We start from the raw sequence: 57450 nt of genomic DNA, 5'->3' as shown, positions 1-57450 counted from the left end.
ACCAAGTTGGGTGTTCTGGATTGAATTTTAAATGATTTTTCCAAAGCGAGAAAGCCATTGGTGCGGCTCCCATCGGCAAACCGGGATGACCGGAGTTCGCTTTTTCAATCATATCCATTGATAATACGCGAATCGAGTTAACCATTTGTTCATCAATTCTGCTCATATTAATTGCCTTCTTTCTGACTGAACGCTTCCCAATCTTTTAAAAATCCTTCAATACCTTTATCAGTCAAAGGATGAGACCAAAGTTTCGGGAAAAGGCTTCCTGGGATAGTCGCGATATGTGCTCCGGCTTCTGCGGCTTCTTCTAAATGCCCGATATGGCGGATACTTGCGGAAATGATTTCTGCTTTTAGACCATAATTATCAAGCACTTTTTTCAAGTTTTTAATTAAAATCATTCCGTCTGTACCAATATCATCTAGTCTTCCTAAGAACGGGCTAATATAAGTCGCGCCAGCTTTTGCAGCCATTAATCCTTGGGAAACAGTGAAAATAAGCGTAACATTTGTTTTAATGCCTTCAGCTGTGAGGGTATGGACTGCTTTTAAACCTTCTTCCGTCATAGGAATTTTTACTACTACATTTGGCGCCCATTTTGCTAGAATTCGAGCTTCTTCTACCATTTTGTCTGCTTCGAGGCCGATAACTTCTGCGCTAACTGGGCCGTCTACGATAGAACAAATTTCTTTGATTACTTCTTCAAATGGTCGACCTTCTTTAGCGATGATGGTTGGGTTGGTTGTCACACCGTCCACTAAACCTAGTTCGCTAATTCGTTTTATTTCCGATACGCTTGCTGTGTCCAAGAAAAATTTCATTATTTACTCGCTCCATTCTCTCAGCTGAACTTTAAAGCTGAATACTTTATTTAATCGTATAACCGCCGTCGATAATAAGATTTTCACCAGTAATAAGGCTCGCTGCGTCACTTACTAAAAAGAGGGCACATGCGGCAACTTCTTCTGGATAACCAAATCTACCGGCTGGAATTAATTTTTTCATATCTTCGCCAACTTGACCTGCCCAAGCTTTTTTGCCGAGTTCCGTCAAAATAACGGTTGGGGAAATCGCATTAACATTAATGTTGTAAGGCGCCCATTCCATTGCTAGCACTTGAGTCATTGAAACAATTGCAGCTTTACTAGCGCAATAAGCAACGTGTTTATCAAGTGCGATGACAGAAGCTTGAGAGGCCATATTAACGATTTTACCGCCGCCAGTTGCAATCATTTCACGACCGATAATTTGCGCCATTAGGAACGAACCTTTTAAGTTAAGTTCCATTGTTTTATCCCAGTATTCTTCTGGTAAGTCTTCTGCTTTTTCGAGAAGTGCGACACCAGCTGAATTGGCTAAAATATCGATTTTTGGATAGACTTTTTTAATTTCGGCAACGACTTTTTCGATGTTTTCTTTCTTAGTAATATCGACTTGAAGTGCGAGCGTTCTTGAAGGGTTAATTTGCGCTGCGACATCTTTTACATCTTCTTTAATATCAAGCAAGACAACATAAGCTCCTTTTTCGGAAAAAAGTTCTGCCATTGCTTTACCAATCCCGCTTGCTGCCCCAGTTACCACGGCTACTTTGTCTGTAATGTTAAAATCTTTATCAAAACCTTTAAAAGTCATTTTTCATTACCTCCAATAAATTTTTTTATCTATTTTTTTGGTCGATTTCTTCCATTAAATCTACTTTTGCTTGGGAACGTCCACCTGAAAAGTCGCTATCAAGCCATGTGTCAAGTAGCGAAACGGCAAGGGATGGCCCGATTACAAGAGCGCCCATTGTCATAATATGCGCATCGTTACTTTTTCTTGCGCGTTCTGCTGAATACGAATCATGAATTTGTGCTGCGCGAATGCCGTGAATTTTGTTTGCTGTAATGGCCATTCCAATACCTGTACCGCAAATGAGGATCCCCCGGTCATAATCGTTGTTTTTAACTTCTAGTGCTACTTTTTCGGCGATACTTGGATAAAGTACTTTTTCATTTTCAAAACTGCCGAAATCAGTAAACTCAATATTTTTCTCCTTTAAACGTGTGATGAGGGTTTGTTTTAGTTCGTAACCCATTTCGTCACAACCAATTGCGATTTTCATACTAACTCATCCTTTCGTTTTGCTAACAATAGAAACAATGTCGGCAAAATTTTGCGGTTTATGGCCAAATCTTCCGACGAATAAACCATCGACATTTTTTTGACGGACAATTTCTGCGGCATTTTCTTTGCTGACCGAGCCACCGTAAATAATTCTTACGAGCGTTTCATCGCCGTCTAGTTCGCGAATAATTTCGCGCAAAGCTTGATGAGCGCTTTCGATGTAGTTTGTCTCAGCTGAAGACGCCTTTCCAATTGCCCATTCCGGTTCATAAGCCAGAACAACATTTTCCCACTGTGCTAAATTAATTGTCTGAAACAGCGCCTCGATTTGTTTTTTTAGCGCATTTTTTAATTCATTTGTATCATTCGCACGGATTTTTTCACCCACACAGACAACCGGAGTGATTTTTTCGTCCAATGCGAGTTTAATCTTCTTAGCTATCTCACTTGTTTTCTCATGAAAAAGGTTTTTGCGTTCTGCGTGACCAATTTCGACATAGTTCGCGTTTAGATCAATGATAGATTCTACCGAAAATTCACCAGTTAGCGGGCCGGATTTCTCCGGCGCCATATTTTGTGGACCAAAGCCAAATGATGTCCCCGCTAAAAGGTTGGCGGTCGTTTCGAGTGTGCCCATAGAAGGAAAGATAAACGTATCCACATCAGAAAAATTTTTAAGAAGAGGGATAGTCGCTTCTACCCATTCAGATGTCTGAGCCCGAGTGTTAATATAGTTTTTCATATTAATTCCAACTAAGGGTTTACGCATAAATCAGACCGCCTTTTTTAAATTTTCTAAAATGACATTCATTAACATCCAAGACGATTCAGAGCCAGGATCAAGATGGCCGATTGCTCGTTCGCCAAGTCTTAGTGCGCGACCTTTCTTAGCAATAAGTGGGATAGTGGACTGAGCGCCAGCATGCATAGCATCTACAAATGCGGAAAAAGTTTCGATTGGATCTGCATTTGTATCTCGATTTTGAAGAACTTCCACGCCAGGCAAGAAGGCGTCCATCATCGTTTTATCACCAAGTTCGGCTTTTCCGCGATGTTGAACCGCAGCGGCCCCATTTATAATCATGCCGCAAAGCTCGTCGAAGTTAACCTCCGTTTTCCCAGGAACATCAGCGCCACATTTCATAAAGAAACTGCCGTAAAGTGGGCCAGATGCGCCGCCAACTTTTCCAAGGAGAATCATTCCGGATTTTTTAAGTAAGGTTGCAATATCGGGAGAAACAGTGAGTAATTCGTCTAATTGTTTATTCACTTCACGGAAGCCAATGCTGAGATTGATTCCGTGGTCGCCGTCTCCAATATCTGAGTCCAGTCCGGTCAAGTAATCACGTTCTTTTTCAATTAGCGCTCCCATGTCCTGTAAAACGTGGCCGAAAAAAGCGCTATCCATAACTAATTCGCTCATTTTTATTCCTCCAGTAGTAATTTAGTCCACTTTGAAATATGGTGTGTCGCACGGTGTATCCAAAAGGTCTTTCAATTCATCGTCTAAACGAACCAGTGTAATCGACATACCAATCATGTCCATCGAAGTCGCGTAGTTCCCAACAAGTGGGCTATGAATGTGTACACCTTTTTCTTTCAAAATTTCATCCACGCGGCGATAACAAATATATTGGTCCATCACTGGTAAACCGCCAAGTCCATTGATAAGTACATGTACTTCTTCGCCAGCAGTTAATTTCATTTCTTCTATAAGATAGCCCATAATTTGATCGACTACTTTATCAGCTGGTTCGATGGAAGTACGTTTGATTCCTGGTTCACCGTGGATTCCCATACCAACTTCCATTTCGCCTTCTTTCATTTCGAAAATGGCTTTACCAGTTACAGGAAGGGTAGAAGAAGAAAGCGCAACGCCCATCGAGAACGTATTAGCATTTGCTTTTTCAGCAGCTTGTTTTACCGCATCTAGGTCAAGGCCTTTTGCTGCTGCAGATGCCGCTGCTTTAAAGACAATTAAATCACCAGCCACGCCGCGACGATCTTCTACATTTTCAGCAGAGTAAATATCATCTGTTACAAGTACTGTTTCAACGCGAATACCGTCGTCCGCAGCCATTTCAGCGCCCATATCAAAGTTCATCACATCGCCAGCATAATTTCCGTACATATATAGACAACCTTTACCGCTATCAACAGCTTTTACTGCGTTATAACAAGGTTCTGGGGAAGGGGAGGTATTAATATTTCCGACTACCGCCGCATCCGCGAAATCTTTCCCAACATAACCAAGGAAAAGTGGTTCATGACCAGAACCGCCACCAACGATAATCCGCACGCGAGGTTCTTCGCTCATTTGTTTGCTTACGATTACTCGCTTATCATTTTCTGCAAAATCTACGTATTTCCCTTGTGCCGCAACATAACCAGCTAACATTTCTTCAACTGCTTCATACCCATCATTCACTAAACGTCTCATTTTTCTTCCTCCTTCATATTTTTATAAGAATAGTGATAGTAAAAATCCGCCAAGCACGCCGCCAACAACAGCTGCTGCCAAATTTACTACCGATTTAGAAAATTTACCGCCTGTTAAAAGGGAAGCTGTGAATACACCAATACCTGCTGCAACCGCCATATCTACCCAAACTGTTCCAGATTGATAGATCATTGATTTTGGAATACCATGATTAATTGTCCAAACTGTACCAACGATAAATGCTGCTGCCATCCAACCTCCGATAGCACCCCATTCATCAACCATTTTTCCCCACATCATTCGAATAGCAAAAGGGAATAAAAAGCCACCTGCAATCGTTGCTAATGCAATACCAATGCTCATTATTTACACTCCTTTTTAGACTAATTGATTTTCGTTTAAACGCTCTTCTTCTTTCATATTCATGCCAGGTTCTGTTTTTTCTTGTTTTGCTTCATGTTTTCTTGCCATATCTTTTTCAATTGCGGCTGCTACGATTCCAGCTAAAACGGCTCCAATCGCAACAAGACCAATCGTTGGAAGCGAACTTACTAACTCGCCACCACCACGCATAAAGACATCACGCATAATTCCGCAAATCCCAATTCCGACAGCCATATCAACGAACGCTGCATCTTCATCATTTTCGATTAAACCAACATGGTGATTCATAAACCACATTGGACCAATAATAATGAACGCTGCCAGATAACCTCCAAAAATACCATAATTCTCGGCCAGTGGAGTCCAAACACTCATAACAATCATACCTGCGATACAAAAACCAATCATTCCTCTAAAGAATTTCATAATAAACTCCTTTCGAAAATAGTATTGTCATGTAAAAATTAATTTACATTGTTCCCAGTTACAAAATTGCGTTTTATTACTTTTTTAATGCACATTTGTGAGTTCTTGTAGGATAGCTTCTTTGGATGGATTAACGAGAGATTGAACAGCAGCAGTAAATGCGCCTTCAACTAATGGGGCATCAATTATCGTTGTTTTTTCTAGAAGTTCAGTATCTAATAATTCAAGTGCTGTTTCGGCACTTAAGATAGCGCTTCCAATATCGCAAAAAATATAAATATGTTCAGAATTAGTGCAAGTCGCGATATTATCGGCTATCATGAGTGCATTTGTGCCAAGGCGCCCATCGCCAGTTCCGCCAGAAGAAATAATATGTACTGTATCTCCAACCATTTCAACAATCATTTCCTGGAGGCCTTCTGTGATTTTTTGACTGTGAGATACTAAAACAATACTTATCATTTGGTTACTCCTTTCTGTTTTTAATTGTGTTTAGTTGCTATTTAAATCCTAACATACTTGTTTTTTATTGTAAAGTGTTATCTTTTGTTGTGTTTTATAAAATATATTTGTGTTTTGTTATTTTTTTGGGTAATATGTATATACATAAAGAAATCATTGATAGGTAAAAGGAGGGCGAGCAGATGTTTCCATTTGAAAGACAAAACAAAATTATTCATCTACTAGACCAAAATAACAAAATAACTGTACCAGAATTAAGTCGTATCTTGGATGTCTCGATTAGCACCATCCGAAATGATTTATCTGCGTTAGAAGAAAGCGGGATGATAAAAAAAGTACACGGGGGTGCGGTACTTTTAAAAAGTGAAGAGAAATTTACTAATTTTAATGACCGAATTATTCGCAACATCGAAGAAAAAGAAGCGATTGCGAAAGAAGCGGCGACTTTAGTAAAAAACAACCAAACAATTATCCTTGACGCCAGTTCAACGGCGCTTGCACTAGCAAAAGAGTTACATGGTTTTTCAAGACTGACTGTCATAACAAGCGGACTTTATACGGCAATCGAACTAAAAGACAACCCGAATATTAGCGTCATTTTAACTGGCGGGATTGTAACAACGAACTCTTTCACACTCGAAGGGATTCTTGGCGCAAATTTAATTGAAAATATCCACGCCGATTTATGTTTTATGTCAGCGAAAGGTTTTACAATGGAAGAAGGCTTAACCGATTTCAACATTTATGAAACCGAACTAAAACGACTTCTTGCAAAAAGAACCAATAAACTGGTTGCGCTTCTAGATCATACAAAAATGGGCGTAATCTCCACCGCAAGCATTACAACAGCAGAAAACATCGATTTACTAATTACGGATAACAAGATAAATAAAGCATTATATAAAAAATTCCAAGATGCAGGACTTCCGGTCAAAATTGCGGAATAAAATAGAAATTGAAACTCTTTGGGCGACAATTGGTTCAAAGAGATTTTTTTTGATAGGAGATTGAAATGGATTATATTATTACAACTGATTTACCAAATGCGGAGGAATTTGTTAAACTTCGAGTGGATGCTGGTCTTAGTTTTCGATCTATTGAAGTATCACGTCAGGCTCTGTTGAAGAGTGTGTTTTTTGTGGGGCTACGTTCGAAGGGAGACGATGCACTTATTGGAATGGGACGGCTCGTTGGTGATGGAATTATGTTTATCGTTTCTGATATAGCAGTACTTCCGGAATTTCAAGGTAAGGGTTATGGAAAACTAATTATGACCCATATTAAAAATTATATTGATTCAAATTTAGATAAAACTGCTTGTGTTACATTACTTGCCGATGTACCAGCTGATGGTTTATACAAACAATTTGGCTTTCGGGAGTCAGCACCAGCTTCAATCGGAATGATTTACCAAATGAAATGAAAACAGCTTGAGGGTGTCCTCGAGCTGTTTTTTATGTTTCTGCTGATAAGAAAATGGGAACTAGATACTATTAAACTTTTTTGTCAGGGGGAGCAAGATGAAATCCAAAGGGAGACTGTTTTTGTACGTTGTTTTGGCGTTGTCGATTGTTATTGGGACGAATGTATTTATAAAAATAGACGCATACGCAGCCGCTGCACCGCCAGCTGCAATCAGTCAGATTTTTCCAGATGATGCTTTAGCGAAAGAAATTCAAACTGCACTCGGAAAGTCTAGTACAGCAGAGGTTGTCACACAAACAGATTTAGATACTATTAATTCATTAACCCTTACATCTAAAGGTATCAGCTCCATAGAAGGTATGAACTACTTGACCAATTTAGAAACTTTAATTTTATCAAGTAATCAAGTAAGCGATATTTCGCCACTGAAGGGATTAACTAACTTGACCAAGCTTCAGCTAAGTGGAAATCCGATTAGCGACATTAGCGCACTTAGTAACTTAAAAAACTTACAAGCTCTAGATATTAACGACGCGCAAATTACTGACATCACGCCACTGAGCGGTTTAACAAATCTAAAGGGTTTAGGCTTATATAATAATCAATTGGATAACCTTAGTGGAGTAAACAATTTACAACAACTCCGCTCCTTAAATGTTAGTAATAATAAGCTTACAAACCTAGATGAGCTACAAGCGCTAAGCAATTTAGGCGTTCTATACGCAAATGGAAACCAAATTAACAATCTTCAGGGGCTAAGTACTTTAAAAAATCTGTTCTTGCTTGATTTATCAACGAACCAAATTGTGGATACTACTCCACTCGCCGGCTTAACCAATGTACAAACACTATACTTATCAAACAATCAAATTAGTGATGTAACTGGTCTTTCGAGTTTAATAAATTTAGATTGGCTCGATATAAGTCAAAATAAAATTAGTAATATTAGACCTTTAAACAGTTTAACAAAGCTAACAATTATTCAAATGACCAATCAATTAATCGTAAACGAACCAATAAGTTTCGAAAGCACCATAACTATTCCTAATTTAATAAAAAACATTGCGGAACAAACGATTGACCCAGATACGATTAGCGATAGCGGTGTGTATGCGAATGGATCAGTTACGTGGAATTTACCTACTTATATTCCAAAAGTCAGCTATACTTTTATTGAACGTGATACGGTTGGGAATGCAACTGGTAATTTCAGTGGGACTGTAGAACAACCATTAGTGCAATATTTTAAAGCGACTTTCAATATTGAAGGGCAAGAAACAACGGAAAATGTCGAAACAGGGACGCTATTACAAGAACCACCAACACCAGTCAAAGAGGGTTATACTTTTAACGGATGGTATGATGCTGAAACAGGTGGAACAAAATGGGATTTTACAGCCGATACGATGCCAGCAAATGATATAACCTTGTATGCCCAGTTTAGTATTAATAGTTATACCGCGACTTTTGATGTAGATGGCGTCACTTCTACTCAAACTGTAGACTATCAAGGCTTACTGGAAGAGCCCCCAGCACCAACTAAGGAAGGTTATACATTTAAAGGCTGGTATGATGCCAAATCTGGTGGAACAAAATGGGATTTCACAAACAATCAAATGCCAGCGAAAGACATAACTTTATATGCCCAGTTTAGTATTAATAGTTATACCGCAACTTTTGATGTAGATGGCGTTATTTCTACTCAAACGGTAGACTATCAAGGCTTACTGGAAGAGCCCCCAGCACCAACTAAGGAAGGTTATACATTTAAAGGCTGGTATGATGCCAAAACTGGCGGAACAAAATGGGATTTCACAAACAATCAAATGCCAGCAAAAGACATAACCTTGTATGCCCAGTTTAGTAAAGATGCAGCTCCTGGGGGAGGAACCGATGAAGGCGGAGGTAACTCTGGAAATAGTACAGATGGAACTACTAATACGGATACTATAAACCACATCGTACTACCAGCAACAGGAGATCATCGTGTACTTTTTCCAATTTTTATTGGGACATTTCTAACGGGTTTAGCATTCTTTACACTTAGAAGAAAATAAATGAAAAAGCAGCTGCATGACGCAGCTGCTTTTTTTGAAACTTATTTTTTCAATTCTCGTTCCATCTGCAAACGTTGTACTTTCATCGTTGCAGTGCGCGGAATCTCATCATATTTCATCACAATTGGCTCATTCATATGTGGTAGATCAGAAACTGCGTCCCACCATGCATCCCAGTTCATTTCTTTATCATCATGAACAGCGATAATTGGTTGCGGGCTGCCGTTTTCACCGCGGATAATAACGACTTCATCGAGGAAAGTAAGCGTATCAAGCAGTTTATCTTCAATCGCAAGTGTGCTATCGATCGTTTCGACTAAATCAACTTGACGATCTTGCAAGAATAAGCGGCCTTGCTCATCTTTCATACCGTAGTCACCGCTGTCCCACCAAGGTCCATACACATTTTCTTCAAAACGAGCTTCTTCTTTGTAATAAGTAAGGGCGCGACCTTTAGACAGCATTTGGATATTACCGCTAACTCCGGGTGCAACTGGATTACCGTCTTGGTCCACAATCCGAACCTCGGTTAAACCTGGTACACCAATTCCCATATCACGCGCATTTAACGTTTCGATGGATTGCAGTGTATGGCCACGTAAAATCATTGGACCACATTCACTTTGCCCATAAATTTGTAAGAAAATTGGTTTTTTATATTCAGAAGTACGAAGGAAAACCGCCATTGTTTCTTTGTTAATCGCATCAAATGTAGAATGATAAAATTTAATGCTTTGGAAAACATCTGGTTTTTCACGAGCAAGGGAAGCCCATTGTACAAAATGGTTTGGATGGGTTTCAAGCACGTATGGTTTATATTCGCGTAGTACTTTTTCAATATTTGTTTTAGAAGGATTTGCGATTGGTAATAATGGGAAACCAAGTGACATCAAGGAAGAAACTCCAATATTAAAACGAGAATGAACAGGTGAAATATGGAAAGCCACCAGTCCTCTCGGTTTGATGAAATTAAGAATGCGTCTTTGGTATTTCGTTCTCCAGCCCATTGAATTAGCGGAGTGCGCAATTAATTTTGGCACGCCAGTTGTTCCAGATGTGTGGGTCATATAAGCAATCATATCTTTTGGTAATTCCTCTTGCTCACAAGTATAGCCATCTAATGGGGCTTTGAATAATTGTTCAGCGTTGATCAATCTTGAGTCCGGCAAATTGTTTAACTGATGGCTTTTCTCAGAAGTCTCAGAATCAAAAAGCAACCAGGGTTGATCAAGGCGATTAACAAAAATATCAATAGTGGATGCTGGAAGATGAGGCGAAACCATAATTGGCACAGCACCAATATAAGAAATCGCAACTGCTAAAATATAAGAATCAAATTTGGCAGATTTATAAACGATTACTTTTTCTTCCTTACGCACACCGAATCTATGTAGATGAGCTGCTTTTTGGATGATAGCTTCTTCGCATTTTTTGTAAGTGGTGTGAAGACCTAATTCAGGAAAAGTAACAAGCTCTTCATCAAAATGGATTGGCATTTCTGGATAGCGTTCAGCAGATTTTTTGAAGTTGGTATAGAGATTAAGCGGTTCATACTTTTTTATCGTCATATGGCGATGCTCCTTTAATATTTGATGTTGTTATTATATCACTTTGTCGAAATAATGAGGAGTGGTTACTAAAAACATTTTCGTCATTTTAAAAAAATCTGTAAATTGCTTGTTTTCTTAATTCAAGAAATCCTACAGATACCCTATAAAGAAATCTCAATTAATGATATAATATGTTAATATAATCACAAACTGTTTGGCAGAAGGAAAATTTTTAAAAAAAGTGGAGGTACAAAAAATGAAAAAAAGGTTAGCTACAACTCTCATCATGCTACTATCACTTGCATTAATCATCGCAGGTTGTGGCAGTAACAACACAAGTAAAAGTGACTCGGCGAAAACGAAAGAAAAAGAAAAAACAGAAGTAACATCAGGGGCGTCGAAAACAAGTTATACAGACCCATCTGAATTAAAAGATAAATACGATATTGTTATCGTTGGTGCAGGTGGCGCGGGAATGTCAGCAGCACTAGAAGCAAAATCTAAAGGGATGAACCCAGTAATTCTTGAAAAAATGCCACTTGCAGGCGGAAACACAATGAAAGCCTCTTCTGGTATGAATGCATCTGAAACTAAATTCCAAAAAGAACAAGGAATTAATGATAGCAATGACAAGTTTTATGAAGAAACATTAAAAGGCGGTCACGGAACAAACGATAAAGCAATGCTTCGTTTCTTCGTAGATAACTCCGCTAGTGCAATTGATTGGTTAGACTCTATGGATATTAAATTAAACAACTTAACTATCACAGGCGGAATGAGCGAAAAACGTACCCACCGTCCTGAAGATGGCTCAGCAGTTGGTAAATACTTAGTAGACGGTTTACTAAAAAATGTGCAAGAACAAAAAATTCCAGTCTTCGTTAATGCAGATGTAAAAGAAATTACACAAAAAGACGGAAAAGTAACTGGTGTTAAAGTAAAATTAAACAATAAAGACGAAAAAACAATTAGCTCGAACGCAGTAGTTGTAACAACTGGTGGTTACGGTGCTAATAAAGATATGATTGAAAAAGAACGTCCAGACTTAAAAGGATACGTAACAACGAACCAAGAAGGAAGTACTGGCGACGGTATTAAAATGATTGAAAAACTTGGCGGGACAACAGTAGATATGGACCAAATCCAAGTTCACCCAACAGTTCAACAAGATAAGTCTTACCTTATCGGTGAAGCTGTCCGCGGTGAAGGTGCGATTTTAGTTTCTCAAGAAGGTAAACGTTTTGGAAACGAACTAGATACACGTGATAACGTAACTGCTTCTATCAATAAACTACCAGAAAAATCCGCTTACCTAATATTCGATTCAGGCGTAAAAGATCGCGTAAAAGCTATCGCGCAATACGAAGAAATGGGCTTTGTTGAAGAAGGTAAAACAATTGATGAATTAGCTAGCAAAATCAACGTTCCAAAAGAAGAACTAACGAAAACATTAGACACTTGGAATGCAAGCGTTAAAAACAAAAAAGACGAAGCATTTGGTAGAACAACTGCAATGGATAATGATTTATCCAAAGCTCCATACTACGCAATCAAAATCGGCCCAGGAATTCATTACACAATGGGTGGCGTAAAAATCAATACAAATACAGAAGTTTTAGATAAAGACGGTAAACCAATCACAGGTCTATTTGCTGCAGGCGAAGTAACTGGTGGCTTACACGGGGAAAACCGTATCGGTGGGAACTCTGTCGCTGAAATCATTATTTTTGGACGTCAAGCTGGCGATAAATCAGCAGAATTTGTAAAAGCGAAGTAAAAATTTCTTAACCAATAGTTATGTGATTACTTAAAAATAAAAACTTGCTAAGACGCTTAAAATAGACGTTTTAGCAAGTTTTTTTATTGGCTAAGTAAAGCGTTAGTGTAGTACTATGGATAGGAGTTAATACTAATTTTAAAGCTTTAATAAGGAGGAGATAATATGTTGAAAATGGGTTTTATCGGAAATGGGAAAAGCACGAATAGATACCATTTACCGTTTATTTTAGAGCGCGATAATATTGAAGTGAAGACGATTTATAATCGAAATCCCAAAACAGCCACATGGGACAAAATCGAAGGGGTACATTATACAACAGATTTAGATGAGCTATTAAAAGACCCTGAAATAAAGCTAATTACCATCTCAACTACACAAAGCTCTCATTTTGAATATGCAAAAATGGTCTTGGAAAATGGCAAAAACGTACTTGTTGAAAAACCATTTATGATGACTTACGACGAAGCTAAAGAAATATTCGAACTAGCTAAAGAACGCGGTTTACTAGTACAATGCTACCAAAATCGTCGTTTCGATTCCGATTTCCTCACAGCACAAAAAGTGATTGAAAGCGGAAAATTAGGTGATTTATTGGAAGTAGAAATGCATTATGACTATTTCCGTCCAGAAATCCCAGAATCCGTCCATGAATTTAAATTCTACGATAGCTATCTTTATGGTCACGGCTGCCACACGATTGATCAAGTTTTATCTTATTTCGGAAAACCAGACGACATTCACTACGATGTGCGCCAACTGCTCGGCGAAGGACGAATGAACGATTATTTCGACCTTGATTTATATTATGGCGTAACAAAAGTTTCTGTAAAATCAAGCTACTTCCGCATAAAAGCTCGTCCAAGCTTTGTCCTATACGGCAAAAAAGGCATGTTTACAAAGGAAACAAAAGACCGCCAAGAAGAACATTTAAAACTCTTTTATATGCCAAGTAATCCGGATTTCGGGATTGACTTACCAGAACACTACGGCACGCTAACGTATGTCGATGATGCAGGAGTTTGGCACGAGGAAAAAGTTATTTCCGAAGTTGGCGATTATGGTCGCGTGTATGACGATTTATACGAAGCGATTATTAATGGAAAACCTAAACAAGTAACGGACGAAGAAACCTTACTACAAATGGAGATTTTGGAAAAAGGCGTCGAAGCTTGTAAATAAAAAATGTCCGCGAGAGGAATCTTGCGGGCGTTTTTTTAGATAAAAATGATTGGTTTCGTTCAAATAAACTATCAAAACAACCATAAAAATGAACTTTTTGCATAATACACCCATAATATTGAATGAAGTCGTTCAGCGTGATATAGTGTAATCAAACAAGTAAAGCGCTTACTTTGTTGAGAGAGGATGTGGATTATGAATATATCGAATTTAATTAATGAAAACCGAATTATTTTTGATGATCGTATTCAAACAAAACAATTATTATTTGAAAAAGCAGCTGAAGTACTAGGTGAAGAAGGGTCTATAACAAATCCAAAAAAATTTATACGTGACTTATACAAACGAGAAGAAGAAACTTCCACTGGAATTGAAGATGGTTTTGGCATCCCTCATGCAAAAAGTAAATATGTAAAAGAACCATTGATTGTTTTTGTTCATTCTGGCATTATAACTGGTTATTTTGGATTAGATGATTCACCGATTGAATGTAGTTTTCTTATTGGCGTTCCGAAAAAAGCCACAGATGTTCATTTGCAAATATTAAGTGAGCTGTCAAGGAAGTTAATGAACGAGGAATTTTGCGAAAAATTAAAAAATTCCAAAAACGAAACTGAAATTATAACAATTTTATCAAACTAAGGAGGCGTTTCACATGAAAATAGTTGGTGTTACTGCTTGTCCCACTGGTATTGCTCATACGTATATGTCTGCCGAGAAATTAACTATAACGGCAGAAGCGCTTGGTTACGAAGTGAAAATAGAGACTCAAGGAGCAAAAGTAGAAAATGTTTTAACAAAAGAAGACATCGCGACTGCTGATTATGTCATTTTGGCAGTGGATAAAGAAATAGATACATCAAGGTTCGCTGGAAAGAAAGTTAAAAAAGTATCCACTTCCAGAGCGATTAAAGAGGCTGATGTGGTTATTGAAGAAACTATCTCAGGCAAAGGGTTAATCAATTTAGAGGCGAAAAGTTCGGATGTAAGCTCTGAACAACCTTCAAAAGCAAGTTTATACAATCACTTTATGAATGGTGTTAACTATATGTTGCCATTTGTTATAGCTGGCGGGATTTTAATTGCCATTAGTTTTGCTTTTGGGATTGATGCCTCAAACCCTGACTCTGATTCGTATAACGCACTTGCAGCTGCATTTTCTAAAATTGGTGGGGATACTGCGTTTGGTTTAATGGTTCCAGCACTTGCAGCAGGGATAGCGGTTTCTGTTGCTGGTCGAGCAGGATTTGCGCCCGGACTTGTCGCAGGGACACTGGCGACTGTTGGTGGATCAGGATTTCTAGGCGGTATGATTGGTGGTAGTTTGGCTGGTTACGTGGCGCATTTCTTTGCTAATAAAGTCAATGTCACTAAATCACTTGCTTCGATTTATCAATTGATTGTTGTACCACTTTTAGGGATTACGATTGTTGGTTTGGCCATGGTATTTATTATTGATACACCAATCGCTTGGGTTTTAAATGCGCTCACGAGTTGGTTAAATGGACTTGGTGAGACATCCGGCGTTGTATTTGGTCTACTCATTGGTGTGATGATGGCAGCCGATATGGGAGGCCCAATCAATAAATCTATTTCAACCTTTTCAATTGGGTTAATGTCAGCGGGTGTAACGGCGCCGATTGCGGCTTGTATGGCTGCTGGAATGGTTCCGCCACTTGGATTAGCACTCGCAACATTATTATTTAAAAACAAATTTACAAAAGAAGAAAAAACAGCGGGGAATTCTTGTTGGGTGTTAGGTGCATCCTATATTACTGAAGGAGCAATTCCTTTCGCAGTTGCTGATCCGCTTCGGGTTATCCCGAGTTTGATGTTAGGTTCTGCAACAGCGGCTGCAATTTCGATGGGAGCAGGTGTTACTTCGATGGCGCCTCACGGTGGAATTTGGGTAATGTTCATTCCAAACGTTATTAACCATCTATTTATCTACTTACTAGCAATTGCAGCAGGTACAGTCGTGACAGCAATTTCTGTCGGACTATTAAAGACCCCGTTAAACAAGCGAAAAAATAAAGAGGAGATGATATAATGTTATATACAATGAAAGATCTTTTAGTAGTAGGAAAAGAACATCAATTTGCGGTACCAGCATTTAATATCTGTAGTTTTGATATGTTAAAGGCGATAATGGAAGAAGTGGAGGCAAATAATGCTCCTGTAATTTTAGAAATTCATCCGGATGAAATAGAGTACCTCGGTGATAACTTTGTTGCAACAGTAAGAGAATACGCACATAGAAGTAAGGTGCCGGTCGTTATTCATATGGATCACGGTGGAACAATTAAAGATGTGATGCGGGCTATTAGAAATGGCTATACTTCCGTCATGATTGACGCTTCAAGAGCTAGTTATGAAGAGAATGTCGCTTTGACAAAACAAGTGGTAGAACTTGCGCATAAAGTCGGGGTTTCTGTTGAAGCGGAACTTGGAACAATCGGGAACAATGGTTCAGCAGAAGGCGGGGCGGATACAATTATATATACTGACCCTGATCAAGCAGAAGATTTCGTACAGAGAACTGGCATTGATACGTTGGCCGTAGCGATTGGAACGGCGCATGGTTTATACCCTAAAGATAAAAAACCAGAACTGAATATGCCTCTTTTAAAAGAATTAAATAAACGCTTGGATATTCCGTTTGTACTTCATGGTGGTTCAGGAAATCCAGATAAAGAAGTCAGTGAATCAGTACAATACGGCGTTAGGAAAGTAAACCTTAGTTCAGATCTGAAAAGCGTGTTTTTTGAAGAGGTTCGCCGCGTTTTAGTGGATAATCCTGCGATGTATGAACCAAATCAAGTGTATCCATCAGCTAATGAAAAAGTAAAAGAAGTTGTAAGACATAAATTACACATTTTAAATACTACTGGTCAAGCAGATAAATACTAATAAGAAGGGTAGAAGCGCTAGTTATAGTGCTTTTGCCCTTTAAGGAGTGGAGGAACATGTTAAGCACAGCAAAAGAACGGCAACTAAAAATCGTTAACCGGCTAAAAGTGGAACAATTTATGCGGATTATTGATTTAGTGGAGCTTGTCAACTACAGCGAAGCCACTGTTAAACGGGATTTAGTAGAATTGGAAAAAGAAGGGCTTGTGAGACGAACAAGAGGCGGCGCAATGATTATCGATAATAAAAAAATCGATTTGCCTTATTTAATGAAAATGAATGAGCGAAGTAATGAAACGAGTAAAATAAGAATTGCCGATATTGCAAAATCACTGATTCGCGATGATATGGTGATTTTCTTAGACTCAAGCTCAACCTCACTGCATTTAATCGACGTTTTAAGTAAATTTGATGGCCTGCAAATTATTACTAACGGCGTCATGACGGCTTCCATGCTATCAGAATTTACAAATGCAAGAGTTAGTATTTTAGGAGGCTCGATTTTAACGAAGCGATATACGGTAAATGGCGCAAAAGCATACAATGACGCTTTAACTTATAATGCGGATATTGCTTTTGTTTCATGCCGCGGGATCGACTATGACAAAGGCGCAACAGAAACACATGAAGGTGAAGCGCTCATCAAACAAGCTTTCAGGCGCCAGTCAAGTTCGCTCGTTTTACTTGTTACAGAAGAAAAAGTAGGACACAAATTTATGCACCAAAGCTTAGCATGTCATGATATTGACTATTTAATTACGGACTTCAAACTGGACCCAGATGTAGAGGAACAGTTCAAAACCCATCAAATTACTTGTTTGTATTAATTGAAAAATGCCTTGAAATCCACATCCGATTTCAAAGCATTTTTTTCATTTTCATTTCCTTATCCATTCGCCGCACAGTAAAACCAGACACAACAATGCTAATTTCATACAGCCCAATGAGCGGAATCGTAATCATCAAATGGGATAAGATTTCTGGTGGAGCGATGAATGCAGCGATAATCAATAAGCAGAAGTAAGCATATTTCCGTGCGCGCCGCATTCCGTTTGGTGTTATCAGTGACAACCTCGTTAACAGCATAATCACCATTGGAAGTTCAAATAATACACCGAATGAAAGCACAATTTGTAGTAAAAATTGAAAATAAGTTGCGAGGCCAATCGTTGTTTCAACGCCAAGTTCGGCCGCGAATTGGAACATAAATTTTAAAATAAATGGAAAAGTAATTACATAAGAAAAAACGACACCACACAAAAAAAGTAAAAAAGTAATCGGAATATAGCGCAGGGTAATTCGTTGTTCAGATACGTGTAGCCCCGGTTTCACAAAAGCCCATAATTGATATAAAATAACCGGAAATACTAAAATAAGCCCGATAATAAATGCCATTTCAATATAGATTTGAAATGCATCGGTGACTTTAAAAACGTGTAGAATAACTTCTTTAGGTAAGTCATCTTTTTGGAGAAATAAAATTAACGGCTTGGAAACGAAAAGCCCCACAAAGAAAGCGAGAAAAAAGGATAGAAGTATGATTAATAATCTGGTTCGCAATTCTTTCAGGTGTCCAGTGAGGCTCATGGAAACTTCAGTCACGGGCGTGAATCTTCTTTTTTAGTTTCTTCTTTTGAATCATCCATCATGCCTTTTGTCGCATTTTTGAATTCGCGAAGAGTGTCTCCAGCAGCTCTACCAAGCTCTGGCAGTTTTTTTGGTCCGAAAATCACAAGGGCAGCTCCGACAATTAAAGCGATACTTCCTGGTCCGATCATTTCGATTTCCTCCATTCTTTAGTTGAAAATGATAATCATTATCAACTAATTCTAAATCGAAACCTACTGGATGTCAATCTGTTTTTCCGGTAGCAAGTTTAGTGATTACTTCTTCATCGCGAACGAGAATAGCTTCATGATTGCTAATCGGATACATTTTTAAACTTTTAGTATAGTCAGCAACTATTTTTTGCGTTATTTTTTTAAACGGAATGTTGTTGTAGTGCGGGAGTGTGCAGAAATCGACTAAGTTTAAGGCATCGTAGTTTGTTAATTGTTCGGCTTTTTTGGGGCTGTCCATCGATTGAATGTACGCAATATTAGGTGAGGTGATAACTGCTCCGGCTGATTCACCGATGTATAATTTTCCAGCAGCAATTTCTTCTAAAATTAGTTTATCTGCCCCAGTTCGCTTTAATTCCTGTAACAAAAAGAAGGTATTGCCTCCAGTAACATAAATAAAATCATTTTTTCTGAGTGTCGCAGCAATGTGGTCTAAACTTTCTGTAGCAACATCGAGTTCTACGACGAATAACCCCAACTTCTCCAGTGCTTTCTTACCAGCCTCTACATAAAAAACTACTTCTTCGACTGTACTAGCGGTCGGGATAAAAGTAACGGTTTTTCCTTGGAGATTGCTTTCAAATTCAGTAAATAATGGCACAACATCTTTAAAAGACGAGGTTAAAAATAAGTTTTTCATCATTCTAGCTCCTTTGGTTTGGTTTCTAGTTATAGTATAATGTTAAAAGGTATCAAATAGTGACACCTTTTAATATTAAAAAAGAAAAGAGATGGCGATGAATAAATCAGAACGACTAAATGATATGATGTTGTTTTTAAATGATAAAAATACGTTTCAATTAAGCGAGATAATGGCAAAATATGGCGTTTCTCGTAGTACTGCTATTCGAGACATAAAGTCTTTGGAAGAAATAGGGATGCCGATATATTCGGAACGGGGACGAAATGGTCATTATCAGGTGCTTCGTAACAGGCTACTTTCACCGATTGTCTTTAATATCGATGAGGTATTTGCGCTTTATTTTTCGATGCTTACGTTAAAGGCTTATGAAACGACACCTTTTCATTTAAGTGTGGAAAAATTAAAAACGAAATTTGAACATTGTCTTTCAGCTGAAAAAATCGAAATGCTTCGAAAAACAGAAGAAGTATTTAGTCTCGGCTATATAAAGCATAATAATCAATGTGAATTTCTAGATGTTATTTTGCAATTTACGATGGAAGAGAAAGTGTGTCAGATTAATTATGATAAAAATGGGACTGAAAAAACGTATATTGTTCAATTTTATAATATATCTTCGGCGTATGGGCAATGGTATGTGACGAGTTATAACTTTAAGGATAAACGGATGCAGGTATTTCGCTGTGATAGAATTCTTGGGCTAAAAGAAAGTGATGCTTTTGAAGCCAAGAAATTAGTGGATTTTAAAAGAGCAGCCGAAAATTTTTATAAGAAAGAAGATGCAACTAATTTTGAAGTGGAAATTACTTCAAATGGTGTTGATTTATTTTTTAAAGAAAATTATCCATCAATGAAGCTTCGACAAGAGCGAGGAAAAAATTTTATTCGTGGCTATTATAATAAAGGAGAAGAACGATTTATTATTAATTATTTACTAGGTTATGGCGATAAAATAATAGCCATTCAGCCAGATTCATTACGGGAAATGCTACTAAATGAGCTTGGTTCCTTGCAAAATCACTTTTTAAAATTATCGTTATAAAAAACTTCGATTCCATTATCGGAGTTTTTTATTTGGATGAAAACATGAAAAAATTTATTGACTTTTTTGAACATGGAGAATATGATAATGATAATCATTTTCAATTAGAAAGAGAGGTGGGTTGTGTATGGGGCAAAAGCTTCTAGGCCGATTTATGCTGCTATTAAGCGTTTTAGCAGTGGTTTTGACTATCAATTTTAGTGAAACCTTTGCTGCAGAAAAGCCGAATATTGATAAACCCGTCAAAGCATTAGAGCAAACTGAAACGGCAGTGGGAGCCCTTGATTATCCTAAAGCGAAGGAAGCTTTTCAAGAAGATAAATTATGGTGGTCAGAAAATAAACAAGTTGTTAAAGAAAAATCATATGACTTGGCCGGCCAGATAGATCGGCAAATTGCGGAAATATCGCTTGGGATTTTAAATAATGATAAACAGCAAGCGATGGAAGGGATTACTTCACTTCATAATTTGCTCAAGACCTATCAAGAGGGTACATATACGGATAACGAAGGCAATACAAACATTACTCTATCAAGCTATATTGCAAAACTGACTGCGACAAAGAAGCTGATAGATGAGAAAGAATGGGCAAAAGCATCAACCCAAATTCAAGACTTAAAAACAGAGTGGCTTGCGGTGGAAGGTGATGTGGTCAGTCAATCGCAAGCAGCTTACGATAATACCGAGCGCGATTTAATGTTGCTTGATGCGTATATTAATGATCCTACTAAACAAGCCAAAACAGCAGATGTTCTAGATGGGATGACGGAGGAGTTAAAACCTTTTGCAGATGTGACTTACACTTGGTTCGATGCTGCGCTAATTCCATTTCGCGAAGGACTTGAAGCACTTTTGATTATCGCGACACTTCTTACTTATACAAAAAGAACGAAGACACGCGCGGCGAAAAGATGGATTATCGGCGGGACTGCAGCTGGTTTGGTGGTTAGTTTGGCGCTTGGCATGGTCGTGGCGTTTTGGCTATCAGCGCTTGCCTTTGGAGATAATAATAATTTAATTAATGGTTGGGCTGGGCTGATTGCGAGTATTATGATGCTCTATGTCAGCTACTGGTTACATCGAAATTCAGATATTACTCGTTGGAATAACTACATGGAAGGAAAAAGTAATCAAGCACTCTCCAATGGAAAAATGATTTCCTTTGCATTTTTAGCATTTTTAGCGATTTTGCGGGAAGGTTTAGAAACGGTTGTTTTTCTAATTGGCATGGTTGGGCGGATGTCGAATTTTGAGCTGTTAATGGGAATTTTGGCGGGACTTGGTGTGTTGCTTATTATTGCTTTTGTGATGTTGCGATATAGCGTACATATCCCTGTGAAGCCATTCTTTATGATTTCTAGTGCGATTGTGTTTTACTTATGCTTTAAATTTATGGGGTCAGGAATTCACAGTTTGCAACTTGCTGGAGTCATTCCAACATCAGTAGAAGATTACTTGCCATCTATTCCAGCGCTAAGTATTTACCCATCTTGGTATAGCTTTTTACCACAAGTATTACTCGTTATTTTTGGATTAATTATTTTAATAAAACAACAAATTAAAAAAAGAGCGGATTCTAAAAAGGAATTCGCACAAGGGGGAAAATCATGAAAAAATGGATTATTGTTATGTTGACTATTTTAACAGCAGTATTAGTTGTTGGTTGCGGTGGAACAGGTACAGAAGATAAGGCAGAAACAAAAAAGGAAACAACAAAAGAAAGTAAGCAAGCAAATGCGGTCAAAAAAGAAGTAAAAGAAATGAAATCAAACTTGGATGACGTGAAAAAAGCCATTGCGGACAAAGACAAGAGCGCGCTTCAATCTAGTGCAGCTGAACTACATAAACATTGGTTAGAATTTGAAAACAATGTCCGTGACTTGTATCCATTACAATATACAGATGTCGAAAAATATGAAACACCAATTTTCTATGAATCAAAAAATGATAGCCCGAATTTTGATAAATTAAATGACAATGCGACTGGACTTGACGCATCGCTAGATACACTTGCAAAAGCCAAAGAAACAAAAGCAAAAACTTCCGAAGTGCTTGATAAAGCGGTAGATAATTATTATAAATATGTAACAAATCAAGTAGATGAATTCGTTGCACAAACTGAAATCTTCACGAATGCCGTGAAATCTGGTGATATTGAAAAAGCAAAAGCTACCTATGTTTCGCCACGCTTGAATTATGAACGCATTGAACCAATTGCAGAAAGCTTTGGCGACCTAGATCCAAAAATCGATGCACGTATTAACGATGTGGAAAATGAAGCAGACTGGACTGGTTTCCACGTTATTGAACGCGCGCTTTGGGAAAAGAAATCACTTGATGGCATGGACGTTTACGCGGATAAACTTTTAACAGATGCAAAGGCGCTTCAAGCGGAAGTGAAAAACTTGAAATTAGAGCCAAAACCAATGGTCGCAGGTGCGATGGAATTACTGAATGAAGCCGCAACAACGAAGATTACTGGGGAAGAAGAAGCATACTCTCACACGGATTTAGACGATTTAAATGCGAATGTGGAAGGTTCAAAAGTAGTCTACCAAGCGATTATTCCAGCTTTAAATGCTCAAGATAAAGACTTAGCTGACCAAATTGATGCAGCTTTCAACAAAATGGAAGACACATTAGCGAACTACAAAAATGGTGATTCATTCGTACTCTATACAACGCTTACGAAAGACCAAATTCGTGAAATCAGTGACCAATTGAGCCATCTTTCCGAATTAATGGCACAAACAGGTAAAATTTTCTAAGCATAGAAAGGAAAACGATGACAGATAAGAAGAGCGATAATCAGACGGAAAAGACAGAAGCCAAGGAAAACAAAGGAATGACTCGGCGTGAAATGCTAAAACTTTCTGCTGTAGCTGGGACCGGTATTGCCGTTGGAGCAACTGGTCTGGGCACGATTTTAAATGTGGTGGATCATGTGGATAAGGCGCTCACTCCGAAAGAAAAAGCAGAAACAGGTGTGCCATTTTATGCGACAAATCAAGCGGGAATTATTACTGCGCAACAAACCTATTGTTACATCGCCAGTTTTGATATTCAAACCGATTCACGTCAAATTTTGAAAGATTTATTTGGAAAATGGACAAAATTTGCGGATTTAACGGCAAGTGGCGGTGTTCTGCGCGATGTGGATAATGACATGTTACCGCCGAACGATACCGGGGAAGCTGATGGGTTAGGAATTTCTAACTTCACAGTGACACTAGGTTATGGTCCGACATTTTTTGAAAAAGATGGCAAAGACCGATTTGGTGTAAGGGCGAAAAAGCCGAAGTATCTAGAAAAAATTCCACATATGGCGCATGATAGTTTGGATGAAGCTTATTCTGATGGTGATCTTTGTATCCAAGTGTGCGCTGATGATCAGCAAGTCGCTTTCCACGGAATTCGTAATTTTATTCGTTTAGCGAGCGGTGTTGCTGTAGTTCGCTGGATTGAAGAAGGTTTCTTGAGTGCGCCAAAAAACGAGACGCCACGCAATCTATTTGGCTTTAAAGATGGAACAGCAAACGTTGACCATGACTCAAACAAAGGCTACAAAGACGTCGTTTGGGCAGAAAATGATGAACCAGAATGGATGCGAAACGGCAGCTACCTTGGCTACCGCAAAATCCAAATGCTCATCGAAATCTGGGATCGTTCCTCCTTGCTTGACCAAGAAGACACATTCGGTCGGAAAAAAGCATCTGGTGCACCGTATCATAAAAAACATGAACACGATAAAGTCGATCCAAGCAAACTGCCGGCTGATTCTCACGTGCGCCTAGCCAAAGACACGAAGAAACAAATGCACCGTCGCGCGTATTCGTACACAAACGGTATTGATAAAAGCACGGGAACGATTGATGCTGGATTACTATTTATCTGCTTCACCCAAAATCCGTCCAAACAATTTCTGCCAATGCTAAGTATCATGGGGAAAATGGATAAATTAAACGAATATACTGTCCCAATTGGAAGCGCGATGTTTGCTTGCCAAGGCGGACTTGCTCCGGGAGAAATTTTTGGAGAAAAACTACTGTAGTCTAAGGTTCGCGAGCCTTAGACTTTTTTTGTATAATGAAGGTAAGTCACTGATCAGAGGGAGCCGATTTTAGTGGAGGAATGGGATTTACTAAATGAGAATCGTGAACTAACAGGGAAAACACATATCCGCGGTGAAAAACTAGCGCCCGGAGAGCTTCATTTGGTTGTTCACGTATGTATTTTTAACGAAAAAGGGCAACTTTTAATCCAAAAGCGTCAAAAAGATAAAGAAGGTTGGCCGAATTATTGGGATCTTTCTGCAGCCGGATCTGCACTAAAAGGCGAAACAAGTCGACAAGCTGCTGAACGAGAAGTGAAAGAAGAACTAGGCATGACAATTGATTTAAGTAACACCCGTGCCAAATTCAGTTACCATTTTGAGGCAGGATTTGATGATTATTGGTTTATTACGAAAGACGTTGAACTAAGCGACTTAACATTACAAACAGAAGAAGTAGCAGATGTCCGTTTTGTCACCAAAGAAGAGTTAGAAGCATTAAGAAGTTCGGGCGAATTCATTCCTTATTTCTTTTTAAATCAACTTTTTGAACTTAAAAACGCCACAACTATTCACTTTTAACGAATATAGCTAAATTTCCACTTAACAAATTCGTTTCCTACACTTATAATAGTACAGAGACATGAGAAAAACTCCAATTAGAAAGCGAGTGGTAATATGGGCCGTAAATGGGCAAATATTAAAGAGAAAAAAGCGTCAAAAGATAAAACAAATAGTCGTATCTATGCGAAATTTGGAATTGAAATATATGTAGCGGCTAAATCAGGCGACCCAGATCCACATTCCAACCAAAAATTACGTTTTGTTATTGAACGTGCAAAAACATACAATGTGCCAAAACATATTATTGACCGTGCAATCGAAAAAGCGAAAGGCACTGGCGATGAAACTTATTCAGAACTGCGCTATGAAGGCTTTGGTCCAAATGGTTCGATGATTATCGTAGACGCACTGACAAATAATGTGAATCGTACAGCATCCGATGTTCGCGCAGCTTATAGCAAAAACGGCGGAAACATGGGCGTTAGTGGCTCTGTTGCGTATATGTTTGATAATACAGCTATTTTTGGTGTCGAAGGAAAAGACGCGGATGAGCTATTGGAACTTTTAATGGAAGCTGATATTGACGTTCGTGACATTTTAGACGAAGATGGCCAAGCGATTATTTATGCAGAACCAGAAGATTTCCACAAAGTACAAGAAGGTTTGAAAGCGGCTGGAATTGAAGAATTTACAGTAGCAGAAATCGAAATGATTCCTCAAAACGATATTCAATTATCAGGTGAGGATTTAGAAAAATTCGAGAAACTAATTGATGCTTTAGAAGACCTAGAAGACGTGCAAAAAGTATATCATAACGTCGAATTAGAAGATTAACAGCCAACTATTACAACAATCGGAGGAATTGATAAAATGTCAAAATTACCAAATTGCCCAGAATGTAACTCAGAATATGCCTACGAAGATCGCGGTCTATTAATTTGCCCGGAATGCGGACATGAGTGGAGCGCCGTAGCAGAAGAAGCTACCGAAGAAAAAGTGTTCAAAGACTCAAACGGCAATGTACTAACAGATGGCGATTCTGTCACAGTCATCAAAGATCTTAAAGTAAAAGGCGCATCAAACCCAATCAAAATGGGAACAAAAGTAAAAAATATCCGCCTAGTAGACGGCGACCACGACATTGATTGCAAAATCGACGGCTTCGGCCCAATGAAATTAAAATCAGAATTTGTTAAGAAGATATAAAAAAAACAGCGATTCTCTACTAAGAGAGTCGCTGTTTTTATAGCAGAAGTACATGAATAAATGTCTTTATAGTGATGATACAAGGTACAAAGATGAAAGAATTAGTAGAATATGGTTCAAACAAAATAGCAGAAGAGCAAACAATAGTATTTTGTTTGCTAAATAATTTCTTGCATCAATGGTTTGAAGTAATTTGTATAGTATAAATTTTTGACTACATCAATGTTCTATTTTTTCTATTTTGTAGTTGTTGTTATATTCTTTACGATTTTCTTTTTTTGTTAATTTTTCAATTTCCATCCCTATAGATTTAACTAAATCAACAACCAACGCATTACCCATCATAAAATACCTGTTCGATGGTGTAATATTTTCATCTGCAGTCCAGCTAGCGGGAAATGTATTGATTTTTTCGGCTTCTTCTGGAGAAATAAGCCGAAGACGGCCATTACCTGGATCTTTTATCACATGACTCATCCTAGAAACAGTATGCTCTGTTGTAACCATTGTTCTTGCAGGCTTATCTAATGGGTCAGGAAAAGCAATTGCGCCCATACCGTAAGGATACTTATGGCCAGTTTTTGAAATTTTAGTTGTTCTGAACCCCCCTTTTAGTTCTTTAAACTTTCTTTCTTTTTCAGCTGTTAGATATAATGTTTTATCAGTCTCATTTGGTTGAACTATACTTTTTAGTGTTTGAGACTTTATTATAAGAGGTTGGTAATCAGCCATACATATATGACCGTCAACCATAAATCCGGTTTTTTTAAATGCCCTTTTCACTGAAAAATTATCCGAAAAATCAACTAAGCTATCATATTTGGTTAAGTCTACTTTACTCATTTCTCCAATGGAGATGTTTTTTAGCGTACTTGATAGAGGGGGCATGGTTTTAATAAATTCTGCAATATTATCTTCACCTAAATGTACTATCTTTTTGACATGTTTTTTAAAATTTGTATCATCTCTAAACGCAAATATAAATGTCCGTCGACGTCTTTGAGGAAAACCATAATCAGCTGCATTAATCATCTTCCAAGTTACACCATATCCTAAATCAGAAAATGTGCGTAAAATCATACCGAAATCGCGTCCTGGTCGCGTGCTATTTATTCCCGGTGAAGTCAGTAAACGGTCAACATTTTCTAGGAAAACAAACTGTGGCCATTTTGCTTCAATCACATCTTTGATATCCCACCAGAGAACTCCTTTTTTTCCGAAAATGCCCTTTGCACCTGTTGAAGCAACAGAATAATCTTGACATGGAAAGCCACCCACTAACATATCTATAGCGGGAATACTAGTTTTATTGATTAAAGAAATATCTTCGTTGACAACATTTGTTCCTGGAAAATTTTTTTTATAGATATTAAAAGCAAATTGATTTTTACGAGACGGTTCAAATTGGTCTGCCCAAACCACTTGGAAATCCGAACTTGCACGGGATAATCCCAGATGGAAACCACCGACTCCAGCAAACATTTCTGCTACTCTAATTTTTTTATTCATTGCGTCTAATTCTTTTCCTTTCATCATCGATAATATTCATTGCATCTATTATCTCAGTTTTACTATATTCAATTGATAATGTAATATCATCAACCGCATCATACATTATTTGTTCTTTATCCTTAAGCCTTCTGTATATTTTTTCATCTATATAGCCAGGGCGATCACTTGTAAATGGCTCACTCTCTGTTTGTAAATAATAATAACGTGTATAATCGTTTTCTTTTAATCCTAACCGATGAATGCGGTCTCTTGATTGTAACATATATGTTAAGTTGAAATCATACTCAAAATACACAGCATCATGAACAGATTGATGTAATGAAATGGATTCTCCTAATGTTTGTGGGTTTGATACTAAAATCTGTACGCCTCCATCTCTAAATTCATCGATTAATTTTACTCGTTCATCTTTAGGCGTTCCGCCATAAATTAAATTAACAGAAAGATTTTTTTCTTTTAGAGAATCTTTGATTTTAATAATAGTATCAACAAAAAGCCCCCATACTAAAACTTTTTTTCCCTCTGCAACAAGTTTTTCTACTAATTCTATACCTGATGCGAATTTTGGGGAGACAGTGGTTTGAACATCTAAATTTTTATATTGATTCTGTTCAGTAGCAATTTTATCTCCGCCTAGTAATTCAAAAAAGTCACTCTTAGTGATGCCGGATATCCTCTCAGATGCACTTTCGTCATCATTAAATGACATTAATTCATCGTAATTGATTGCAGAATTTAACAAAGCTGGATTAGTAGATGCTTGAATTAAACGAATTAACTTTGCTAAGCTAGACGATTCATTATAGTAAATGGCTTCAGCTAACTGTTTTTGTTCTAAACTAGGACTAACTTTAATTGTAATATCTTTTTCAGGTTCTGGAACATTTAAATCTTTTTTATTAGTTCGCCAAAAGAAAGGATGGAGTGCTTCATTAATCTCTTTAATTTTTCTTATTTTTGGATTATTTAATTCATCTACATCCCATCCAAAGAATCCATTATATTCATTACCATATAAGATATGCAAAAAATTAAAAATATCACTGTATTTGTTTGGAATTGGTGTTCCTGTTAAAACGTATCTGAACTTTGGAATTTGAGATAGCTCAAGTGAATATTGAGCACGTTGTCCATGAGGATTTTTAATACGATGTACTTCATCGAATACTAACAATGTATGAGTATCAATTATACGCTTTAAAAGGTCGATAGTTCCAGGTAATGACTCGTAATTAACTAATATTAAGTTGCTAATTCCCCAATCAGTCTGTAGCAACTCTTTAAAGTTTTTATTTTGGGCATCGATAGATATAAGTTTTTTTTTGTCGCCAAAAACAGCTTTGAATTCTCTTTTCCAAGAATCGAATGCATTAATAGGAGAGACAACAAGAATACGATTTATTTTCTCGTTTTTAGGTACATTAAATCTATTTAAATAAGCAAAAACTCCTAATAACATTGCAGTTTTCCCCGCACCTGGAACAGAAAAATTAGCAGCTCGCATCATTTCATATTTATAGTAGGCAGCACGTAAATGCAAATCACGTAATGGACGGCTAACCTCTTGTTGCACAACTTTAGAAAAATCTTCAAGAGTAACTTTTTTAGGTTCTGGAAATTTTTCTAAGGCCCCCTTGTACACCGCACCTAAGATTTTATATTGTTCAATAGAATATTTGTTTCGTGTAATAAAGTCCTCGACAGCAGTTGAGATTGTAACTATAATACCTTTTCTTTCTGCACGTTTTTGTGTAACTTCAATAATTTGTTCAATATCTTTGTATGTCACATCATTGCGAATTGTAGAATTGTCTTCTTCAAAAAAACATGTTAAATCACTTCCAACTCTCAATTTACGGTCTTTTAGAGTTAGTTTAAGAGTGGTATTATCGATTCGTATTATACGGTTTTCAAATAATCTGAAATTAATCGTTTCCTCATCAAGTGAATCTAATTTGCAATCTTGCTTTTCGGAAAGATTTGTAATAGTAGCCAATTGTTGATAGGGTGCAATTTCTTCGTACGCTAATTCAGAAGCCTCCACTACTGTAATACCGTGTTCTTTATTATTCCAGAGACGTGTAAACCTTTCTTGGCTTTCTAGAATCCGAGATTGTACATTATTACTGCTATCCCAGGAAACGTCAACACTTATTGACTCATAGTTTTTACTAATACCGTTTTTTGTTTCATTTGCTGAGCCATTAAAAAAAACTACTTCATCATCACTATGTATTAGCCCAAACTTGTCATGGAAAACTCCTTGTTGCATTAATGCTATTTTTACTCGTGCACGACTATTTGCTATCATAAATGCCAAATTCCCTAATTGTTGTTGAGCTTTTGTGCTTAACTTATCATTTTGCTCGGATATTTTAAGAGATTTCAACTCTTCTCTAAGGTTATATCCTGCCTTAATACGTTCATAATCATCTTTTGAGATTTCTTTTGAGATAATAAATTGAATTTCTCCTCCATTTTTAGCAAGCTCTTCTAATCCATCTGCATATAAATCAACACCTGCACTGGTAAAATATCCAGATACACGTTGATAAAGGTTTCCCTGAGTTAATAATTTAATGTAAAAATTATCTACAAAACCATTTGTGTACTGCGATTTCAAGTTGTTTTTAATATCTACAGAAAAACTCATTTATTCATCTCCTGTTTCAATTTAAACAATGTATCAGTGATTTGCATTAATACATCTTTTGCATCCAAAAATTCATCTGTCGTTAACTCTTTGAAGTCACTAGCATCCAGTTCTTCTATTTTCTCTAGGATATTCTGTAATTCTAGTAATGCTTCTTTTCGTTCTGAATCTTTCCTACCTTTATATATTAAGCGATTAACTGATGACTGAAAATCATTTACAGATTTATTTAATTCAGGTAATGATTTGGTTACTTGCTTTAAATCATTACTGTTTTTTATTGGTATTTCAGAAAAAGCATCAATGATATCATCGACTTTATCATCTACAGCTCTTAGAAAATATTTCTTAATCTCATCATTTTTTAAAATCTTTGTTTTGACATCACGCATTATACGTGTCACATCAGTGTTACCTTCAGTTGATTTTACTACAGCAAGATAAGTTAAAATAGCTTCAGTAATGGATGTTTTTTCTTTATCTTTTAATTTATTAATAGTTCCTTCTATTTCTTCAATAGGACCGTCTAACTTTAGTTCTCGAGCTAGATAAAATTTATCAACTGGATTTCCGCCTGGTGATACTATTTCTATAAATTGGAGAATTAGTTTTGCTAAACGAATATCACGGTTAATACCTTTTGTATTTCCAGCCCCAGAGGCTTTTTTATATTCTTCAACCGTCATTAATTTTTCAACTTCAATAGTATTATAAACATCAAAAATACGATCAATAGGATCGTAATTAATACGTTCTTCACGTCCAAGCTGTAAATCTAACTCTAATTCTTTTATTTTTTTTTCATCATTTTCAGAATTAACATTCAGCGACAAAATCACAGCTTCAAATGTTTTTGGAATATGATCTTGATTTTGGTACATTCGTAGAGCTGTAAATCTACGGTTGCCATCAATGACACGCCCATCTGATAGTACAACACCTGGTTCTTGCTGAGTTTTTTCTTTAATTGATTGGAGAGTGTTTTCTAATGCTCTTGAATTGGAGTTATAAATAAATTTTTCAAAAATTTCATTATAGTTAGAATTACCTGGTTGTGGTTTTAATCGTCCGTTTTCTGCTTGGTACTGTTTATATACTGTATTAATCCGACCGTTTTTATCATTATAATACAAATATTCTAATGGGATTTTATATACAATCCAAGATTTAGAATCCCATCCAGGTACAGCTAACTTTTTTACTTGCCCCGTCTGCTCTAATTGATTTGCTGCTGCTTTTTCCAGTAAGTTAATCATTCATCTTCACCTTGACCTTTCAAATTCTTAATATGTTTAGACTACAATCTAAAATAATCGTTATCACAGCCGTTACCCCATGATTTTCATTTGAAATAATTCATATCTCTATTAATTTTTCTTTTGCTAAAATTATAACCTCCCGAAGATTAAAATTTGTTTATATTTTCACTAACTATTATACCGATTATATATGTAAACACAATATTAGTTTTATTTACATTACATAAAATAATATACTCATTCTGTCATAGAAGTGTTATTTACGCGATAATAGGTAGATGGTTCAAGTGGTTTAAGCAAAAATTGAGTATATGATGGTTAGTATTTCAATCCACAGTAATGTGAAATATTAGGGTATTGAGTCAATAGCTACAACATTATCAAATGAATATTGAAAAGGAGAAGTATGACAAGAGTCTTGAGAAGAGTGTAAATGATTTAGAAAAAGATGAAGTAAAAATAATATTAATTTTATAAATGTGAAGAATGTTTCTTCTGCACGCTTTAGAAAAGTGTAAACAAGCTCAAAAATAGTCGGATAGCTTTCGGATATATGGAAACTTAGTTACGTTATACTCCTTAACCATAAGAATGGAGTGAAAAACGAACTCAGTATAGCACTTTTGCTAATAAAAAAAGTAAATATATATTCCAAAAGAATACCAAATAAACTTATTTTTTAATCATTAATAAAAATCCAGCAACGAAAAGTTATATAAATAAATTTTCATTACTGGACTCTATTTTTAAAATTTATAAATTAGTTTTGTTTTTATTAATTCTGCACAAAAACCGTTTCAAACACAAACGATTCATACGTATGGCGCGTAATCGAATATTCGAACACTCGACCGTCTTCCAAATGCGCTAATTTCTCAATTTCCATCATAAAAGTAGGTTCTTCTAAATCGAGGAGCTTACTATCCTCTTGATTTGATTTATCCCCGCGCACCCAAACATGGGCACTCTGCATCTTGAGTTTTAAATCATCACGAATATAATTATAAATCGAATCTTCTAAATGGTGCGGCTCAAGTCCTGGAATAATCGCAAGTGGCATATAAGTATGTTCAATCGAATAGGCTTTATGACCAACTTCTCTCATCCGGATGATTCGGTAAATATAGTCATCCTGCATCTCTAATTTTTCTGCGACTTCTTTCGATGGTTTTTCAATGGAAAATAAAATGACTTTCGATTTAATGTTGTCTTTTCCAAATGTATTTACAAGTCCAGACATTGGCCCTAGCGCGAATTCACCGCCGTTAGTAGAATGAGATTTCACGAAAGTACCAGCCCCGCGGCGTCTAATAATCATGCCTTCTTGTACAAGCATATCCAGTGCTTTTTTGACAGTGAGCTTGCTGCAATCATACGTGCGAGCCATACTATCCCCATCAGGCAATTTCTCGTTAATTTCGTATTTGTTTTGATTGATTTTATCACGGATATCTATGTATATTTCCATGTATTTAGCCATTCCCGACATTTTATTGGCTCCTTTACTGATGTAATAAGCATAGTATACCATATACTTTTACAAAAAGGTATCCCTATAAACAAAAGTATATATCTTTTAATAAAAGTATTGTTTTTTAAATAAATGTATGCTATATTTATTTTGACAAAAGGGAGGCCATAAAAAATGAAAGAATTATTAACGTTTCCAAAAGATTTTTGGTGGGGCTCTGCGTGGTCTGCGGAACAAGCAGAAGGTCGCGGCGACACTGGTAAGGCAAAAACTGTTTGGGAGCATTGGTTTGAAACAGAACCGAATCGCTTTTACGAAGGTGTAGGTTCAGAAATTACAACAGATCATTTTAATCGGTATAAAGAAGATGTGCAGTGGATGAAGAAAACAGGACATAATTCGTTCCGGATTTCGATTTCATGGGCGCGAATGTTTCCAAATGATGGTGTTGGTGAAGTGAACCCGAAAGCTATTGCGTTTTATCGTGATTTACTTACTGAAATGAATGAAAACGGTATCAAACCATTTGCGAATTTATATCATTTCGATATGCCTGTTGCACTTCAAGACGCTGGGGGCTGGGAATCAAGGGAAGTTGTTGATGCCTATGTTCACTTTGCGGATACTTGTTTTAAAGAATTTGGCGATTTAGTTTATCACTGGTTTACATTTAACGAACCACTTGGACCGATTCTTGGCGGTTATTTAGAAGATTTCCATTATCCGAATCAAATCGACTTCAAACGCGGCGCACAAGCTGGTTTTAACACGATTTTGGCACATGCTTTAGCTATTAAAGCTTTCAAAAAATTAAATTTGTCATCCAAAATCGGCGTTATTTTAAACCTTAGCCCGACTTATCCGCGTAGCCAAAACGAATATGATTTAGAAGCTGCAGAAATCTGTGATGCTTTTTATACGAGAAGTTTCTTGGATCCGATGGTTAAAGGAACTTTTCCAGAAAAATTAGTAGAAATCATGCGCGAATACGATCAAATGCCGGAATATACGGAAGAAGATTTGACGATTATTAAAGAAAATACGGCACAAATTCTTGGCCTAAATTACTATGAACCAAGACGCGTGAAAGCCCGTTTAACCGCTATTAATGAAAAAAGTCCGTTTTTACCAGATTGGTTTTTTGAACCGCACAATATGCCAGGTAAACGAATGAATATTTATCGCGGTTGGGAAATTTATGAACGTGGAATTTATGATTTATGTATTGATATTCGCGATAATTACGGCAATATCGAATCATTTATTTCTGAAAATGGTATGGGTGTAGCGAATGAAGAACGTTTCTTAAATGAAGAAGGACAAATTCAAGATGATTACCGGATTCAATTTGTTAAAGATCATTTGGCGTATGTACATCAAGCGATTGCAGAAGGTTGCGATATTAAGGGGTATCACTTATGGACTTTCATTGATTGTTGGTCGTGGATTAACGCATATAAAAACCGTTACGGACTCGTTTCACTTGATGTTGAAACTGGCAAACGCACAATGAAGAAAAGTGGCGAATTTTATAAAAAAATGAGCGACAAGAACGGTTTTGAATATGAAACAAGCAAACTAGTTGGGACGAAAAGGGAGGAAACAACTAATGGCTGAAACGAAAAAGAAGTCGATTGTTAATGGGTTTATTAATGTAGCACAACGTCTTGGTGGTCAGATTCATTTGCGTTCATTGCGTGATGCTTTTGCGAGTATTATGCCGTTCATGATTTTAGCTGGTTTTGTCACACTGATTAACTATGTTATTTTAGAACCGACTGGCTTTATGGGCAAAATTGTTAACCCAGATACACTTAAAACATGGCAAGAGATTGGTATTTCAATCGGAAATGGTACCTTGAGTGTCATTACGCTTTTAGTCACTGTGGCGATTTCATATCATTTATGTTTGAATCGTGGCTATAAAAACGTCATTGCTCCAATTCTTGTTGCCTTATCTTCATTTATCGTCGTAACACCGATTGCGATGACGTTCCTTCCAGAAGGCGCATCAAAATCAATCGAAGTACCGAACGTTATCCCAGTTAGTTATACTGGTGCGTCAGGTATGTTCGTCGGTATTATCGTTGGCTTAATTGCAACCGATTTATTCATTAAATTATCGAAAAATAAACGTATGCAAATCAATTTAACAGGAAATATTCCACCGGCAGTTATTAAATCATTTAACGTGTTAATTCCAATTATGATTACGGTTATTATTTTCTCAGTTGTGTCATTTGCAGTTAATCAAATTTTCAGCATGGACTTTAACACGCTTGTTACAACGATTATCACGAAGCCACTTAGCTATGTGACGACAAGTCTTCCAGGATTCTTGCTAATTACATCCATCGCCAACTTATTCTTCGGCTTAGGGATTCACCAAGCAGTTATTTCTGGTCCGTTACTAGATCCATTTTTACTTCAAAATATGCAAGAAAACATGGTTGCCTACGCGAATCATCAAGAAATTCCGCATATTATTAACATGGCTTTCAAAGATACATTTGCAGTTATGGGTGGCTCAGGAAACACGATTGGCCTACTAATTGCCATTTTCATCTTTGGAAAACGAAAAGACTATAAAGATATTTCTAAGCTATCAGCAGCACCGTCGCTATTTAATATTAGTGAACCAATTATCTTTGGTTTACCGATTGTCTTCAACCCATTACTAATTATCCCGTTCGTATTAGCGCCGATTTTCTCTTTAACAACTGCGTATTTTGCGACGGCAGCAGGTTGGATTAATCATGTAGTAGTACAAACCCCGTGGACGACACCGCCGATTATTTCAGGTTTCTTAGCAACTGGTGGGGACTGGCGCGCGTCCGTTCTACAAGTAATTATCATTGTTATAACAGTCTTTATCTATCTACCATTCCTACGTATGGATGAAAAAGTTGCTTTTGCTACAGCTCAAAAAACAGAGGCAAAATAAGAAAGGAAGTCTAACCAATGAAAAACATTTTATTAGTATGTAATGCTGGTATGTCCACAAGTTTCTTAGTAGAAAAAATGAAAGCAGCAGGAGCGGAACAAGGTATTGAAGCAAATATCTGGGCTGTATCCGACGCTGAACTACACGAAAACTGGGAAAAAGCAGATGTCATTTTGCTTGGACCACAAGTTGGTTATTTAAAAGGCAACACAGAAAAAGTAGTTGGCGGAAAAATTCCTGTCGAAGTAATTAATATGTTAGACTACGGCCGTGTAAACGGAGCAGCAGTGCTTGAGAGAGCAATCGAATTAATCGGTTAAAAAAGTAAGGGAGTGTGGCTTATAGTCGCACTCCTTTTTTATCAGACAAGAAAGTGTTATAATGTGTGAAAAGGAGCGGAATTATTATGAAATATGTAAAATCACAAATGAAGGAGCTTGTAAAAGATAGCGTAGACTTGCAAGAACGCCTTCAAAAGCTAATGAAAGAAATGGACTTAGAAAAAACTTTCGCTTTAAAAGCACTTTATCATTCAGAAGTAGCTGATGGTGGACCGTACCAAACAGCTTATCAAGATTTGGATTATAAATATAAAGATTAACATCAAATGGCTCTGCTAAACAATTAGCAGAGCCATTTTTAGATATATTTTCCTTGAATTTCTGCTAAATAATCAACAAAATTATCGTAAAAGTCATCACGGTTTTGAATGGTTACATGCGTACCAAGTTGGAGCAAAAAGCGGTACCCAGCCTCATGATCGGGAAGTGTCACTTTTACTAAAAAATGCTCTTCATCGTGCTGTGAAATTGCAACTGGATCAAAGCGTTCAACGATTTGTTCACGAGCTATTTTATCTACAATTAAAGTGACTTCATGCATCAAGAACGTGGGTCTATCTGCGGTCATGCCGAATGGTTTTACAACAAAAGGCCGCGCTTCAAAAGTTTCTTCCAGCGTTTTCAGCTCAACAATACGCGACATTTTAAACGTCCGAAAATCGCTACGCTCCAAACTGTAACCTTGCAAATACCAAGAACGATTCCTAAACAGGAGGTGATATGGCTCAGTTTTACGAACGGTTTGATTGCCGGTTCGATCAATATAGCTGAGTTCCACTAGTTGATGTTTTTTAATCGCTAAATATAAACTTTCGACTTTTGCATTTAACTCTTTTTTCATGGATAAATTGGAGAAATCAAGCGAAATCGAACTTTTGGGTGGTTCGCTGGAATGGTCGAGCATGTTTTTCATTTTTTGGAGCGTTTTTTTAGTTTCTGCGGAAGAAAGTAATTGTTCCATACCATCTAAGCTGGCGATAATAGCTGTTAAATCATCTGCTGTCAGAAGCTTTTTGTCGACTTTGTAGGTGGGCATAATACCGATGCCACCCTTCGTTTCGGCAATCGTGTAAATCGGGATGTTCGCCATCGAGAGCGTGTCAATGTCGCGAAAAATAGTACGTTTAGAAACCTCAAACATCGTAGCCATTTCAGAAGCACTGACTAGCTCGCGTTGGAGGAGCAGCATGATAATTCCGATGAGTCGCTCGATTTTCATTTTTTTCTCCTTTTTTCGAAATGATGACAGACAGTTGTCATCATTCGCGTGTTATAGTTACATCATATCAAAGTTAAGTAACTTTTTGGAGGGAAATATTATGGCATTTGAAATTGTTGAATTGAAAAAAGAAACATTTACTGGAAACAAAGTAGAAATCCCTGAATTTGATCCACAAAAAGGCTTTGGCCCAATGAGCGAAATCAAAGAATCAGCCTACACAAAATTTGCAAAAAACGAAAAAGACTACGTTGGCATTAACGCAAGTCTTGACGGCTTACAATATTACATCGTGGCAAGCGCGAACGGCGAAAACGGCGACACAACCTTCGACATCCCAGCAGGCAAATACGCAAAATTCGTAACAAGCGAAAAAGACCGCCCAGCTCTAGACGGCTTCATCGGCGCAGCATACGGCGAAGTGAGCCAAAGCGACACAGTTGGTATTGCAGGATCGTTTAATTTGGAAGATCTTAGAGAAGCGGATTTTACGCTTTATATTCCGGTTGTTAGTAAGTAAATAAATTGAGAGACCCCTTTCGGTGGAGAGGGGTCTTTTTTCACTAAACTAAACCAACCTCACCAAAACCCCAACATCCTCACAATACCCCAAACACCCACCAGCCATGTCCTTCGACGTAACCAACCAATCAAATTTCGCCAGCTCCCCGTAAGTAAGCAAAGCCGACTTATCCACCTTCGTATGATCCACCAGCAAAAATTTCTCCGTAGCTTTTTCCATCATATGGCGCTTAATCTCATACTCCAAAATATCCGAATTCATCACCCCGTGCGTAGTCGAAAGCGCAGTTGCGGCCATAAAAGCTTTCGTAATATTATATTTCTCAAAAAATCCCCAGTTCTCCACGCCGACAAATGATTTAGTACTCGGTTTAAACGTCGAGCCAATCACAATCAATTTCACATTATCCATTTCACTCGCAAAATTAATCACATCTAGGCTGTTAGTAATAATAGTAATCTCTTTATCCGTTGGTAGAGCCGCTGCGAGACAGCTAGTCGTTGTCCCGGAATCAATAAAAATCAGATCATTTTCTTCAATAAAATCAGCCGCCGCTTTTCCGATAAGCTGTTTTTCAGCATGATTTTCTGTATCGCGATTTTCGAACGGCCGAATTTCTTCAGGATTATTATAAATAGAAACGACACCACCATAGACTTTTTTGATGGTGTTTTTTTGGAGAAGTTTGGCAATGTCGCGACGAATAGTATTTTTAGAAACGTTGAATTGTTCGCATAAATCATCAAGGCTAGCGCTGCCTTTTTCGTGAATTAAATTCTCTATCGCTTGAATGCGTCGTACTTTCATTTGAAATTCATCCTTTGGCAAAAAATATTGTTTTCTACCCTATTTATAACACATGCTCAAAAGGTAATCAACTATGATTTTTTATGGTGAAGTTAGTGACAAAAATTAAATTGACTCTCCAATTTTATTGGCTTAAGATGGGGTTATAATCGATTAATGGTTAACTTATGAGTAATTTTAAGTGGAGGGATAATTTATGGCAGATATACGGAAATTAAAGAATTATATTAATGGTGAATGGGTCGAGAGTAAGGCGGACAAATACGAAGATGTCATCAATCCAGCGACGGGCGAAGTGCTGTGCCAAGTGCCAATATCGACGCGCGCGGAATTAGACCAGGCCGCTACCATAGCCGAACAAGCTTTTGAAAAATGGAGCCAAGTTGCTGTACCAAGACGTGCACGGGTTCTATTTAGTTTCCAACAGTTACTCATTCAACATAAAGAAGAACTAGCAAGACTGATTACACTCGAAAATGGTAAAAATTTATCTGAGGCACGCGGCGAAGTGCAACGTGGTATTGAAAATGTTGAGTTCGCGGCGGGAGCACCAACACTCATGATGGGTGATTCGCTTGCTTCGATTGCAACAGATGTGGAGGCGGCAAATTATCGCTATCCGGTCGGAGTTGTTGGCGGAATTGCACCATTTAACTTTCCGATGATGGTTCCTTGTTGGATGTTCCCAATGGCTATCGCGCTCGGGAACTCGTTTATTTTAAAACCTTCTGAGCGAACACCGCTTTTAATGGAGAAATTGGTCGAATTATTTTCCGAAGCTGGTCTTCCAAAAGGTGTGTTCAATGTGGTATACGGCGCGCGTGATGTGGTTAATGGTATTTTAGAAAACGAACTAATTAAAGCGGTTTCTTTTGTAGGTTCTAAGCCGGTTGGGGAGTATGTCTACAAAACAGGAAGCGCGAACTTGAAACGTGTGCAAGCTTTGACAGGCGCGAAAAACCATACGATTGTACTTAATGATGCGGATTTAGAAGATACCGTGACGAATGTTATTTCAGCAGCATTTGGATCGGCTGGCGAACGGTGCATGGCGTGTGCGGTTGTTACAGTTGAAGAAGGAATCGCGGACGAGTTTTTAGCGGCACTTCGAACAGCGGCGCAGAATGTGAAAATTGGAAACGGGTTAGACGATGGCGTTTTCCTTGGTCCAGTAATTCGCGAAGAAAATCAAAAACGCACAATTGCTTATATTGAAAAAGGCGTGGAAGAAGGGGCGAAATTAACTGTAGATGGCCGTGAAACAGGGCTTTCTGAAGGGCATTTTGTGGGACCCACGATTTTGGAAGATGTTACGACGGATATGACAATTTGGAAAGATGAGATTTTTGCACCAGTTTTATCTGTGATTCGTGTGAAAAACCTCCAAGAAGCTGTTCGGGTGGCGAATCAATCTGAATTTGCGAACGGTGCTTGTATTTTCACTAATAATGCCAAGGCAATCCGTTACTTTAGAGAAAAAATTGATGCTGGAATGCTTGGTGTGAATTTGGGTGTACCTGCTCCGATGGCGTTTTTCCCGTTTTCTGGTTGGAAATCGTCCTTTTATGGAACACTTCACGCTAACGGCAAAGACAGCGTAGATTTTTACACGCATAAAAAAGTTGTCACTGCGAGATATTCATTAAAAGGCTACGAAGAATAGGAGGTGCGGACATGAGCAAACTATTACGAAAACCGTTAAATGAAACAATAGCGCCTGGCGTTACGCTTGTGCAGGATATTAACCAAGGGAATTCTCCGCTAAGTTATGTTGGGTTTCGCTTGATTGAACTGGAAAAAGGCGCCGTTTATCAGGAGGCTCTTACTGATTTGGAGTGCTGCATTGTCGCGCTTACTGGGAAAATTACGGTTAGTGAGGCCGCGCATGTTTTTACAGAAATTGGGACAAGGGCGAACGTTTTCGAAAAAATTCCGACTGATAGCGTGTTTATCTCTGGTGGACGGGCGTTTCAAGTGAAGGCAGATTCGGGAAAAGCTCGTGTGGCTCTTTGTTATTCGCCGGCTGACCGAGATTTGCCAACGACGCTAATTAAAGCAAGTGATAATTCAATTGAGCAACGCGGTAAATATCAAAATAAACGACTGGTACATAATATTTTGCCAGATGTGAGTGGGGTTGCGAGTAGTTTGTTGGTTGTGGAAGTGTATACGAATGGCGGGGATTTTTCGAGTTATCCACCGCATAAACATGACCGCGATAATTTGCCAGCAGAGTCATTTTTAGAAGAAAGTTATTATCATGAAATTAATCCGGAGCAAGGTTTTATTTTTCAACGTGTCTATACGGATGATCGTGCGCTTGATGAAACAATGGCTGTAGAGCACCAGAATGCGGTTATTGTTCCAGAAGGCTATCATCCTGTGGGGGTTCCGGACGGATATGATTCTTACTATTTAAACGTGATGGCTGGACCGAAGCGGGTTTGGAAATTTCACAATGATCCCGACCATGAATGGATTTTAGAGCGAGACTAAGAGGAGGATTTGGAGCATGAATCTAAACAAACATAGCGAACGAAAATTTGATTTAATCACAGTAGGACGCGCGTGCATTGATTTGAACGCGGTCGAATACAATCGTCCAATGGAAGAAACGATAACTTTTTCTAAATATGTGGGTGGCTCCCCGGCTAATATTGCGATTGGAACCGCGAAACTCGGCTTAAAAGTAGGTTTTATCGGCAAAATTTCAGATGATCAACATGGCAGGTTTATTGAAAAACATATGCGCGATTTGAATATAAACACGGCTGGAATGGTGAAAGATACAGCTGGGCGCAAAGTTGGTTTGGCGTTTACGGAAATTAAGAGCCCGGAAGAATGTAGTATTTTAATGTATCGTGAAAATGTAGCGGATTTATATTTGACGCCGGAAGAGATTTCGGAAGACTACATAAAAGAAACACGGGTGCTCCTCATTTCAGGTACAGCTTTAGCGCAAAGTCCATCACGAGAAGCCGTTTTAAAAGCAGTCCACCTAGCTCAGAAAAACGATGTAATAGTCGCTTTTGAACTGGATTATCGCCCCTATACTTGGAAAAATACGGAAGAAACAGCGGTTTATTATTCACTTGTCGCGGAACAAGCGGATGTGATAATCGGTACGCGTGACGAATTTGATATGATGGAAAATCAAATTGGTGGTAATAATGAAGTGACGACGGCCAATCTTTTTAAACATAAAGCAGAAATTATCGTAATTAAGCACGGTGTAGAAGGATCTTTTGCGTATACAAAAGCAGGCGAAACATTCCGAGCACAAGCCTATAAAACTAAAGTACTCAAAACATTTGGCGCAGGGGATTCCTATGCATCTGCATTCTTATATGGGCTGTTTAGCGGCGAAAATATCGAAACAGCACTTAAATTCGGAAGTGCGGCGGCTTCAATCGTTGTGAGTAAACACAGTTCTTCCGATGCGATGCCAACAGCCGATGAAATTAAAGCGCTTATTGCGAACGCGGATTAGGAGGGATTTTGATGACGGAAAAAACAATTCGACTAACTACTGCGCAAGCTTTGGTGAAATTTTTAAATCAACAGTATATTGAGGTGGACGGTGAATCTGCGCCGTTTGTGGACGGGATTTTCACATTGTTTGGGCATGGGAATGTGGTTGGGATTGGACAGGCTTTGGAAGAAAATCCAGGTCATTTAAAAGTCTACCAAGGAAAAAATGAGCAGGGCATGGCGCACGCGGCAATTGCCTACGCAAAACAAAAAAATCGCAAGCGCATCTACGCGTGTTCCACGTCAGCTGGACCAGGATCTGCTAACCTAATTACAGCAGCTGGCACCGCATTTGCGAACAATTTACCAGTATTATTCTTGCCAGCCGACACATTCGCAACAAGACAGCCCGACCCAGTTTTGCAACAACTAGAGCATGAGTCGAGCACGGCAATCACAACCAACGATGGCTTCCAAGCAGTTTCAAAATATTTTGACCGCGTGCAGCGACCAGAGCAACTAATGAGCGCCCTCCTTCGCGCCTTTGAAGTCATGACCAACCCAGTGAGCGCCGGTCCAGCAACAATCTGTATCGCGCAAGACACAGAAGGAGAAGCATTCGATTACCCAGTAACGTTTTTCCAAAAAAGAATTCACTATCTTAATCGGCAAATTCCGACAAAACGCGAACTAACCGAGGCGGCGAAACTTATCAAAGCTAGTCAGACCCCGGTTATTATCGTCGGAGGTGGCGCCCGCTATTCAGATGCCCGCAATGAATTAATCGCCCTCTCCGAACAAAACGACATTCCGCTCGTTGAAACGCATGCTGGGAAATCCACCGTGGAGTTTAGCTTCAAAAACAATCTAGGCGGCACAGGCATCCTCGGTACACTGGCTGCAAATAAAATAATCCACGAGGCCGATTTAGTGATTGGAATTGGCACGCGCTATACCGATTTCACAACGAGCTCCAAGACAGCCTTTAACCCAGCGACTAAATTTATCAATATCAACATCAGCCGGATGCAAACCTACAAACTAGATGCCTTCCAAGTGGTCGGTGACGCCAAAGCAACACTAATCGAACTTACGCCACTTTTAAAAGGATACAAAACCCAATTTGGTGACAAGATTTCGACGTATAAAAAAGAATGGCTAAAAGAACGAACGCGTCTGCAACATACAAAATTCAATCGTAATAATTTCGCCCCAGAAATCAAAAATCAATTTGATCAAGCAACTTTAAACGAATATGCCGATAGCTTACAGACGGAATTCACACAAACCGAAGCACTAATTACAATTAATGATACCGTCGAGCCAGATAGCATCGTAGTTTGTTCAGCTGGTTCACTTCCGGGCGACCTGCAACGACTCTGGAATCCAGCCGTGCCAAATACGTATCACCTAGAATATGGCTACTCTTGCATGGGCTACGAAATAAACGGTGCTCTAGGCGCAAAAATGGCCGCAAACGATAACCAAGAAGTATACTCTATCGTCGGCGATGGCAGTTTCTGCATGTCCCACTCTGAACTGCTGACTTCCTTGCAATACGGCAAAAAAATTAACATTATGCTCTTCGATAATTCCGGATTTGGCTGTATCAACAATCTTCAAATGGCAAACGGGAGCGACAGTTTCTTCTGTGAATTCCGCGATAACAACAACCAAATCATGCAAGTCGATTACGCCAAAATTGCAGAAGGATACGGCGCAAAAGTCTATAAAGCCAACACAAAAGAAGATTTGATCAACGCGTTAGAAGATGCCAAAAAACAAACCAAAACAACTTTAATCGAAATGAAAGTGTTGCCTAAAACCATGTCAGAAGGCTACCTTAACTGGTGGAATGTAGGCGTTTCCGAAGTTTCAAATAAAGAGAGCATCACCCGAGCATACGAAGCGAAACAAATAAACCTGAAAAAAGCCCGACTATATTAAGCTAAACAAAAACAAGCCTGACATAGAGGCTTGTTTTTGTTTGCTGTATCTAGCAGCCAGACTTTGCATCACAGCAGTTTTTCTTTATAATAAGAGTAACTGTAAGATTATGTTTTTTAGGAGGAAATAATATGGAAGCTTTTGCAGAATATCTAGCTGAGATTGAAAACCCGGAACACCGCGCACGAACACAAGAAGTTTTAACCTGGGTGGAGGAAACTTTTCCAAATCTAAAGCCAGAAATCAAATGGAATACACCAATGTTCACCAATAATGGTACGTTCATCATTGGATTCTCAATTGCAAAACAGCATATGAGTGTTTCCCCAGAAGTAGCTGGAATTGATCGTTTTGAAACGGAACTGAAAGAAGCTGGTTATAGTCATACGAAAGGGATTTTCCGGATTTTATGGAAGAAACCAGTAGATTTTGATTTACTAGCAAAAATAATCGAGTTTAATATTCAAGATAAAGCTAATTATAGTAGTTTTTGGCGCGTATAAGTAAATTATAGTTACTTTGTCGCGTAGCAAATCCGGATTTTTTATGACATAATAAATAAGCTAAAATGTATTTTAAAAAGAGTGGTGTAAAATGCGTATTTTTTGTGGAATTATGTCAATCCAAGCAGGCTTTATTGGTGCTCTTGCTGAACTACTAAGCCCTGACAGCAAAAAAAATAACTTGTTTATGATACCGGAAGATCTTGCGGCGTCATCGGGCTATCTAATGTCACTTGCGATGATTTTAGCAGGAATCCTCATTATTTGTGCTTATCGAAATGATTTTCTAATATTTATGGCACTAATTTTATGGCTATTTGGACTTGTTTTTGGACTGATTTTCACCCCTAGTTATTCTGGATTCTATTTCCGTCCAATCGTATGTTTAATAAGCTTCTTAATGGGCCTGTTTATTTTTACGGATTACACAAGACATCGAGATGTGAACGAAGAAAGGTGAGCGAAATGCCCACCTTTTTTTATTTTATATCCGTGCAGGTCGCGAAGTCCGAAACTGCAATCCAAGATCAATCAATGCACAAACCCAAATACTTACAAAACTAACAAATAACGGTAAATCTGTATAAAGATTGAGGAAAAACAACCCAACGAGAAGCAATAATAAAAGCGCATCTTTCCAAAAAGAAAAGCTCACTTCCACCTTTTTGTGGGTTATAAAAACGAATTGTTTTGAGATGAAAAATAGTGCTACAGAGCCAAATAACATCAAAAGCAACACATTTTTTTCTAAATGATCCTCAAACAATAAATGCAAATTCGCCGCAAGTAGCATAATGGAAATAATAATAAAGAAATGTCCATAAATTAAGTACTGCCCATGGGTTTCTTTATGATGATCGATTATTTTTTCAAAGCTGTGAAAGTAAGAGACGAAGAGTGTGCTGATAATTAAAAAGCCAAGAAAAGTATAGCTGATAGTATATAAATCAAGCGTATGCCCCACCAAAATGGTAGTAATCGCGACGATACTCTCACCAAATGTAATAATAACGAACAAACCAAATCGCTCTGCCAAATGCGGGAAATCAACGGGAACTTTCCGTAATGTTTTTGCTAAGAATAACGGTAAAATAATATCAACTGCGATACCTAGATACATTACTAAATAACGAATAAAGCCATCAAAGAAAACCGAAGTAGCTGTCGTGAAAACCCCAAGCAAAAACACACTTCCTAGTATAATCGCCACCTTGCGCGCGTTTCCACTTAGCTGTCTACTAATAACAAAATACTGAATAACCGTAATAAATCGAATGCCTAAATAACCAATTAAAAAAGTATAGTACGTATTTGAAAAAGTTAAATCAAAGCTCGCCGTCATCAAAATCAAGAAAAACATTTGCGGCAACATATAAAGTTCAGGTAATTTTATCTTTTCACCAAAACGGTTGAAAAACATCGTCTGCCCCACCCATGCCCAAAACATCGGCGTTACCATCAGTAAATATTCGCCAAAATAAACAGCAGTTTTATCGGGATGATTATCAACACTAAGTAAAAGATGGGTCGTGGAAGCAACCGCGGTAACAAATATTAAATCAAAAAATAGCTCTAGCCAAGAAACTTTTCTTTCAGTCATTATTTCACCCCATTAAATGCTCTTTTTTAAAATTATACCACGCGGAAAGCTATTCTTATTTACTTTTGACAGTGGCTTGCCGAGAAAAGTATAATGGAGGGACAAATTACTAGGACGGGAGAGAGCAAAATGGTGAAAACTTGGGATGAATTTTTAGAGCAAGAAGCCAAACAGCCTTATTTTATAGAATTGATGAAAGCTGTGAGTGAAGCGAGAGAAGAAGGAAATGTTTATCCATCAGAGGAAGATATGTTTTCGTGTTTCCGCTTATGCCCTTATGATAAAGTCAAAGTTGTCATCCTTGGTCAAGACCCTTATCATGGCCCAGGTCAGGCACATGGCTTAAGTTTTTCTGTGCAAAAAGACGTTCGAATCCCGCCAAGCCTTCGAAATATTTACAAGGAACTAAAAAGCGACTTGGATATTGATCCAGCTAATCACGGTTATCTTGCTAAATGGGCGGAACAGGGAGTTTTACTAATGAACACAAGCTGGAGTGTGGAGGAAGGGAAAGCCGGAAGCCACAAAAAATTAGGTTGGGCGATATTTACCAATCACGTTTTGGAAGAATTAAATAATTACGATAAGCCACTCGTCTTTATTTTATGGGGGAATCACGCTATAAAAGCTGCAAGTGGCATCACTAACCCAAAACATTTACTGATTAAAGGAGTACATCCATCACCCCTTGCCGCAAATCGTGGCTTTTTCGGAAGTAAACCATTTTCCAAAACCAATGAGTTCTTAAAAGAGAATAATAGAACGCCAATTGATTGGGATTTAAATAGTAAATAATAGCAACATTTTGTCGTTTTTTCTTCCTATTATAAATTTTTCTTTAAAAGTGAAAAAATTTACAGAATAATTGCTAAAAGTTTTTTACATAAAGTTTCTTTCATGTTATGGTTATTACAGGAGATAGTTAAAACTTAAAAAAGTTCCTAAAGAAGGTGACTGGTTTGAAGCATAATTTTACAGAAGATGACTTTGTTTATGGAGAATCATGGGGACTCGTGCATCGGGGGGTTTTAGAAGACAAAGAAATAGAAAGAATGAAAGCGCTACGAGACAAAGTAGTGGGCAAAAAAGGTGTAGCACAAACGACACTTAAACCGATTGGCAGTGTCAGAATAGACGGAGAAGTCTATGAAGCTCGCTTGAAAACAGGTTATTTGGAAGTTGGAAAACCAATAATTGCAGTAGGTATCGACTTTGGATACGTACTAGTTAATGAAGATATACAGGAGGGAGAAAAATGACAATGATTGGACCAATTATTATCGCAGTATTGATTATCATCTTTTTAATCGTCTTTTTTACTTTAGTACCAGTGGGGTTATGGATTAGTGCATTATCCGCACGTGTACCAGTAGGACTAGGAACATTAATCGGGATGAGATTACGTCGGGTTGTACCTTCTCGCGTTGTAAAACCGTTAATTAAAGCAGTAAAAGCAGGACTTGATTTAGAAGTAAACCAACTTGAAAGTCACTATTTAGCAGGTGGGGACGTGGATAACACAGTTGATGCGTTAATCGCCGCACACCGCGCAAATATTGAATTAGATTTCAGCCGTGCAGCAGCAATTGACCTTGCTGGACGTGACGTACTTGAAGCAGTACAAACTTCTGTAACACCAAAAGTTATCCGTACACCTGAATTTACTGGTGTGGCGCAAAATGGGGTAGAAGTAAAAGTTATTACACAAATTACCGTACAATCTAATATTGAACGTATCGTCGGTGGTGCTGGTGAAGATACAGTTATCGCGCGTGTCGGTGAAGCCGTAGTATCTACAGTCGGTGAAACTAGAGAACATACAGACGTACTTGAAAATCCAAACAGCATTTCGAAAAAAGTCCAAGAACAAGGACTTGGAGACGGAACTGCTTACACAATTTTATCTATTGATATTGCTGAGATGCGTATCGGTGACAACATTAAAGCAAAACTAGACATCGAAAAAGCCAACGCGGACATGGAAGTTGCTCAAGCAGCTGCATCGAAACGTAAAGCTGAAGCGATTGCCCTAGAACAAGAAAACAGAGCTGCCGTAGTAGCCGCAGAAGCAGAAGTACCACGTGCTCTTTCTCGCGCTTTAGAAGAAGGCAACTTAGGCGTAATGGATTACTACAAAATGGAAAATGTACAATCAGATACAGCAATGCGCGAATCGATTGCACACGAAGACGAAAAATAAACCTTGATCTTTTGCAAGAAAGAAGGTGTTTTCATTGGATTTAAATGATTTTCTAAATAGTGGCTGGGAAGGTGTTTTAGTTATCCTTGGGGTGATTGGCGTTATTGTAAATCTCCTTAGTAAATCGGGCAAGGCAGCTGACAGCGAAAAAAAAGAACCATCCAAGCTAAGCCAAATGTCGCGTGCGAACTACAAACCGCAACATCATAACCAAACCACTAAAAAACCAGAAAAACGAAAAGTATCACAAGGAACTTTTACACAAAATAAAGAGCAAGATAAAGTTATCGCGGAACAAAAAGCCGCACAAGAGAAAATGTTAAGAGAAATTCGCCGGGAATCCGACGTGGCCAAAGGGAAAAAGATAATGAAAACTTCCACGCATCGCCCTAAAAAAGCTCGAAAATTGCGGGGTAGATTACAGGAAGCAATAATTACCAAAGAAATCCTTGATAAACCAGTCTCTTTACGAAAAAACCATCTATAGAAATAAGCTCAAGAACTCGTTTCTTGGGCTTGTTTTTTTGCTGTGTCCAAACTGTTACATAATAAAGTTAAGTTTTAAAATAGCTGTATTACAACTGTAACATTCACCTGATATGCTGTGGGTATATAAAAAAGGGGTGCGTGGATTGAAAATAATAGCAGCGAGAAGAAAGATTTTTTTTGCGTTAATAGCTTTAATGATTTCTTTTTCAGTACTATTTTTACCAACAAATAGCGCATCAGCAGCAACTACTTACAAGATGACGACAACAGCTGATGTAAATGTTCGCACAGCAGACAATACAAGCGGCAAAGTCATCGGTTTTTACAAAAAAGGTACTACGGTTACTTTTACAGCCAAAACAAAAAATAACTGGTACAAAACAACATATAACGGTAAAGTAGGATATGTTTCAGGTAAATGTTTAACTACATACAAAGCACCTGTTGCAACAACACAAAGTTTTACCGCATTAAATAATGAAGCAAGAAAACACCTTGGCAAGCGCTATAAAATCGGCGCAACTGGTCCAAGCTGCTTTGATTGCTCTGGGTATACGCAATATGTATATTCAAAAGGAATAAAAAAATCTATTCCTCGTACAGCCAAACAACAATATGCTTCCGCCAAAAAAATTAAAGCTAGCGAACTAAAAAACGGCGATTTAATTTTCTTTAATTACGGCAAAGGGATTGCCCATGTTGGAATTTATGTAGGAAATGGAAAAATGCTTAACGCACAAAATAACGGCGTGAAATACGACACTATCAAATCTGGCTACTGGAAAAAATATATTGCTGGTTACGGTCGTGTAGCAAATTTAAAATAATTTTACAAAGCGTCACTTTCAGGTGATGCTTTTTTGTGTAATTAATAAGGAGGAATCATAAGTGGAGTTTAGTATAAAAGAAATGCCTTTAGAAGAGTTGGAACCGAAAGTAATCGAAGGTCTGATGAATCATAAAGAAAGAATGGGATACTCGATACCTAAAAGTGAACCTGTTTTTATTGGATTTGCGGCGATAAATCACGAAGGAGAAATAGTCGGTGGCTTAACAGCTAAAACGAGTTACGGTGAACTCCATGTGTCACTGCTTTCAGTGGATCAAAAAATGCAAGGAACAGGGGTAGGTACAGCATTAATAGAACAAATAGAAAGATATGGTAGAGAACATCATTGCCACCATATCTCTCTAACGACATTCAGTTACCAAGCTCCGGAATTTTATAAAAAATGTGGTTTCACAGAGCTTGGCCGTATCAAAGATTTTCCATTAAAAGGTGAGGAAAAATACTTTTTCGTCAAATATCTATAAAGTCTACATAGAACTGTTTTTGTTAGCAGCGGCTTGAACGGCACTAATGACAGAGGAACGGAAACCTGTATCTTCCAGTGACTTGACTGCTTCGATTGTTGTTCCACCAGGAGAGGTGACCATGTCTTTTAGTTTTCCAGGATGTTCGCCAGTTTCTAATACCATTTTTGCGGCACCAAGAACGGCTTGAGCTGCGAATTTATAAGCTTTATCTCGCGGCATACCGTTCAAAACAGCTCCATCAGCAAGCGCCTCGATAAACATATACACATACGCTGGGGACGAACCACTGACGCCCACTACGGCATCCATCAAGTTCTCAGCAACAACTTCGGCTTTTCCAAAACTAGAAAAAATAGTAGAAATATGCGCTGTTTCTTCCGCAGTTACATTGCTATTAGGCGAAATGGATGACATTGCTTCGCCGACAAGCGCCGGGGTATTTGGCATAACGCGAACAATTTTAGTCTCTGTTGACGTTAATTCTTCTAAGTCTTTAATTGTGACCCCTGCTGCTACAGAAATAACGATTTTTTCAGGTGTTATCTTATCTTTTACTGCTGTTAAAATCTCAGGAATAGTATAAGGCTTAACGGATAAAATGATAATATCTGCTTGTTCTGCAAGTTGAGCGGTATCCGTTGTTAATTGAATTCCGTTAAATTCAGTTTTAAGTGGTTTTAATTTTTCCATATCTCTACCACACACAAGAATGTCTTCTTCTTTCCCCAAGTTTGCTTTTGCTAAACCACGAATCATTGCTGTACCCATATTTCCCGCGCCTATAAAACCGATTTTTTTCATACTAATTTTCGCTCCTAACAAAATCTTTTTTTCTATTATCTCACGTTATGCGGCTTTGTCCAGCCTTTCAGAAGTGGAAAAAAGCAACAAATAAATTAGATTTAAAACAATCTTAGAACTTATTCTAAGGTTTTTTTGTGTTTGGGATTGTATTTTTTGTGAAAAAAAGTCTGATTTTGAACTAAAATTGTAAAGCCATTCATGAAATTTATAACTCAACTAAACTTTGGCTAGTATGAATAATAAAATATAGCGAAAATGTGTCAAAAGCGACTCACTTGACAACTAAAAATAAACATTATTGTGATAATTGTCCCCTAATAAGTGATTCTGAGCAACAGTAAAAATTAACTTGGGATACGATATGGAGCACAATGTTTTTAAGGTTTGAAAGCGCTATAAATGGCGTTTTTATCAGCTATAATTAACATTGGATAACAGTTCCAACTACATAGTACTGCGAGGTGAAAACATTGAATTTCTTTTTACAACTATTAGGCAACTCTTCTGGTGCTTTAAATTTCCCAGACGTAACAGAAATCCTAAACAACTTAATGAAAATCATTTTTGGTTAATTTCAAAAAAATAAAACATAAAGGAGGTAACTGCAGATGAATTTCTTTTTACAATTATTAGGTAATCTTTCAGGAGCACTTAATTTCCCGGAAATTACAGGATTTTTAAACAACATTATGAAAGCAATCTTTGGTTGATTTTTACAAAAATAAAATAGCAGAGGAGGCCACTAAAAAATGAATTTCTTTTTACAATTATTAACTAACGTTTCAGGAGCATTCAATTTCCCAGAAATCACAGGATTACTAAACAACTTAATCAAAGGAATCTTTGGTTGATTGCTCATTAGAATAAGTTGAAATATAGGGTTAAGGCTGACTTAACCCTATTTTGTAATTAAAGATGTAAATGAGGAGGATTTTTAATCCATGAAAAAAATAATCGCGTTAATCACAACAGTTGCACTTCTATCAATGGTTGTCTTTAACTTTATTCCAAGTATGGTTGCAGATGCGGCTAGTACTTCCGAGAGCAGTTTGACATATAAAGACGTACGAAATGGTTTTTACTTTGTTGGATATGAAGATGTGCAACTTGAAAAAGGTAAAAGTTATAAATATACAGTAGCTTATGAAGCAAATGTTGACATGCAAGCGACTGATACTGTTACAGGTCAATCAGCAAAAGCAGGACTATTTATACCAAATTCGTCTGGCGTAGAACTTGATAGTAACAATGTGACTACTACACAAAATAACGTAGTCGATGTAGCAAATGACGGAAATAAAGTATTTACACATACATTTGAATTTACAGTAAAAGAAGATACAAAAGCAGATATTGGTACTTATTTAGGAGCAGGATCTGTCATTCCAACGACTCCAGATGCAACAATAATTTGGAAAAACGTATCAGTAACAAATGAAACCCCAGCAGAACAACCAGAAGCTCCAGTTATTAATGCAGAAGATAAAACAATCGAACAAAACGAAACTTTTGATGCATTAAAGGAAGTAACTGCAACGGATAAAAAAGACGGCGATCTTACAAAAAGCGTCAAAGTAACTAAAAACACAGTGGATACGACGAAAAGCGGCGAGTATGACGTTGACTATAGTGTGACAAACTCAAGCAAACTAACAACTACAAAAAGCGTTAAAGTAACCGTTACTCCAGTAGAAACAAAAACAAACACAGCTCCAATTATTGATGCAAAAGATCAAACAATCAAAGTTGGTGACCTATTTAATTCGTTAAAAGAAGTTACTGCAACGGATAAAGAAGACGGCGATCTAACAGCGAAAATTAAAGTAACAAAAGACACTGTAAACAATGCGGAAAAAGGCGTTTACCAAGTAACTTATACAGTTACAGATTCCGGTAATCTATCAGCCTCTCTTACAATCAAAGTGACTGTTACTCAAGATGGAAAATTAATTGTTAATCCAAGCGATCCGACAAATCCAGCTGATCCATCCAATCCAGAAGTAACAAAAACTCCTGTAGAATTTGAAAGAGCTTCAGTTGATCCAACAACGACTAAAGTAAATGTGAACAAAATTCCAAAAACTGGTGATAGCTCGATGATATGGGTAGTCTTAGCAGGACTAGGCTTAACTACCATTGGCATCAGCTCTTATCGCAAAAAAGCAAATAGATAATTTATCATTGATGAAAAGAGTATGCTAGGTCTGAAATCAGATACTCTTTTCATTAACTAGATGATAAAATGGCAATCAAGGGCTATTTTTAAAGAGCTTTACACAGAGAGGGGAGTCATTTATGCCAAAAATTGCTAAAAGTGATCGATTGGAGAATGTTGCTTTTGAGTACATTAAGAACAAAATTACAACAGGGGAGTATCCTACCGGGTACAGAGTAGTAGAAGCGAAATTGTCTCAAGAATTAAACATGAGCAGAACACCAATTAGAAGGGCGATTATTAATCTTTGCCATTCTGGTTTTTTAGTTCATCAGTATAATCGTGGTGCCTTCGTCCAAAATACAGAGGTAACAATTACTGAGTTTTTTTCGAGAATGAAATTGGTCGAACTTTTAGTGTATGAAAGCACGGAAAAATTAGCTTTACGGGAAGATTATATTGTTGTAGATGACATCATAGAAATAGCAGAAAAAGTAATTCAATATGAAAAAAATAGAGAATATGAATTAATGCGGGGCGCTTTTGAAGATTTTATTAGCACGTTTATCGGTAAGTTGAACAATGATTACTTTAATAGAGTAATTCAAGATTTATGGAATGAAATAAATGACAACGCAACCAAAGAAGTAAGACTTATTATTGTTTCTGCAAGTGATCGAATTGCGGAAGAATTAGCGCACATGATTGAAATTTTAAAATCATGGAATTACGAACAATTAAAAAAATGTTTTCAACACATAATGAACGCAATGATTTTAATTGCTTTTTAAAGAGAGGTTTATAACTATTGAAAAAAATAAGCTGGATGATTATCATGCTGATTATTGTTGCTATATCAGTAGGCTATTATTTTATAAAAGAAAATGAGAAAAAAACACCACAAGTAATTAATTACAAAACAGTCGAAGCGAATAAAACAGACTTAAGCGTCTATGTTTCCGCAGAAGGTCATATCGTAAAAACAGTAAATGAATGGCCAGATTATAAAGATTTCGCGGTACAAATTATGGTGGACGAACTAGAAATCAATCAAATAAAAGAAAAACAAGCAGCGAATGTCCACGTTGAAGCCGTAAATAATAAGATTTACAAAGGCAAAGTTTCTGATATAGATGAAAAAGGCATCATAAACGGCTCAGTAACATCGTATAAAGTTACGATTGATTTGGAAAATGATGATAATTTAAAAGAAAATATGTCAGTAAGTGCTGACGTGCTCGTGGCATTAGAAAAAATGATTCTGACAATCCCGATAGAAGCAGTTCACACAGATAAACAAGACAAAAATTATGTTTATATTGTTGATGAAAATAAGCAAAAAAAGAAAATCTGGATTGAAACAGGAAAACATAATACAAAATCTATCCAAGTAGTAAAAGGACTTACAGAAGGACAACCTGTGATTATTCCTTAAATGGAGGAGAGTGCGACATGATTCAACTATTTAACATCTCAAAATCCTACCAAATGGGAGAAAACACAATAAAAGCATTAGACGACATATCGCTTCAAATCAGTGAAGGTGAATTTTTAGCCATTATCGGCCCATCTGGTTCTGGAAAATCTACCTTAATGAATATCCTTGGAATTCTTGATAAGGCGACGGTTGGTGAGTACTATCTCAATAAAAAGAATTTAATGCGCGTATCAGACCGAAAGATTTCTAAAATTAGAAATCGGAAAATCGGTTTTATTTTCCAGCAATTTAACTTAATGCCCCGACTCACTGCTTTTGAAAATGTAGAATTGCCGCTTGTATATCGAGGTGTAGGTAAAGCTGTTCGAAAAAGAGTCGTATTAAAAAGTTTAGAACGAGTTGGATTATTAGATAAAAAGAAACATCTACCTGCCCAGCTTTCAGGAGGTCAGCAGCAACGTATCGCGATAGCACGAGCCATAGCAGGAAGTCCGGAAATAATACTAGCAGATGAACCAACAGGCGCGCTCGATTCTAAAACCGGAGAAGAAGTAATGTCGTTGCTTAAAGAAATTCACCGAGAAGGAAATACATTAATTATTATTACACACGATCAAGAAATCGCCCAACAAGCAGAGCGAATAATAGAAATTAAAGACGGCAAACTCTGTGAATGGAACAAATTATGAATATTTTTCAAAGCATTAAATTAGCTCTAAAACAACTACTTTCCGCCAAATTTCGAACATTTTTAACAATGCTTGGAATTATTATTGGTGTTTTTTCTGTTATATTACTTGTTTCAATTGGCGAGGCGATTTCAAAAAATGTTTCTAGCCAATTAGGAGATATGGGGAGTAATCTGGTATCTGTTAGCTTTTATTCGGATAATCCAAACGAGAAATTCACCTATAAAGAAGCGAATGGCCTTTTGAATGAGGATGAAATTGGTTCGCCGGAAGTAATGAAGACCAAAGAAGTAAGAACGAATGTAAAGACAGCGAGTAGCCAAGTAACTGGAGTAAATGAAGATTATGCGACTATAAAAAACTTAGAACTTACATCAGGTCGATTTTGTTCTAATGTAGATGTTCGATTTGCCCAAAAAGTAACTGTCATCGGTTCAGAAATTGCTAAAACGTATTTTAAAAATCAAAATCCAGTAGGAAAACATATCCAAATTGCCGGCGCTAGATATTTAGTTATTGGTGTTTTAAAAGAAAAAGGCGAGAGTTTATTCGGGTCAGCGGACAAGAAACTTTTTATTCCGGTCACTTCCGCAGAACGACTTTTTAAAACGGATTCTGTAGATTTATACTATATTCAAACAAAAAATACGGAACAAGTGCCAGACGTAGTGAAGCGGACAAAACAGCAACTAAGCCAACTTTTTCCAAATAATAAAGAGGCGTATACGGTTGTCAATCAGCAACAGGCACTTGATACATTTGACAGTATTACTAGCACGCTTACCATTGGTTTAGGCGCGATTGCTGGAATTTCTTTACTCGTTGGCGGGATTGGAATCATGAATATTATGCTCGTCTCGGTTTCAGAACGAACGCGAGAAATTGGTATTAGAAAAGCAATCGGTGCAGGTAGTGGGGATATTTTGAGGCAATTTTTGATTGAAGCGATTGTGCTGAGTTTGTTAGGTGGTAGTATCGGTATTTTACTAGGAATTTTTTCCGCGCAAATAGTTACAGCCGCATCTAGTTTTGACATGCATGTTTCTGCTACGACGATTCTTTTAGCAGTTGGATTTTCGATGTTTATTGGAATTGTGTTTGGTGTAGTCCCAGCGCAGAAAGCTTCGAAAAAAATGCCGATAGATGCGTTACGAGCAGATTAACTATAGGGGGCGTTTTTATGGAGAGAGAACAACAAGTCGATGATACATGGGTTTTAGTAGAAATCGTTAGTCTAGTAACCAATGTAGAACGACAACGACTTAGAGAACTTAGTTACGCTGACTTGGAAGAATTTTATGAAAGAGTTGTGGTAGAACAATAAAGAAAATCCTACTTTTTGCGAGAATAATAAAACTATGCGAAAATAAAGGCAAATTAGTAGGAGGGGTTTAGATGTACGAATCGATTAGGAAACGTGATGATGGTACGACGCTCGTTGAATTTGGATTAGAAATAAATGCGGAAGTAGCAGATGTATTTTCCTTATTAACAACCAACGAAGGGCTAGCAAAGTGGTTTAATGAGCTTGAAATAGGCGAGCTTGGAGCATATGGACATCTTCTTTTCATCATGACTCCTGAAGAAAAAATAACCATGCCAATTCGTGCATTTGAACCTAACCGAAAAATAGCCTTTCAGTGGGATCAAGATGAAGTAGCATTTGAACTAAATGAAATTGCGGGAAACAAAACAAAGTTAGTTTTTACAGAACAACTGACCGCAATCACAGAGCACAGCCCAAGAGATGTTTCCGGTTGGCATATTTGCCTGAAAAAATTACAAGCAAGCGCGGAGAAAAAGACGTACGATTTTAACAAAGCCACATTTGAAACCCTATTTGCCAAATACCAAAAAGCATTGAATAACGAAAAATAAATTCTTTAGAAAAGCCATAAATGAAGCTGGAAACGCTTTGTTTATGGCTTTTTTCTGTTTCAATTAATCTTTTTCCACTTTAACTGGAAATTCCTTATGTTCAAAAAAGTAATCGGTTTCATTAGAATGTAATTGTAAGCAAGGCATTGAAAAAATACGG

The 57450-nt window shown here is 37.6% G+C and carries 62 protein-coding genes (1 of these 62 only partly in view); 40 read left to right on the top strand and 22 right to left on the bottom strand.

Features of this window, described 5'->3' with window-relative positions; all coding sequences use genetic code 11:
• From tkt to dhaM2, 10 genes are all read right to left on the bottom strand, one after another.
• Positions 1–166, bottom strand: partial view of a transketolase gene (gene tkt / locus AC4PG8_RS06625; protein WP_185540509.1) — the beginning only. Its footprint begins 1832 nt before the window's first position; 166 of the gene's 1998 nt are visible here — the first part of the coding sequence; its start codon is at positions 164–166; its stop codon lies off the left edge, out of view.
• Position 167: 1 nt separating this feature from the next.
• Positions 168–824 carry a fructose-6-phosphate aldolase gene (fsa, locus tag AC4PG8_RS06620; RefSeq protein WP_003723193.1) on the bottom strand — a complete coding sequence of 219 codons (657 nt, stop codon included), beginning with the start codon at positions 822–824 and terminating at the stop codon, positions 168–170.
• A gap of 46 nt (positions 825–870) precedes the next feature.
• A complete protein-coding gene (locus AC4PG8_RS06615) occupies positions 871–1635 on the bottom strand; it encodes an SDR family oxidoreductase (protein ID WP_003765224.1) in 765 nt (254 codons plus the stop codon).
• Positions 1636–1660: 25 nt separating this feature from the next.
• Positions 1661–2107, bottom strand: a complete 447-nt coding sequence (gene rpiB, locus AC4PG8_RS06610) for a ribose 5-phosphate isomerase B (protein WP_003724276.1) — start codon at positions 2105–2107, stop codon at positions 1661–1663.
• A 6-nt stretch (positions 2108–2113) separates the two neighbouring features.
• Entirely contained in the window at positions 2114–2878 is a 765-nt protein-coding gene (locus AC4PG8_RS06605) for a triose-phosphate isomerase (protein ID WP_492170183.1), read from the bottom strand.
• 3 nt (positions 2879–2881) lie between these two features.
• Positions 2882–3532, bottom strand: coding sequence for a dihydroxyacetone kinase ADP-binding subunit DhaL2 (gene dhaL2, locus AC4PG8_RS06600; protein ID WP_003770292.1), 651 nt, complete (start codon positions 3530–3532; stop codon positions 2882–2884).
• A 21-nt stretch (positions 3533–3553) separates the two neighbouring features.
• Complete coding sequence (dhaK2, locus tag AC4PG8_RS06595) at positions 3554–4549, bottom strand: dihydroxyacetone kinase subunit DhaK2 (protein WP_003770294.1); 996 nt, start codon at positions 4547–4549, stop codon at positions 3554–3556.
• Between the two features lie 21 nt (positions 4550–4570).
• A complete protein-coding gene (locus tag AC4PG8_RS06590) occupies positions 4571–4912 on the bottom strand; it encodes a Lin0368 family putative glycerol transporter subunit (RefSeq protein WP_003729093.1) in 342 nt (113 codons plus the stop codon).
• 15 nt (positions 4913–4927) lie between these two features.
• Entirely contained in the window at positions 4928–5359 is a 432-nt protein-coding gene (locus AC4PG8_RS06585) for a Lin0368 family putative glycerol transporter subunit (RefSeq protein ID WP_003735498.1), read from the bottom strand.
• Positions 5360–5443: 84 nt separating this feature from the next.
• The gene (gene dhaM2, locus AC4PG8_RS06580) at positions 5444–5821 is read right to left on the bottom strand and encodes a dihydroxyacetone kinase phosphoryl donor subunit DhaM2 (protein WP_003770298.1); all 378 of its coding nucleotides are present in this window, start codon (positions 5819–5821) and stop codon (positions 5444–5446) included.
• 182 nt (positions 5822–6003) lie between these two features.
• Between dhaM2 and AC4PG8_RS06575 the strand changes: the two genes are divergently transcribed.
• The 3 genes from AC4PG8_RS06575 to AC4PG8_RS06565 all read left to right on the top strand — a co-directional run bounded on the left by AC4PG8_RS06575 (position 6004) and on the right by AC4PG8_RS06565 (position 9303).
• Complete coding sequence (locus AC4PG8_RS06575) at positions 6004–6768, top strand: DeoR/GlpR family DNA-binding transcription regulator (RefSeq protein ID WP_003765236.1); 765 nt, start codon at positions 6004–6006, stop codon at positions 6766–6768.
• Positions 6769–6833: 65 nt separating this feature from the next.
• Entirely contained in the window at positions 6834–7244 is a 411-nt protein-coding gene (locus AC4PG8_RS06570; protein WP_070752692.1) for a GNAT family N-acetyltransferase, read from the top strand.
• Positions 7245–7341: 97 nt separating this feature from the next.
• A complete protein-coding gene (locus AC4PG8_RS06565) occupies positions 7342–9303 on the top strand; it encodes an InlB B-repeat-containing protein (protein WP_492170182.1) in 1962 nt (653 codons plus the stop codon).
• Positions 9304–9344: 41 nt separating this feature from the next.
• On the opposite strand, the gene AC4PG8_RS06560 is transcribed toward AC4PG8_RS06565, so the two are convergent.
• Positions 9345–10871 carry a class I adenylate-forming enzyme family protein gene (locus AC4PG8_RS06560; RefSeq protein WP_010990362.1) on the bottom strand — a complete coding sequence of 509 codons (1527 nt, stop codon included), beginning with the start codon at positions 10869–10871 and terminating at the stop codon, positions 9345–9347.
• 238 nt (positions 10872–11109) lie between these two features.
• On the opposite strand from AC4PG8_RS06560, the gene AC4PG8_RS06555 reads away from it, so the two are divergent.
• From AC4PG8_RS06555 to AC4PG8_RS06530, 6 genes are all read left to right on the top strand, one after another.
• Positions 11110–12630, top strand: coding sequence for a flavocytochrome c (locus AC4PG8_RS06555; protein ID WP_033533463.1), 1521 nt, complete (start codon positions 11110–11112; stop codon positions 12628–12630).
• 165 nt (positions 12631–12795) lie between these two features.
• Complete coding sequence (locus AC4PG8_RS06550) at positions 12796–13812, top strand: oxidoreductase (protein ID WP_003760289.1); 1017 nt, start codon at positions 12796–12798, stop codon at positions 13810–13812.
• A gap of 195 nt (positions 13813–14007) precedes the next feature.
• Positions 14008–14454 carry a PTS sugar transporter subunit IIA gene (locus tag AC4PG8_RS06545; protein ID WP_492170181.1) on the top strand — a complete coding sequence of 149 codons (447 nt, stop codon included), beginning with the start codon at positions 14008–14010 and terminating at the stop codon, positions 14452–14454.
• A 13-nt stretch (positions 14455–14467) separates the two neighbouring features.
• Positions 14468–15862, top strand: a complete 1395-nt coding sequence (locus AC4PG8_RS06540) for a PTS fructose transporter subunit IIC (protein WP_492170180.1) — start codon at positions 14468–14470, stop codon at positions 15860–15862.
• On the top strand, positions 15862–16722 hold the full coding sequence (locus tag AC4PG8_RS06535; protein ID WP_492170179.1) for a ketose-bisphosphate aldolase: 861 nt from the start codon (positions 15862–15864) through the stop codon (positions 16720–16722). Before AC4PG8_RS06540 ends, AC4PG8_RS06535 begins: the two co-directional genes overlap by 1 nt.
• A gap of 56 nt (positions 16723–16778) precedes the next feature.
• The gene (locus tag AC4PG8_RS06530; RefSeq protein WP_003724291.1) at positions 16779–17549 is read left to right on the top strand and encodes a DeoR/GlpR family DNA-binding transcription regulator; all 771 of its coding nucleotides are present in this window, start codon (positions 16779–16781) and stop codon (positions 17547–17549) included.
• A 31-nt stretch (positions 17550–17580) separates the two neighbouring features.
• On the opposite strand, the gene tatC is transcribed toward AC4PG8_RS06530, so the two are convergent.
• The 3 genes from tatC to AC4PG8_RS06515 all read right to left on the bottom strand — a co-directional run bounded on the left by tatC (position 17581) and on the right by AC4PG8_RS06515 (position 19203).
• Positions 17581–18324, bottom strand: a complete 744-nt coding sequence (gene tatC / locus AC4PG8_RS06525) for a twin-arginine translocase subunit TatC (RefSeq protein WP_492170178.1) — start codon at positions 18322–18324, stop codon at positions 17581–17583.
• Complete coding sequence (gene tatA / locus AC4PG8_RS06520) at positions 18321–18500, bottom strand: Sec-independent protein translocase subunit TatA (protein ID WP_003760298.1); 180 nt, start codon at positions 18498–18500, stop codon at positions 18321–18323. The genes tatC and tatA overlap by 4 nt, the downstream gene beginning before the upstream one ends.
• A 73-nt stretch (positions 18501–18573) precedes the next feature.
• Positions 18574–19203, bottom strand: a complete 630-nt coding sequence (locus AC4PG8_RS06515) for a peptidase E (RefSeq protein ID WP_492170177.1) — start codon at positions 19201–19203, stop codon at positions 18574–18576.
• Between the two features lie 97 nt (positions 19204–19300).
• Here AC4PG8_RS06515 and AC4PG8_RS06510 point away from each other — a divergent pair, with 97 nt between their 5' ends.
• The 7 genes from AC4PG8_RS06510 (at position 19301) to AC4PG8_RS06480 (ending at position 26070) form a co-directional block, all read left to right on the top strand.
• Positions 19301–20248, top strand: a complete 948-nt coding sequence (locus tag AC4PG8_RS06510) for a helix-turn-helix transcriptional regulator (RefSeq protein ID WP_492170176.1) — start codon at positions 19301–19303, stop codon at positions 20246–20248.
• Positions 20249–20375: 127 nt separating this feature from the next.
• Positions 20376–21860, top strand: a complete 1485-nt coding sequence (locus AC4PG8_RS06505; protein ID WP_185540499.1) for an FTR1 family iron permease — start codon at positions 20376–20378, stop codon at positions 21858–21860.
• Positions 21857–23017 (top strand): iron uptake system protein EfeO, encoded by a 1161-nt coding sequence (gene efeO / locus AC4PG8_RS06500; protein WP_185540497.1) that lies wholly within the window; start codon positions 21857–21859, stop codon positions 23015–23017. Before AC4PG8_RS06505 ends, efeO begins: the two co-directional genes overlap by 4 nt.
• A 17-nt stretch (positions 23018–23034) precedes the next feature.
• Positions 23035–24300 carry an iron uptake transporter deferrochelatase/peroxidase subunit gene (gene efeB, locus AC4PG8_RS06495; protein ID WP_492170175.1) on the top strand — a complete coding sequence of 422 codons (1266 nt, stop codon included), beginning with the start codon at positions 23035–23037 and terminating at the stop codon, positions 24298–24300.
• Positions 24301–24372: 72 nt separating this feature from the next.
• Positions 24373–24882, top strand: a complete 510-nt coding sequence (locus AC4PG8_RS06490) for an NUDIX hydrolase (protein WP_070752674.1) — start codon at positions 24373–24375, stop codon at positions 24880–24882.
• Between the two features lie 96 nt (positions 24883–24978).
• Positions 24979–25698, top strand: a complete 720-nt coding sequence (locus AC4PG8_RS06485) for a YebC/PmpR family DNA-binding transcriptional regulator (RefSeq protein ID WP_003723220.1) — start codon at positions 24979–24981, stop codon at positions 25696–25698.
• A gap of 36 nt (positions 25699–25734) precedes the next feature.
• Positions 25735–26070: a zinc ribbon domain-containing protein YjdM gene (locus tag AC4PG8_RS06480; protein ID WP_003760313.1), complete on the top strand. Its 336-nt coding sequence runs from the start codon at positions 25735–25737 to the stop codon at positions 26068–26070.
• A gap of 219 nt (positions 26071–26289) precedes the next feature.
• On the opposite strand, the gene dcm is transcribed toward AC4PG8_RS06480, so the two are convergent.
• From dcm to AC4PG8_RS06460, 4 genes are all read right to left on the bottom strand, one after another.
• Positions 26290–27606: a DNA (cytosine-5-)-methyltransferase gene (dcm, locus tag AC4PG8_RS06475; RefSeq protein WP_202128362.1), complete on the bottom strand. Its 1317-nt coding sequence runs from the start codon at positions 27604–27606 to the stop codon at positions 26290–26292.
• Positions 27572–30235 (bottom strand): SNF2-related protein, encoded by a 2664-nt coding sequence (locus tag AC4PG8_RS06470; protein ID WP_160464295.1) that lies wholly within the window; start codon positions 30233–30235, stop codon positions 27572–27574. The genes dcm and AC4PG8_RS06470 overlap by 35 nt, the downstream gene beginning before the upstream one ends.
• Positions 30232–31491, bottom strand: a complete 1260-nt coding sequence (locus AC4PG8_RS06465) for a ParB/Srx family N-terminal domain-containing protein (protein ID WP_003760320.1) — start codon at positions 31489–31491, stop codon at positions 30232–30234. Before AC4PG8_RS06465 ends, AC4PG8_RS06470 begins: the two co-directional genes overlap by 4 nt.
• Positions 31492–32269: 778 nt before the next feature.
• Positions 32270–32983 (bottom strand): GntR family transcriptional regulator, encoded by a 714-nt coding sequence (locus tag AC4PG8_RS06460; RefSeq protein WP_010990376.1) that lies wholly within the window; start codon positions 32981–32983, stop codon positions 32270–32272.
• Positions 32984–33139: 156 nt separating this feature from the next.
• On the opposite strand from AC4PG8_RS06460, the gene AC4PG8_RS06455 reads away from it, so the two are divergent.
• From AC4PG8_RS06455 to AC4PG8_RS06440, 4 genes are all read left to right on the top strand, one after another.
• Positions 33140–34582: a glycoside hydrolase family 1 protein gene (locus tag AC4PG8_RS06455; RefSeq protein WP_492170174.1), complete on the top strand. Its 1443-nt coding sequence runs from the start codon at positions 33140–33142 to the stop codon at positions 34580–34582.
• On the top strand, positions 34575–35909 hold the full coding sequence (locus tag AC4PG8_RS06450) for a PTS sugar transporter subunit IIC (RefSeq protein WP_003760326.1): 1335 nt from the start codon (positions 34575–34577) through the stop codon (positions 35907–35909). The genes AC4PG8_RS06455 and AC4PG8_RS06450 overlap by 8 nt, the downstream gene beginning before the upstream one ends.
• A gap of 17 nt (positions 35910–35926) precedes the next feature.
• On the top strand, positions 35927–36229 hold the full coding sequence (locus AC4PG8_RS06445; protein ID WP_003765263.1) for a PTS sugar transporter subunit IIB: 303 nt from the start codon (positions 35927–35929) through the stop codon (positions 36227–36229).
• Between the two features lie 86 nt (positions 36230–36315).
• Positions 36316–36510 (top strand): hypothetical protein, encoded by a 195-nt coding sequence (locus AC4PG8_RS06440; RefSeq protein WP_003724301.1) that lies wholly within the window; start codon positions 36316–36318, stop codon positions 36508–36510.
• Positions 36511–36548: 38 nt separating this feature from the next.
• Here the strand turns inward: AC4PG8_RS06440 and AC4PG8_RS06435 are convergent, their stop codons facing one another.
• Complete coding sequence (locus AC4PG8_RS06435; RefSeq protein ID WP_492170173.1) at positions 36549–37469, bottom strand: helix-turn-helix transcriptional regulator; 921 nt, start codon at positions 37467–37469, stop codon at positions 36549–36551.
• A gap of 100 nt (positions 37470–37569) precedes the next feature.
• Between AC4PG8_RS06435 and AC4PG8_RS06430 the strand changes: the two genes are divergently transcribed.
• The gene (locus tag AC4PG8_RS06430) at positions 37570–37989 is read left to right on the top strand and encodes a GyrI-like domain-containing protein (RefSeq protein WP_185500700.1); all 420 of its coding nucleotides are present in this window, start codon (positions 37570–37572) and stop codon (positions 37987–37989) included.
• 48 nt (positions 37990–38037) lie between these two features.
• On the opposite strand, the gene AC4PG8_RS06425 is transcribed toward AC4PG8_RS06430, so the two are convergent.
• Entirely contained in the window at positions 38038–38799 is a 762-nt protein-coding gene (locus AC4PG8_RS06425; protein WP_492170172.1) for a DeoR/GlpR family DNA-binding transcription regulator, read from the bottom strand.
• 196 nt (positions 38800–38995) lie between these two features.
• Here AC4PG8_RS06425 and iolA point away from each other — a divergent pair, with 196 nt between their 5' ends.
• The 6 genes from iolA to AC4PG8_RS06395 all read left to right on the top strand — a co-directional run bounded on the left by iolA (position 38996) and on the right by AC4PG8_RS06395 (position 45180).
• Entirely contained in the window at positions 38996–40462 is a 1467-nt protein-coding gene (iolA, locus tag AC4PG8_RS06420) for a methylmalonate-semialdehyde dehydrogenase (RefSeq protein ID WP_492170171.1), read from the top strand.
• Between the two features lie 11 nt (positions 40463–40473).
• A complete protein-coding gene (iolB, locus tag AC4PG8_RS06415; protein ID WP_492170170.1) occupies positions 40474–41295 on the top strand; it encodes a 5-deoxy-glucuronate isomerase in 822 nt (273 codons plus the stop codon).
• A gap of 16 nt (positions 41296–41311) precedes the next feature.
• Positions 41312–42289, top strand: a complete 978-nt coding sequence (gene iolC / locus AC4PG8_RS06410) for a 5-dehydro-2-deoxygluconokinase (RefSeq protein ID WP_492170169.1) — start codon at positions 41312–41314, stop codon at positions 42287–42289.
• 11 nt (positions 42290–42300) lie between these two features.
• The gene (gene iolD, locus AC4PG8_RS06405) at positions 42301–44217 is read left to right on the top strand and encodes a 3D-(3,5/4)-trihydroxycyclohexane-1,2-dione acylhydrolase (decyclizing) (RefSeq protein WP_492170168.1); all 1917 of its coding nucleotides are present in this window, start codon (positions 42301–42303) and stop codon (positions 44215–44217) included.
• 131 nt (positions 44218–44348) lie between these two features.
• On the top strand, positions 44349–44720 hold the full coding sequence (locus tag AC4PG8_RS06400; protein WP_185539275.1) for an iron chaperone: 372 nt from the start codon (positions 44349–44351) through the stop codon (positions 44718–44720).
• A gap of 91 nt (positions 44721–44811) precedes the next feature.
• A complete protein-coding gene (locus tag AC4PG8_RS06395) occupies positions 44812–45180 on the top strand; it encodes a hypothetical protein (RefSeq protein ID WP_003760353.1) in 369 nt (122 codons plus the stop codon).
• Between the two features lie 24 nt (positions 45181–45204).
• On the opposite strand, the gene AC4PG8_RS06390 is transcribed toward AC4PG8_RS06395, so the two are convergent.
• Positions 45205–46320 carry a low temperature requirement protein A gene (locus AC4PG8_RS06390; RefSeq protein WP_185539276.1) on the bottom strand — a complete coding sequence of 372 codons (1116 nt, stop codon included), beginning with the start codon at positions 46318–46320 and terminating at the stop codon, positions 45205–45207.
• Positions 46321–46449: 129 nt separating this feature from the next.
• Here AC4PG8_RS06390 and AC4PG8_RS06385 point away from each other — a divergent pair, with 129 nt between their 5' ends.
• The 6 genes from AC4PG8_RS06385 to AC4PG8_RS06360 all read left to right on the top strand — a co-directional run bounded on the left by AC4PG8_RS06385 (position 46450) and on the right by AC4PG8_RS06360 (position 50323).
• A complete protein-coding gene (locus AC4PG8_RS06385; RefSeq protein ID WP_492170167.1) occupies positions 46450–47115 on the top strand; it encodes a uracil-DNA glycosylase in 666 nt (221 codons plus the stop codon).
• Between the two features lie 164 nt (positions 47116–47279).
• Positions 47280–47579, top strand: a complete 300-nt coding sequence (locus AC4PG8_RS06380; RefSeq protein WP_003738085.1) for an NfeD family protein — start codon at positions 47280–47282, stop codon at positions 47577–47579.
• Positions 47576–48520, top strand: a complete 945-nt coding sequence (floA, locus tag AC4PG8_RS06375) for a flotillin-like protein FloA (protein WP_003723104.1) — start codon at positions 47576–47578, stop codon at positions 48518–48520. Before AC4PG8_RS06380 ends, floA begins: the two co-directional genes overlap by 4 nt.
• A gap of 34 nt (positions 48521–48554) precedes the next feature.
• Complete coding sequence (locus AC4PG8_RS06370) at positions 48555–49007, top strand: hypothetical protein (RefSeq protein WP_003760360.1); 453 nt, start codon at positions 48555–48557, stop codon at positions 49005–49007.
• Positions 49008–49152: 145 nt separating this feature from the next.
• Complete coding sequence (locus tag AC4PG8_RS06365) at positions 49153–49836, top strand: NlpC/P60 family protein (protein WP_033533446.1); 684 nt, start codon at positions 49153–49155, stop codon at positions 49834–49836.
• Positions 49837–49897: 61 nt separating this feature from the next.
• Complete coding sequence (locus AC4PG8_RS06360) at positions 49898–50323, top strand: GNAT family N-acetyltransferase (RefSeq protein ID WP_185539278.1); 426 nt, start codon at positions 49898–49900, stop codon at positions 50321–50323.
• Positions 50324–50326: 3 nt separating this feature from the next.
• Here the strand turns inward: AC4PG8_RS06360 and proC are convergent, their stop codons facing one another.
• Positions 50327–51127, bottom strand: coding sequence for a pyrroline-5-carboxylate reductase (proC, locus tag AC4PG8_RS06355; protein WP_185513132.1), 801 nt, complete (start codon positions 51125–51127; stop codon positions 50327–50329).
• Positions 51128–52071: 944 nt separating this feature from the next.
• On the opposite strand from proC, the gene AC4PG8_RS06350 reads away from it, so the two are divergent.
• The 7 genes from AC4PG8_RS06350 (at position 52072) to AC4PG8_RS06320 (ending at position 57290) form a co-directional block, all read left to right on the top strand.
• The gene (locus AC4PG8_RS06350; RefSeq protein ID WP_492170166.1) at positions 52072–53304 is read left to right on the top strand and encodes an LPXTG cell wall anchor domain-containing protein; all 1233 of its coding nucleotides are present in this window, start codon (positions 52072–52074) and stop codon (positions 53302–53304) included.
• A gap of 121 nt (positions 53305–53425) precedes the next feature.
• A complete protein-coding gene (locus AC4PG8_RS06345) occupies positions 53426–54076 on the top strand; it encodes a GntR family transcriptional regulator (RefSeq protein WP_003760365.1) in 651 nt (216 codons plus the stop codon).
• A gap of 44 nt (positions 54077–54120) precedes the next feature.
• Positions 54121–54720 carry an efflux RND transporter periplasmic adaptor subunit gene (locus AC4PG8_RS06340; RefSeq protein ID WP_153648809.1) on the top strand — a complete coding sequence of 200 codons (600 nt, stop codon included), beginning with the start codon at positions 54121–54123 and terminating at the stop codon, positions 54718–54720.
• 17 nt (positions 54721–54737) lie between these two features.
• On the top strand, positions 54738–55412 hold the full coding sequence (locus AC4PG8_RS06335) for an ABC transporter ATP-binding protein (RefSeq protein ID WP_492170165.1): 675 nt from the start codon (positions 54738–54740) through the stop codon (positions 55410–55412).
• Positions 55409–56575, top strand: coding sequence for an ABC transporter permease (locus tag AC4PG8_RS06330; RefSeq protein ID WP_492170164.1), 1167 nt, complete (start codon positions 55409–55411; stop codon positions 56573–56575). Before AC4PG8_RS06335 ends, AC4PG8_RS06330 begins: the two co-directional genes overlap by 4 nt.
• A 17-nt stretch (positions 56576–56592) precedes the next feature.
• A complete protein-coding gene (locus tag AC4PG8_RS06325) occupies positions 56593–56736 on the top strand; it encodes a BH0509 family protein (RefSeq protein WP_141009306.1) in 144 nt (47 codons plus the stop codon).
• Positions 56737–56807: 71 nt separating this feature from the next.
• Positions 56808–57290 (top strand): SRPBCC family protein, encoded by a 483-nt coding sequence (locus AC4PG8_RS06320; protein WP_492170163.1) that lies wholly within the window; start codon positions 56808–56810, stop codon positions 57288–57290.
• Positions 57291–57450 lie beyond the last annotated feature (160 nt).

The sequence above is a fragment of the Listeria sp. MAN/IMW/UF555 genome, from assembly GCF_058684075.1.
The sequence above is the reverse complement of the archived record's forward strand: the minus strand, read 5'-3'. Positions and strand labels throughout refer to the sequence as shown.

Bases quoted from the DNA above. Each gene is read 5' to 3' on its own strand.
- AC4PG8_RS06530 (WP_003724291.1), top strand. From the start codon at position 16,779: ATGTTAAGCACAGCAAAAGAACGGCAACTAAAAATCGTTAACCGGCTA.
- AC4PG8_RS06485 (WP_003723220.1), top strand. From the start codon at position 24,979: ATGGGCCGTAAATGGGCAAATATTAAAGAGAAAAAAGCGTCAAAAGAT.
- floA (WP_003723104.1), top strand. From the start codon at position 47,576: ATGACAATGATTGGACCAATTATTATCGCAGTATTGATTATCATCTTT.
- dhaM2 (WP_003770298.1), bottom strand. From the start codon at position 5,821: ATGATAAGTATTGTTTTAGTATCTCACAGTCAAAAAATCACAGAAGGC.
- AC4PG8_RS06465 (WP_003760320.1), bottom strand. From the start codon at position 31,491: ATGATTAACTTACTGGAAAAAGCAGCAGCAAATCAATTAGAGCAGACG.
- AC4PG8_RS06330 (WP_492170164.1), top strand. From the start codon at position 55,409: ATGAATATTTTTCAAAGCATTAAATTAGCTCTAAAACAACTACTTTCC.
- AC4PG8_RS06395 (WP_003760353.1), top strand. From the start codon at position 44,812: ATGCGTATTTTTTGTGGAATTATGTCAATCCAAGCAGGCTTTATTGGT.
- fsa (WP_003723193.1), bottom strand. From the start codon at position 824: ATGAAATTTTTCTTGGACACAGCAAGCGTATCGGAAATAAAACGAATT.
- AC4PG8_RS06385 (WP_492170167.1), top strand. From the start codon at position 46,450: ATGGTGAAAACTTGGGATGAATTTTTAGAGCAAGAAGCCAAACAGCCT.
- AC4PG8_RS06470 (WP_160464295.1), bottom strand. From the start codon at position 30,235: ATGAGTTTTTCTGTAGATATTAAAAACAACTTGAAATCGCAGTACACA.
- AC4PG8_RS06615 (WP_003765224.1), bottom strand. From the start codon at position 1,635: ATGACTTTTAAAGGTTTTGATAAAGATTTTAACATTACAGACAAAGTA.
- AC4PG8_RS06480 (WP_003760313.1), top strand. From the start codon at position 25,735: ATGTCAAAATTACCAAATTGCCCAGAATGTAACTCAGAATATGCCTAC.
- AC4PG8_RS06445 (WP_003765263.1), top strand. From the start codon at position 35,927: ATGAAAAACATTTTATTAGTATGTAATGCTGGTATGTCCACAAGTTTC.
- AC4PG8_RS06450 (WP_003760326.1), top strand. From the start codon at position 34,575: ATGGCTGAAACGAAAAAGAAGTCGATTGTTAATGGGTTTATTAATGTA.
- AC4PG8_RS06400 (WP_185539275.1), top strand. From the start codon at position 44,349: ATGGAAGCTTTTGCAGAATATCTAGCTGAGATTGAAAACCCGGAACAC.
- efeO (WP_185540497.1), top strand. From the start codon at position 21,857: ATGAAAAAATGGATTATTGTTATGTTGACTATTTTAACAGCAGTATTA.
- iolD (WP_492170168.1), top strand. From the start codon at position 42,301: ATGACGGAAAAAACAATTCGACTAACTACTGCGCAAGCTTTGGTGAAA.
- AC4PG8_RS06335 (WP_492170165.1), top strand. From the start codon at position 54,738: ATGATTCAACTATTTAACATCTCAAAATCCTACCAAATGGGAGAAAAC.
- AC4PG8_RS06585 (WP_003735498.1), bottom strand. From the start codon at position 5,359: ATGAAATTCTTTAGAGGAATGATTGGTTTTTGTATCGCAGGTATGATT.
- AC4PG8_RS06560 (WP_010990362.1), bottom strand. From the start codon at position 10,871: ATGACGATAAAAAAGTATGAACCGCTTAATCTCTATACCAACTTCAAA.
- AC4PG8_RS06425 (WP_492170172.1), bottom strand. From the start codon at position 38,799: ATGAAAGTACGACGCATTCAAGCGATAGAGAATTTAATTCACGAAAAA.
- dcm (WP_202128362.1), bottom strand. From the start codon at position 27,606: ATGATGAAAGGAAAAGAATTAGACGCAATGAATAAAAAAATTAGAGTA.
- AC4PG8_RS06565 (WP_492170182.1), top strand. From the start codon at position 7,342: ATGAAATCCAAAGGGAGACTGTTTTTGTACGTTGTTTTGGCGTTGTCG.
- AC4PG8_RS06545 (WP_492170181.1), top strand. From the start codon at position 14,008: ATGAATATATCGAATTTAATTAATGAAAACCGAATTATTTTTGATGAT.
- AC4PG8_RS06320 (WP_492170163.1), top strand. From the start codon at position 56,808: ATGTACGAATCGATTAGGAAACGTGATGATGGTACGACGCTCGTTGAA.
- AC4PG8_RS06350 (WP_492170166.1), top strand. From the start codon at position 52,072: ATGAAAAAAATAATCGCGTTAATCACAACAGTTGCACTTCTATCAATG.
- dhaK2 (WP_003770294.1), bottom strand. From the start codon at position 4,549: ATGAGACGTTTAGTGAATGATGGGTATGAAGCAGTTGAAGAAATGTTA.
- AC4PG8_RS06505 (WP_185540499.1), top strand. From the start codon at position 20,376: ATGGGGCAAAAGCTTCTAGGCCGATTTATGCTGCTATTAAGCGTTTTA.
- AC4PG8_RS06325 (WP_141009306.1), top strand. From the start codon at position 56,593: ATGGAGAGAGAACAACAAGTCGATGATACATGGGTTTTAGTAGAAATC.
- iolA (WP_492170171.1), top strand. From the start codon at position 38,996: ATGGCAGATATACGGAAATTAAAGAATTATATTAATGGTGAATGGGTC.
- AC4PG8_RS06435 (WP_492170173.1), bottom strand. From the start codon at position 37,469: ATGAAAATCGAGCGACTCATCGGAATTATCATGCTGCTCCTCCAACGC.
- AC4PG8_RS06460 (WP_010990376.1), bottom strand. From the start codon at position 32,983: ATGTCGGGAATGGCTAAATACATGGAAATATACATAGATATCCGTGAT.
- AC4PG8_RS06340 (WP_153648809.1), top strand. From the start codon at position 54,121: ATGCTGATTATTGTTGCTATATCAGTAGGCTATTATTTTATAAAAGAA.
- AC4PG8_RS06455 (WP_492170174.1), top strand. From the start codon at position 33,140: ATGAAAGAATTATTAACGTTTCCAAAAGATTTTTGGTGGGGCTCTGCG.
- AC4PG8_RS06570 (WP_070752692.1), top strand. From the start codon at position 6,834: ATGGATTATATTATTACAACTGATTTACCAAATGCGGAGGAATTTGTT.
- AC4PG8_RS06430 (WP_185500700.1), top strand. From the start codon at position 37,570: ATGGCATTTGAAATTGTTGAATTGAAAAAAGAAACATTTACTGGAAAC.
- AC4PG8_RS06345 (WP_003760365.1), top strand. From the start codon at position 53,426: ATGCCAAAAATTGCTAAAAGTGATCGATTGGAGAATGTTGCTTTTGAG.
- AC4PG8_RS06510 (WP_492170176.1), top strand. From the start codon at position 19,301: ATGAATAAATCAGAACGACTAAATGATATGATGTTGTTTTTAAATGAT.
- AC4PG8_RS06555 (WP_033533463.1), top strand. From the start codon at position 11,110: ATGAAAAAAAGGTTAGCTACAACTCTCATCATGCTACTATCACTTGCA.
- AC4PG8_RS06605 (WP_492170183.1), bottom strand. From the start codon at position 2,878: ATGCGTAAACCCTTAGTTGGAATTAATATGAAAAACTATATTAACACT.
- AC4PG8_RS06550 (WP_003760289.1), top strand. From the start codon at position 12,796: ATGTTGAAAATGGGTTTTATCGGAAATGGGAAAAGCACGAATAGATAC.
- AC4PG8_RS06440 (WP_003724301.1), top strand. From the start codon at position 36,316: ATGAAATATGTAAAATCACAAATGAAGGAGCTTGTAAAAGATAGCGTA.
- proC (WP_185513132.1), bottom strand. From the start codon at position 51,127: ATGAAAAAAATCGGTTTTATAGGCGCGGGAAATATGGGTACAGCAATG.
- AC4PG8_RS06590 (WP_003729093.1), bottom strand. From the start codon at position 4,912: ATGAGCATTGGTATTGCATTAGCAACGATTGCAGGTGGCTTTTTATTC.
- efeB (WP_492170175.1), top strand. From the start codon at position 23,035: ATGACAGATAAGAAGAGCGATAATCAGACGGAAAAGACAGAAGCCAAG.
- AC4PG8_RS06575 (WP_003765236.1), top strand. From the start codon at position 6,004: ATGTTTCCATTTGAAAGACAAAACAAAATTATTCATCTACTAGACCAA.
- AC4PG8_RS06515 (WP_492170177.1), bottom strand. From the start codon at position 19,203: ATGAAAAACTTATTTTTAACCTCGTCTTTTAAAGATGTTGTGCCATTA.
- AC4PG8_RS06540 (WP_492170180.1), top strand. From the start codon at position 14,468: ATGAAAATAGTTGGTGTTACTGCTTGTCCCACTGGTATTGCTCATACG.
- AC4PG8_RS06390 (WP_185539276.1), bottom strand. From the start codon at position 46,320: ATGACTGAAAGAAAAGTTTCTTGGCTAGAGCTATTTTTTGATTTAATA.
- rpiB (WP_003724276.1), bottom strand. From the start codon at position 2,107: ATGAAAATCGCAATTGGTTGTGACGAAATGGGTTACGAACTAAAACAA.
- AC4PG8_RS06535 (WP_492170179.1), top strand. From the start codon at position 15,862: ATGTTATATACAATGAAAGATCTTTTAGTAGTAGGAAAAGAACATCAA.
- dhaL2 (WP_003770292.1), bottom strand. From the start codon at position 3,532: ATGAGCGAATTAGTTATGGATAGCGCTTTTTTCGGCCACGTTTTACAG.
- iolC (WP_492170169.1), top strand. From the start codon at position 41,312: ATGAATCTAAACAAACATAGCGAACGAAAATTTGATTTAATCACAGTA.
- tatA (WP_003760298.1), bottom strand. From the start codon at position 18,500: ATGATCGGACCAGGAAGTATCGCTTTAATTGTCGGAGCTGCCCTTGTG.
- iolB (WP_492170170.1), top strand. From the start codon at position 40,474: ATGAGCAAACTATTACGAAAACCGTTAAATGAAACAATAGCGCCTGGC.